A 57,671-nucleotide genomic window follows, 5' to 3' on the forward strand; every position below is an offset into this window, starting at 1 on the left:
ACAATCTCTGTAACTGTCATGCAGCCAGGAAAATAAGGTATTCCATAACGATTACAAAGGACAGCTGTTGCTTGATTAAAACTAGGTGAAACGATAAATTGCGCTCCAGCCAGAATGGCATTGCGGGCTGTTATCTCGTCCAAGACTGTCCCAGCACCAATTATACAATTTTTATCATTTCTTGACTGAAGCTGATGTATCACATCACTGGCATACGGATTGGTATAGGTTACTTCAATAGACTTGATTCCTCCCTCAATACAAGCTAAACTGCAAGATACTGCTTCTTCTTTTGACTCTCCTCGGACAACCGGTACGATTTTACTAGCTATAAGTTTTGTTATAATCTCTGATTTCACCATTTTCACCTCTGAATATCCCGTTTATTTTTCAAAATATCCTTCACTTGCTGAACAGATACATAAAGCTGATCATCAGCGACTGTACATTTCAAACTCGCTGCGGCTGTTGCAAAATTGATGCAGCTCACCATATCATTGCCCTGCATCAGCTGGTAAAGGGCACCTGCTACAAAAGCATCACCGCTTCCTACTCTTTGTAAAATAGGAGTGCTGATTTCAACTGACTCTTGATACTGTCCATCAAAAGCATAGGCTTTGAAACGGTTGCTGCTGCAAAGAGTCTTTTCTCGCACGGTATGGAAAATAGCCTGTAAGCAATAGCGCTGATAGAGTCCGGATAAACGTTTTTTAATTGTAGAGCTATCAGCTTGGTCTCTGTCAAACATAGTCAAATCACTATCGTTCAGCATTAGAGGATCTATACCAAAAATAATGTCTGCATAATTTGCAAAACGTGAAAAAAGGGATTTAGCAGCATTTTTAGAAATAATAGATGAACGGAAATTTAAATCAAAGGACACACAAATTTTCCTTTTCTTAGCTTCCACAGCAAGGAACTCAATTAAATCTTGGCTGGATTGTCCTAATGCCAAGCTGATGCCACTAAAGTGAAAATGTGTGATATCTTCAAAAATCTGATCAAAATCGTAGTTTTTTAGACTCATTTCTGTAAAGCTAGATCCAGCTCGATCATAGCAAACTTTACTGGAACGGCAGCCAAAACCATTTTCTAGGTAATAAAGTCCGATTCGCTTTCCTTCCCAACTTATCAGATTTGTGTCAATTTGACTTTGTCTCAAAAAAAGGTTGAAAGCATGGCCAACAGGATTATCAGGCAAGGCTGTTAACAGTCTGGTTTCTCCCCCAAATCCACTAATCGTCCTAGCTATATTGACTTCGGAACCGCCAAAAAAAACTTGACTACTGCAGGCGTTTGAAAGAGGGCGGCACTGGTCTGGGCAAATACGAATAAGAGGTTCACCAGCTAATAATAATTTAGCCACAGTATTTCCTTTCTATTTTTTTAGAATCCCTTCAAGATAAGATACTATTTTTGAAGGCTCAGCATTCGCAAAGAAATACTCTTTGAAATGCTCTCCAGAAATAGTTTCTTTCAAGAAATCTTGATCGATATCCTTTAAAATCGCCAGCAAATCACGATAAGTGATTTGCTTTAAGTTACTTAACATACGAGCGTTGCGCTGCTCAGGGATAGCGCGTTCTTTAGGATAGCCGCCTCCCATCGGTTCAGCAAATAAACGTTCGAAAATCAAGCTTAAATTTAATTCCGCTCCCCAGCCAAATCCTTTTGCAAAAGGGAGGGACAAAGCATTTCCGCCATTAATTTGAGAAAAAAGATAGGCCTCTGTTGGTTCTCCAGCATATCCGCAAGTTACGCCAGGAAAACTATTTAAGGCAAGCATAGATCCAATACCAGTCCCGCAGCCAGTTACGACAAAATCTGCTGCCTTGCTTGTTAGCAAAATAGAAGCCAATAAACCATTTTGGACGTAAGTCAGCTGATTTTCTCCAGTTTTCCCATACATACCATAGTTAAATACCTCATAACCATGTTTATCAGCTACTGTTTTTAAAACTTCATAGATAAGGCTGTTTTTAGCAGCTTGGCTGTTCTCATTTATCAATGCAATTTTCATTTTTATCTCTTTCTATTGTTATTTATAATATAAGTTAAGGCTGTTTTCCAATATAAGCCAAAATGCCGCCGTCAACATAAAGAATGTGCCCGTTAACAAAATTACTGGCATCACTAGCCAAAAAAACTGCTGGTCCAGCTAAGTCCTCTGGATTCCCCCAGCGAGCTGCCGGTGTTTTAGCGATAATAAATTGATCAAAAGGATGACGGCTTCCGTCTGCTTGAATTTCTCTTAAAGGAGCAGTTTGAGGAGTTGCGATATATCCCGGGCCTATGCCATTGCACTGAATATTGGCACTGCCAAATTCAGCAGCGATATTTTTGGTGAGCATTTTTAATCCTCCCTTAGCGGCTGCGTAAGCGCTAACGGTTTCTCTGCCTAATTCACTCATCATAGAGCAAATATTGATTATTTTTCCGTGTCCTTTTTTCATCATAGATGGTAAAACTGCTTTTGATACAATAAAAGGCGCATTTAGATCGATGTCAATTACCTTGCGGAATTCGTCTGCCGGCATGTCAAGCATTGGAGAGCGTTTAATAATTCCTGCATTATTGACTAGGATATCAATAATGCCAATTTCTTTTTCAATTTGCGCTACCATAGATTGAATGGCAGTTTCATCTGTTACATCACAAACATACCCATTTGCCTTAATGCCATATGCATGATAGGCCTCTAAGCCTTTATCAACTAAATCTTGGCTAATATCATTGAATACAATAGCAGCCCCTGCATTGGCATAGGCCTTAGCAATTTCAAAACCAATACCATAAGATGCTCCGGTCACTAAAGCAATTTTCCCTTTTAGTGAAAAAATATTTTCCATATCATTCCTCATTCTGACTATTTAAATTTTAGGTAAACCCGTTTACTTAAAATTTAACAAATCTGCCCTTCTTTGTCAACACTTTTTAAGAAAACGTTTTTATTTTGACTGTCAGCTCTCTTGTTTTTCTATTTTAAATATTCATTTAAGGGCTTTTTTCCAGTTTTTTTATTAAAAAGAAAAAAAGGTATTGACAAAATTTTTGAAAGCGCTATAATGTTGTCTAGGTAAACCAGTAAACTAAAAAAAGAGAGGACTGCTATGATATCTGTTATCATTATTGGACACGGCTGCTTTGCTAGCGGGATTTTATCATCGCTAGAACTAATTGCAGGCAGACACGATAATATCACCGCTATTGATTTTACATCAAATATGACTTCCAACGACTTGTATAGTCAATTGCACCAGCTGTTAGATTCAAAAAGCGAAACACTTATTCTTTGCGACCTTTTAGGAGGAACGCCATTTAAGGAGGCGGTTGCAGTGATGGAGAATTTCCCCAAATCGGTTATCAATGTTCTTGCAGGTCTTAATCTCGCGATGTTAATTGAAACAATTTTCGCCAGACAAACTGACTTAAGTTTTAATCAATTGACCGACCATCTATTAAAAGTTTCTAAAGAAGGTATTGTAGACTGGCAATCCCTTTCTAGTCATATAGAAGCAAGCAATCAGAATGAGGAAGGAGGAATTTGATGGCAAAGTATTTGAAAGATATTACCATCGAAAAAATAGCGTATCCGGAACGGTATTTACAGCCGCGTCTCACAAAAAATGATATTGAATCTGCTATTGATTTAGCCATCAAACAGATTCGCCTGAATATAGACTACTTTGATATTAACTTTCCCACTCCAGCTACTACAGATAATCGCTATCTCGTTATGGATAATACTGAGTGGACAAATGCTTTTTGGACTGGCTGCCTTTGGCTGGCCTATGAGTACACTGGTACTGATAAATTCAAATTCTTAGCACAAGTAAATAATCGCTCTTTTTTAGAGCGTGTATCCAACAACATTGCACTTGATCACCATGACTTAGGCTTTCTTTATAGCCCATCCTGTATGGCTGAGTGGAAACTGCTGAAAACTCCTAAAGCTCGAAAAGCTGCTTTAAAAGCTGCTGATAAGCTGATTGAACGTTATCAAGAAAAAGGCGGTTTTATTCAAGCTTGGGGAGAACTTGGCAAAAAAGATGATTATCGTCTTATCATTGATTGTCTATTGAATATTCAATTACTTTTCTTTGCATCAGAAGAAACTGGTGATTATAGCTATCGCGACATTGCCGTTAACCATTTTTATGCTTCAGCTAATAATGTTATTCGTGACGATGCTTCTGCCTATCATACTTTTTACTTTAATCCCGAAACAGGAGACCCTGTCAGAGGTGTGACAAGGCAAGGTTACAGTGATGATTCTGCTTGGGCAAGAGGACAAGCTTGGGGAATTTACGGTATCCCGCTGACCTATCGCTACTTAAAAGAACCACAGCTGATACAGCTTTTTAAAGGCATGGTTCACTACTTTTTAAATCGACTGCCTGACGATAAAGTTTCTTATTGGGATTTGATTTTTGGAGACGGGAGCGGGCATGTACGTGATAGCTCAGCTACAGCTATTGCTATTTGTGGGATTCATGAAATGCTAAAGCATTTACCTGAAGCCGATGCCGATAAAGAAACTTATCAATCAGCAATGCACAGTATGCTAAGATCTCTGATTGATAAGTATGCTAATAAAGACCTTCAGCCAGGAGCACCGCTCCTCCTTCACGGCGTTTACTCTTGGCATTCAGGCAAAGGTGTCGACGAGGGAAATATATGGGGAGATTATTATTACCTTGAGGCTTTGATGCGCTTTTATAAGGACTGGGATCCTTATTGGTAACACGAGTAACGTCCGACCTATCTATCCATTAACTTAAAAGGAGATATTATGACATATCCAAATATTATTATGACCAGGGTTGATGAGCGCCTTATTCACGGTCAGGGTCAGCTCTGGATCAAATTTTTAAATTGCAATACTGTGATTGTTGCTAATGACTCTGTCTCAGAAGATAAGATACAGCAATCACTTATGAAAACGGTAATCCCTTCTGGTATCGCCATGCGCTTCTTTTCCATCCAAAAAGTGATCGATCTTATCCATAAGGCAAGTCCTGCCCAAAGTATTTTCATTGTCATCAAAGATTTACAGGATGCAAAGCGGCTAATTGAAGGCGGTGTACCAATTAAAGAAATTAATATCGGAAATATTCATAAAACAGATGAAAAAACGGCGGTTACCCAATTTATATCGCTTGGGGAAAAAGATAAGGAAATTATCCGCACATTGAACCACAAATATCATGTGCTATTCAACACAAAAACAACTCCAGGGACCAGCAACGCTGCTTCTGAAGTCAATATCTTAGATTATATTAATTAAAGGAGACTTGATATATGGATATCAATATTTTACAGGCAGTTTTAATCGGCCTTTGGACTGCCTTTTGTTTTAGTGGAATGTTATTAGGTATTTACACTAATCGCTGCATTATTCTCTCTTTTGGTGTCGGTATTATTTTAGGGGATCTCCCAACAGCGCTTAGTATGGGAGCGATTTCTGAATTAGCTTATATGGGATTTGGTGTCGGCGCTGGAGGAACAGTTCCTCCTAATCCCATTGGGCCGGGGATCTTCGGTACTTTAATGGCTATAACCAGCGCCGGTAAAGTTTCTCCTGAAGCTGCTTTAGCTTTGTCAACCCCCATTGCGGTTGCTATTCAATTTCTTCAAACCTTTACTTACACTGCCTTTTCAGGTGCCCCTGAAACAGCTAAAAGACATTTACAAAAAGGAAAAATTAAAGGTTTTAAGCTTGCAGTTAATGGAACAGTCTGGGCTTTTGCTGTTATCGGATTAGGACTCGGTTTGCTGGGTGCTTTGTCAATGGATACTTTATTGCATCTTGTGGACTATATTCCATCGGTTTTACTAAACGGTTTAACAGTTGCTGGTAAAATGCTGCCTGCTATTGGTTTTGCGATGATTTTATCTATAATGGCAAAGAAAGAACTTATTCCTTTTGTACTGATTGGTTATGTATGCGCAGCCTACCTTCAAATTCCGACAATCGGTATTGCTATTATCGGAATTATTTTTGCCTTAAACGAATTTTACAACAAACCGAAACATGCTGAAGAAACAAACGTACAAGGAGACCAACAAGATGACTGGATCTAATAAATTAACAAAAACTGACTATCTAAAGACCTCCCTCAGAGCTTTCTTTTTACAAAATGGCTTTAATTACAGCAATTATCAAGGAACAGGTTATGCAAATGTTATCTACCCTGCCTTAAAAAAACACTTTGGCAGCGATAAAGAACAGCTCTATAAATCTTTAGAAAATAATTGTGAGTTTTACAATACAAATCCACATTTTCTGCCCTTTATTACCAGCTTGCATCTGGTTATGCTAGAGAATAACCGTTCAGAGGAAGAGACAAGAAATATAAAAATGGCTTTAATGGGGCCTTTGGCAGGTATCGGAGATTCTCTTTCACAATTTTGTTTAGCACCGCTTTTTTCAACCATTGCTGCTTCATTAGCTAGCGATGGATTAGTTTTAGGTCCAATCTTCTTCTTTTTGGCTATGAATATTATCCTTACAGCTATTAAAATAGCTTCAGGTCTTTACGGTTATAAAGTTGGTACAAATTTTATCGATAAACTGAGTGAGCAGATGGCAGTTATCTCAAGAATGGCCAATATTGTCGGTGTAACCGTTATCGCCGGTCTGGCAGCAACCTCTGTAGAAATGTCTGTCCCAATCACATTTGCAGCTGGTGAAGTTGATACAGCGGACACTGCTCAAAAATTTGTAACAATTCAAGGAATGCTTGATAAAATTGCTCCGGCACTTCTGCCTGCACTCTTTACATTATTGATGTACTATTTGATTAAAAATAAAAAGTGGACGACCTATAAGCTTGTTATCCTGACTGTCGTTATTGGTGTCCTTAGCAGCTGGCTGGGAATTTTAGCTTAAAACATATTTAGAGAGCTTGTTAAAAATTTAGAGATTCTATAAATGATTGATAGAGTCTCTTTTTAGTGATTATGAAAGACTTAAAACCATCACCATTACTAAGTAAAAAATTTGCCAACAAGTTCAAACTTTAAAAGAATATTCTGTTTCTGTGCTATAATAATTATGAGAATTACTATTTCAAAGGAGTGTTACGCCATGCAGCGTAAAGTAACCATCAAAGATATTGCTGAATTAGCTCAAACATCAAAAACAACCGTTTCTTTTTATTTGAACAAAAGATTTGATAAGATGTCCGAAGAGACTCAAAAAAGAATCAGAGAAGCGATTGAATTAACGCATTATAAACCGAGCATTGCTGCTCGAAGTCTCAATGCTAAAACGACTAAGTTAATTGGTGTTGTGATTGGTGATATTACCAATAGCTTTTCTAATCAGATTGTTAAAGGAATTGACAGTAAAGCTCAAGAGTTCGGCTATCAAATTATCATTGGAAACAGCAATTACGATCCTTCACGTGAAGATGAATTGATTGAAAAAATGCTTAATATAGGGATTGATGGCTTTATTATGCAGCCCACTTCTAATTTTCGAAAATATTCTCATATTGTTGATGTCAAAAAAAAACATGTCGTCTTCTTTGACAGCCGACTCTATGAACACAGAACCAGCTGGGTGAAAACTAATAATTATGAAGCGGTCTATGATACAATCCAGCAATGTATCAATAAAGGATACGAAAATTTTGTCATGATTACAGGCAATCCTAAGTTGCTTAGCACCCGAATTGAGCGTGCCTCTGGTTTTATTGATGTTTTGGAAGCTAATCATTTAAACTATCAGCAAATGATTATTGACGAAAAACAGACAAGTTCTTCTGATATTTCTCGATTTCTTCAGGAAAATTTAAAAGAGAAAAGTATGGTTTTTGTCCCTAACTGCTGGGCACTTCCAAAAGTATTTACAGCTATGAAGTCTTTAAACATCGAAATCCCTCAAACTGGTTTAGTTGGTTTTGATAATATGGAATGGACACAGTTTTCCTCCCCTACTATTTCAACTATCATTCAGCCAGCCTACAAAGAGGGGGAACAGGCAACCAAAATTTTGATTGATGAAATTGAAGGGATTAACAAAGAAGCAAAACAGCAAACTTTCGACTGCCGAGTTAATTGGCAAGAATCGACTTATTAGAATGCTGTATTATCCGGATTTTGGCAGCATTGACATTAGATATGAGATTTTATAATAAAAAAACACTTTTTACATAATTAAGGTTATGTAAAAAGTGTTTTTTTGCCTGCTCATTTTTACAGATAATACAATAAAGCGTAAGAAGCTAAAACGCTGATGATGCTGAATAAGGAGCCGATTAAGTAGTATTCAGCAAATGCCTGACTTTTTGAAATCTTATCATAGCGTGCGATGGACTTGGCAGTAAAGACTAGGCCGATTGAAGCGTACTGCCCGCTGATAAGGAAAAAGGCCATGGTTATTCTTTCAAGCAATCCGATAAGCGCTCCTGCTCCTGCCACTGTTTGCTGCTCATCATGATCTCCCGTCTGGTATTTGCTGAAAAAGAGCTTAAAGACAATATTAACTGGTTTTGTTATCAGGACAAAAAAGAAAAGCAGGCGCAGCCCTCCATTGATATCAAAAAGCCAGGATGGGGTTTGCAAAGGGATTAAGCTGTAGGCAGCTCCTATGAAAGAATAGTGCAACAGCTGGTCAATGACAAAGGCGCTCTTATGCCAATTTTTATCGGCGATTTTGGCATTAAGGTAAGATTTGCCGCTGTCAATAATACAGTGGCTTATAAAAACAAGAAATAAAAATAAGCAAGCTGAAGGAATAAGGCAAAAAGCTAGAATTAAAGGGGCAGCTACAATGAGAAGATGCCGAATAAGAAAGGTTTTATCACTTGCTTTTTTGTCAGCCATTTCCTGACTTTGCCATTGAAAATCGGCCAAAAAATGTGCGATTAAAACCAAAGTTAAGAGAGGGTTATCGTATAAATAAGCTGAAAAAGATACATTTTCAAGCATGGTTATCCTCCTTGTTTTGAACAGTGTTTAGTATCACTGCTGCAGCTGCATTACGGCTGCGCAGATAGTGCTTTAAGCCGCTGGCTTTAAGCCGTTTGGTGAAACCGCTAGGTTTGATTCCTAATGTTTCTGCTATTTTTTGATGTTCAAACTGTTCCTGATAAATACCCTTAGCCAGCAAGGTTCTCAAAATAGCAGCTTGATTGGCGGTCCATTTGGATTTGATAAAATCTCCGGATGACAGTAAACTGTTGACTGTACTTTGGACCAGCGGGCTGTCACAGTGCAGCGCGATATGGCTGGTTCCATAATCATTTTTATCGTGAATACTATCAATAGCTGCTCTGGCCAGCCAAAAAGCTGGGCCGTCTGATCCAATACTTTGCTCTTTATTGATGGGTGTTGACATTCTGCCGATTCCCAGTCCGAAACGGACTTCAACAGGATCTAATGCTGCCGTAATTTCATCTATCAGCTGAAAAATACTATGGCAGGGCGTCAGCAAAGCCTGAAACTCATCGCCGGTTGTTACTGTAAACGGCGAGACAATAACAGAATGGTATTTTCGGTTAATTTTTTTCATAAGATTCAGTAGCTGTTCTTGAACCTCTTCACGTTTTTCCAGTTTTTTGGAATCAATTAAATCACCGATAACTGCTGTATAAATCATAACTCACTCCTTTTGTCTATTATAACAGACAAAAATAAAAATGTCTATTTAAACAGACATTTTTGAAAAAACATTCTCTTTTAGCCCGGAAATGAAGGCCTGCTGCTTCTGCCAGCCAGTCAATCGAAGATTAATGCCTTGGCTATTGATAATAACATAGGTCAGAATGGCTATCAAAGATAAAACAGAGGAAAGGAATGCAGTTTTGGCCAAAGGTGTATAGGCATAGGTCACTGTTATGCTGTGTTCTCCAGGCGGAATAGCGACCATAGCTGAGCCGCTTATTTCGTTTAAGGATGTTGGAATGACGTCACCATCAAGTTTGGCTATCTGTCCTTTGTAATGATATAGCGGTAAATCAATAAACTGTGCTTCTGCTGTAGGATTATCTATTGTGAAACTGCAGTAGCGGCTTGTAAATTTGGATCGGCTTTCCAGCTGAATTGTTGAATTGCTGATAAAGATGCGATGATGAACTTTGCTGTCCATATCGTAGATTTCTCTTTCGGTATTTTCGGAATGATTAGCATAATCCATCATCATAACCGAATTGGTCAGTTTTTTCAAACTATTGCGCTTAGAAAGCTCTCCAACCGGATTAGCAGGATAGCGGTTGGCTCCTTCAAAAACTTTGAGGCTGGCACTGTTATGGATCAAGATAAGCCCAAGCAGTAAAATAAGGTAAGCGCGATGATTTTTAAAATGGCTTTTTCCCAGCAGTTTGGCGGCTAAAAATAATACGAACAGTGTGATGTAAGCATTTAAACGCCACATAAACTGGATTGTTTCACCGAGGGCTGGGAAGCGCACTAAAGGTGTTTCTAAAATGATTAAGGAGACAGCAAGACCGAGCAGATAGACATCTTCCCTTTGAAGTTTTCTAATGAAAACACCAATCAGGAGTAAACCTAGTAAAACAGATAGACCAAAGGTATGCTGGTAGAGATTGTTAGAAAAAGCAAAAGAAATGATTTCCTTTAATGTTTTAACATCAAAATGTCCCACCAGCTGATTGGGTACATTTAAAGAGTGATAATTCAGCTGTTCCAGCATCGAGAAAAATTGGAAACTCCCTAAAGCTAAAGAAGCCAGTCCTGCTATTCCCAGATAGATCGTCCGAATGATAGGTTTATCCGTAAACCAGATGATTGTTATGTAAATAAGGGCGATTAGAACCGAGGTCATAACAAAGGATAAAATATGGCTGTAAATAAGTAAGGCCATGCCAAAGCTTAAATAATACCATTTTTCATAATTCCCCTTAAGAATGAGGTAAAGACCGCAAAAAACAAGAGGCAAAAATGTCATAGCAATGAGTTCTCCGACCGCAAACCGGATGAGGAGGTTAACTAAGCGGTAGGAAGCAAAGGTATAGAACAAGGCAAAAAGGTGAGACGACTGGCGTGAGGCAAGAATTCTAAAGGAAGAAAAATAGGCGATAAGATAGGTTAAACTGGTTAAAATATAAAAATAAATAATCCAAGCAGTATAAAAATCATGAAAGACAGCATACAGCAGATAATAAGGATAATAAGTCAGATAAGGGTAAAAGAAGTTGATTCCCAGACCTACCTTATAAAAAGACTGAAAACTGACCGGGCTCTGCCAAATCGTTGCAAGCCCGCGGGCTCTGTCAATGTGGAAATGCAGATCATCGCCGTATAGCCCACCGTTGCTTCCATGGATTAGCGGGTATAAATAAACAAAGGCTACTAAAAGGGAAACAATAATGACTTGTGCATAATGAGGCAGAGCAGTAAAACGTTTTTTGATGATATGGCAAAAGTTTTTAACCGCCAGTATAGTCGTCTTTAAGGTGGTAAGGGATGAAAAGGTGTTCATTTCAGAGCAGCTCACTTCTACTTAGATTTAAGAGTATATTTATTTTGACAGAACTTAGCAGCTATTATTTTTTGCGGCGTTTTTTCTTAGCCTTTTTAATTTTATTAGCTTGGCGTTTCATAGCCTGTTTCATGGCGAAAGAACCGACTTTCCCCTTAAGGCCACCTCCCATCATTTGGCTGAAATCCATATTCCCGCCTAAAGCAGACAGGTCAGGCATATCGGAGGAACTTCCCTGTCCCATCATTCCCTGGAGGGCGGACATATCCATACCATTGGCTTGATTTGGCATATTATTAGGATTTATTCCCATATTCTTCATCATTTTATCCATGTCACCGGACATGACTCCCTGCATCATTTGTTTAGCCTGATTAAAATCTTTGATAAATTTATTGACCTCAACAAAACTGTTACCGGATCCGGCAGCAATCCGGCGGCGGCGGCTGGGATTTAAAAGTTCCGGATTTTCTCTTTCTTGTGGGGTCATTGATGATACGATTGCACGTTTCCTAGCAATCTGCTGCTCATCGACTTTGACATTGGCTAAAGCTGGGTTGCTGGCTACGCCTGGCAGCATTTTGAGCAGATCTTCCATGGGTCCCATATTCTGAACTTGGTCCAGCTGATCGATGAAATCATTGAAATCAAAGGTGTTTTCGCGCATTTTTTCAGCCAGTTCTAATGATTTCTGTTCATCGTATTCCTGACTGGCTTTCTCAATGAGGGTAAGGAGGTCTCCCATCCCTAAAATTCTGCTGGCCATACGGTCTGGATGGAAGGTTTCAATATCCGTAATTTTTTCACCGGTACCGGTAAATTTAATCGGCTGGCCGGTAATTTCACGCACAGAGAGTGCAGCCCCTCCTCGAGTATCTCCGTCAATTTTAGTCAGAATAACACCGGTGATATCCAGCTGCTTATTGAATTCATCAGCGACATTGGCTGCTTCCTGACCGATCATGCTGTCTACAACGAGCAAAATCTCATTAGGATGGGCTAATGCTTTGACATCGCGGAGTTCTTCCATCAGCTTTTCATCGATTTGAAGCCGGCCGGCTGTATCAATTAAAACATAATCATTGTGATTTTCTCTAGCTTGAGCCAGACCTTGGCTGACAATCTCTACCGCTGACTGTTTTGTCCCCATATCAAAAACAGGGACATCTATCTGAGCACCGATTGTTTTTAGCTGATCAATGGCTGCAGGTCGGTAAATATCAGCAGCAATCAATAGGGGGCGGGCATTTTCTTCTTTAACGAGCTTGTTGGCTAATTTCCCAGCAAAGGTTGTTTTACCGGCACCCTGAAGCCCTGCCATCATGATAACAGTCGGAATTTTAGGGGCTTTTTGAATAGCCGATGTTTCAGAACCGAGAATTGCAGTCAGTTCTTCGTTAACAATTTTGACAATTTGCTGCGTCGGATCAAGGGTATCAATGATTTCATGACCTACTGCCCGTTCGCGCACACGCTTAATAAATGTTTTAACTACAGGAAGAGCAACATCGGCTTCAAGCAGAGCCAGACGGATTTCTTTGGTAACCTCCTGTACTTCTTTTTCTGATAATTTTTTCTTTCCGCGAATATTTTTAAAAACATTCTGCAGACGTTCTGTCAAACTTTCAAAAGCCATTTTTTTCTTCTCCTTGTCTCACTGACGGTTTTGTTCTTAGATCGTATCTTATGATTGGTTGTCAATACTTGATAGAATGGAAATTTTTTCTTGAAGAAAGGCATCATCAGGATACCTTTCCTGTATTTCGGTAAAAATTTCGTCACGTACAATATAATCAGAGTACATATGCAGCTTCATCTCATAATCCTCCAGAATTTTTTCTGTACGCTTGATATTATCATAAACTGCCTGTCGGCTGACCTTAAATTCTTCTGCAATTTCAGCTAAACTGTAGTCATCAGCATAGTAAAGTTCGATATAGTGCATTTGTTTATCGGTCAGCAGGGCCGCATAAAATTCAAAAAGAGCGTTCATACGATTCGTTTTTTCAATTTCCATAAGGCCTATTATACCAAAAAAGCAGCTGTTTTAACAGTCTATTTCCCAGACTGCTGAGCAAAGCTGCAATTTTTCAAAAATAGCGTTTATTTGTAAAAAGCACATCTTTTTCGATATAATAGTACAAGAAACTCAATGTGAGAGGTTAACTCTTTTATGATTCAATACCATGATATGCTGTTTACAGAAGTTGGAAAAAATCGCCGCCTTCACGTGTATTTACCGGATGACTATTATGAAAGCGGCGAATCTTATCCGGTTATGTATTTTTTTGATGGCCACAATCTCTTTTTTGACCAAGCAGCTACTTACGGGAAATCCTGGGGAATGTACAGCTTTATGCAATCTTTTGAAAAGCCCATGATTATTGTTGGGTTGGAATGCGGGCATGAAGGCAATGAGCGCTTATCCGAATATTCCCCTTATGATATAAAATCACCTTATTTCGGCCAGTTTAAGGGACTCGGCTATCAGACCATGCAGTGGATTGTAGAGGAAGTCAAGCCCTTTATTGACGCTACTTATTCGACCTATCCCTTTCGTGAGGCTACAGCTATTGGCGGTTCCTCAATGGGCGGCCTGATGGCTTTGTATGCTGCTGGTCAGTATAACCATATCTTTTCCAAAGCCGCTTGTGTCTCATCGGCTATTCAGCTCTGCCTGCCTCAGATTACAAAGGATTTGTCTCAATCAGCCATTGACAGCAACACGCGTATTTTTCTCTCCTGGGGGACTGAAGAAAGTTCTCAGGATTCCGACAACAGCTGGCAGACTGCTACGGCAAAGGCTAATAAACAAGCGGCCCGTTATTTTGAAAACAGCCAGGCCGCTGTTACTCTTTACTGTCAGGAGGGAGGCCGGCATTCTGAAGTGGATTGGGAGAAGCAGGTGCCACTTTTTATGGACTTTCTTTGGCTGCACTAATTATTTTCCAGATAAAATTCAAAACGGTCGCCAACATACTCACTGCGCACAAACTCAAACGGTGTACCGTCAGTGAAATAAGAAACCTGAGTTAGAGCTAAGATGGCATGACCTTTTAAAATACTAAGATAATTGGCTACTCGCTCATTGGCTGTTTTAGCATAGATTGTCTGTTGGCTTTTTCCGATTTCATGACCATGATCCTGCAAAGTCTGAAAAAAATGTTCTGTTACTGCTGTACGTTCGAAATGCCGGATCAGCTTTTCCGGAATAGCGGCTACTTCAAAAACAAGCGGCACTTTGTCTGCAAAACGGACACGCTCCATGCGAATGACGTATTCTGATGGTTTCAGCTGAAGCTGCTGAATTTCGGTTTCTGTAGCTAATTGCTTTTGATAGGAAATCAGTTTGCTTGAGGGAATCTTGCCTTGGGAGCGGACAATTTCAGTAAAACTGGTTGTCCCCCTCATTTTTTCCTGAACACGGTGACTGGCAATATAGGTGCCGCTTCCAACCCGACGTTCCAGAAGCCCCTCATCAACAAGGAGTGTAATAGCCTGCCGCAGTGTCATTCGGCTTACCTGAAAATGATCTGCCAGATCCCGTTCGCTGGGCAAGCGTTCCCCGATTTTCCAAACACCGCGGTCAATATCTTTTTTGATTGCATCGTGAATTTTTATATAAGCCGGAATCATCATCTACCTCGCTCGAAATAGTATAACTCATTTTACCATATTTTCTCTCTAAGAGTTCTTTTGGGGATTATGGGAAAAGGAGTTTAAGCCGTATAAAAAGTCTGGAACACAGCGTCCAGACTTTTTTTTAATTTATCGTATTTCCTGAAACAACTTCATTGGAATCCTCCGAAAAATGGACAGGACTGAAATTCCTTTCCGTTTGACTTTCTTTATAACGATTAACAATACTGGAAGTAAAAGTATTATAGGTTACTGAAATATAACCTGTATCTGATGAATGCTGACCGATTGTTGCACTGTAAGCAATAATATTGCCGTTTTCATCTGTATAGGGAAGAAACGAATTGTTAGTGACAGTAATATTGTGGCAGTACTGCTTAATCTGATTGTAGGTGCCATAATTAGGATCGATATTCTGAATAAGTCCGGCGTCCCAAGTTCCCCTGTTGTCTGCGGCATCGAATTGAATCGCTTCAGCGTAGTAATCATGAGAATCAGCTCCCTCTGGGATGCTGGTGACACTAGTCAGTTCAGGAGCATAGCCGACAAAGCGGTTGCTGGCAAAGACAGAGTTTTGCAGTCCGCCCAAATCAAAGACATGGCTTCCTTTTTTATGTACCATAGTAAAGGTATTGTTGTATATATTCCAATTATCGCCATGGTCTGCCATAATCATAAAATGAGCCCCTGCCGAAAGGTTGCTGGCACTGACCTCAATTCTGGTCATTGTGAAGTTTCGGACGCCATCAGAAGCTCCTGTACCGGTGGCAAAACCGAACCAATATGCTGTTCCTTCTACCTTTAACCGTGTGCTGTTCCCCCTGAGGGTTGTATCTGAAGCTAAAGTGATATAGTCTTCTGTAGGGTTGTCGCTGCCGATTAAAAATTCTCCTTTAGGCAAATTAAGTACAGTTCCGGGATTTTCTGCAGCAAAGGCAAAAGCCTCGCGCAGGATATCATTGTTTTGTGCAGCAGTATTAGCGGCATCCAAGGGAACCTGATAGACATCGCTTAAAGCTGACTCAGGGATATTGCTGAATGTTTCCCCGTTATCTAAAGAAATATCGTACTTATAGCCGCCTTCTGCATTGGAATAATTTGGTGCAACATTATCAATTGTGGCAGCCTGGCCTCGATAAGCTGCTAAATCCTGACCGTCCAGATCGCTTTGAGCATCTCTGGCAATTTGAACAAGATTACCCTTGGCATAATAGGGATCGGCTACTTCTACTAGGTTTTTTTCATCAACGTCTTCGATTTTTGAACCGTCTTTGAAATTGACCTGATAAGTATAAGTGACGTTTTTTTCGTCATCTTCTTTAGAATGTATTTTTTTTATGCTGCCTATCCAATTGTGGTAATGAGCTAAATCTTGACCTTTGCTTGTCTTATCAGCGGTTGAAGAAATCTGGATCTCCTGTCCCTGCTGGAAAACAGCCTGATTTCTTTCTTTGAAAAACATAATATACAGCACCGAGAAACTTCCGGTTGCTGCAAATAAAAGCAAAATCGACATCAAGAAAACCCCTAGGGCAATTAACTCACGCTTTCGAAAGAGTCCCTTCTTTTTTCGCCGTCTTCTGTCCATACTCACCCCAATATTTTAGTACTACAGTATTTTATTTTATCATATTGCGCGATTTTTGCCAAAAGGATTAGTCAAAAAAATTGCAGATTCTGTCTGCTGCTGATTCTAAAAAGGCAAAAGCTGTTGAATCCTAATGCCAAACCCAATATTTTATGCTACAATAGAGAAGATCCTGTCAGCTGTGACTGATATGAAAAAGAAAGGGAAACAATGACTGATAATTCGAGTTTACTCAGTGAAGTTGAGAAAATTATTGTACTTGATTACGGCAGCCAGTATAACCAGCTAATTGCCCGGCGTATTCGTGAGTTAGGTGTTTTTTCTGAATTAAAAAGCCATAAAATCACTGCTGACGAGGTGCGGGCGCTTAATCCGATCGGAATAGTCCTTTCCGGCGGACCAAATTCTGTTTATGCTGACGATGCTTTTGATATTGATCCGGCTATCTTGGAATTAGGTATTCCTATTTTAGGAATTTGTTACGGTATGCAGCTTTTAACTGAAAAACTTGGAGGGAAAGTTGTTCCGGCAGATTTGACAGGCAGCAGGGAGTATGGCCAGTCACAATTACGTTTGATGGATGAATCCCTTCTGTTTTCAGATACGCCGCAGGAGCAAACAGTACTGATGAGCCATGGTGATGCAGTTACAAAACTCCCGCAGGGGTTTCATTTAGTCGGTGAATCAAACGACTGCCCTTATGCTGCTATTGAAAATCCCGATAAACAGATCTACGGTATCCAATTCCATCCGGAAGTTCGCCATTCTGAATACGGTCAAACGATTTTGAAAAATTTTGCTCTGAATATCTGTCAGGCAAAAGCAAACTGGTCTATGACCAATTTTATTGATATGGAAATTGCCCGGATTCGTGAACAAGTCGGCAGCCAAAAAGTTTTGCTGGGACTTTCGGGCGGGGTGGATTCATCAGTCGTTGGCGTGCTTCTGCAAAAAGCAATCGGTGACCAGCTGACTTGCATTTTTGTTGATCACGGCCTTCTTCGTAAAGATGAAGGCGACCAAGTCATGTCTATGCTAGGCGGCAGGTTCGGTCTCAATATTATTCGGGTGAATGCTGCTGATCGTTTCTTAAATCTTTTGGCAGGCATTTCCGATCCTGAACAAAAACGAAAGATTATCGGCAATGAGTTTGTCTATGTTTTTGATGATGAAGCCAGTAAGCTTAAAGATGTCCGTTTCTTAGCGCAGGGAACTCTCTACACTGATGTCATCGAATCAGGAACCGATACAGCTCAAACCATAAAATCTCATCACAATGTCGGCGGCCTGCCAGAAGATATGCAGTTCGACTTAATCGAGCCCCTCAATACTCTTTTCAAAGATGAGGTGCGTGCCCTCGGTACGGCCCTTGGCATGCCCGATGATATTGTCTGGAGACAGCCATTCCCAGGACCTGGCTTAGCTATTCGAATTATTGGTGAAGTGACCGAGACAAAACTGGAAACGGTTCGGGAATCAGATGCAATCCTGCGGGAAGAAATTGCTGCAGCAGGCTTGGACCGTGAAGTCTGGCAGTATTTTACAGTCAATACCGGTGTTCAGTCCGTTGGTGTAATGGGAGACAGCCGCACCTATGATTATACTGTCGCTATCCGGGCCATTACATCTGTCGATGGCATGACGGCTGACTTTGCTAAAATCCCTTGGGAGATTTTGCAGAAAATTTCTGTCCGTATTGTCAATGAGGTCAGCCATGTTAACCGTGTTGTTTACGACATTACCAGCAAACCGCCGGCAACTGTCGAGTGGGAATAAAAACATTTTGCATATAAAACGTACCCCTGTCGCATGCGAGAGGGGTATATTTGATTTTACCTTGCCACTAAACTTTACCAGTAGCAATGGCGTAAAGGAAGAAAAGGGCAAAACCGAAAAGATAAATCAGACCGGCAATAGACAGGGCTTTAAGCCAGCCTTTAACTTCATGTTCGGTATTATTTACAAGTGAATAGTTCAAATAAGCAAAGATTGGTGTTGTTAAGAAGGATGCAATCATAGCAAACCGCAGCATGGTAGCTACATTACCAGCAAATAAGTAAACGATTATAATACCAATAACTGCCGTTAAGGTCATCCAAACATAGAGCGACTTTTGTGAAGCTTCCTTTTTATTTAAGAGCAAGCGAAGCGATTCATTATTGGCACGTGAGTAACCGTCAATAACAGTAATGACAGTACCGAAAATACATAGAAAAGCAATAAAGGTAATCAAGAACCGCGACCAGTCACCAAGGACAGAGGCATACATATTGACAAACTGGGCAATATATTCTGCACTGGCACTTTTTACTTCTTCTCCCGATCCAAACTGAATAAGAGCTCCTAATGCTAGAAAAATAAAGGCCAAAACAGCTGTTCCGATATAACCGATATTAAAGTCGAAAATACCGTCCAAATAGGACATTTTAACCGTTTTGCGCTTTTCTGCAGACCACATCGAATTGATGGCTGAAATTTCAATCGGTGCTGGCATCCAGCCCATCAGAGAAACGATAAAGGGCAGGGCAGCCATTTGCCAAGGAGACGGTGCTACAAAGCCCGGTGCGTATTCACGGTGTCTGAACAAAGCTATGACAACTGCCAGAACTGTTGCAATAGTCAAAGCAGTCATTACCCATTTGGCTAGTCGATCCAGAAATTGGTAACCGCCGATTAAGAGCATGCTCCAGATAATCACAATGATAGCAGTTGTCAGCTGTGCAATCGATAGGCCAAAGCCATCGGGAAAGATATTAAAGAGGATAGCTGCTGCTAAAATCCCTACCGCTGCAGTATTGACAAGAGCTGAGAAAATGTTCATGACAAAGAAAACCCAAAGGTAAATCTTGCCTTTTTCTTTATAGCCTTCTATCAAACTTTTGTCGTTCTGTAAAGTATACTGACTGCCGAAACGGAAAAAAGGATACTTAAACAGATTAATTAAGAGAATGATGATAGCCAGCTGCCAGCCATAGATAGCCCCAGCCTGTGTTGAAGACACAATATGTGAACCGCCGACAGCTGCAGAAGCCAGCAGAATTCCCGGCCCTACAGCTTGAAATTTGCTTTTCCAGGTTGAATGTTCTTCAGTGTGTTCGGTCATAAAAAACTCCTTAAATTGAAATATAGAATGCTAAAAGTCCGAATAAACGGAGAAATGCTATCAACCCATTATCAGATTTTTAGCTTAAACAGATAAAAATAAAAGGACTCTGAAAGCGCAAAGAGGTTATAGTGCTATAGAAAGTGTCAAACCAACTGTTTACTCAGCGCTTAAGTCGATGTTCAGTACAAAATGAAAACCCTTGAATTTTCAGATTATTCTGAAACATAGTTTTTATTTTAAGCTTTTAAGGACAGTTTGTCAACCTGACATCGATATTTTTTTATTGAATGTCTTCTAACCTGAGCTGGGAGCGCTATTACTTAGAAATCTTCACTGTTCCATCTTCATAGCCTGAATACATACTGCTTTTGGGACTGACATAAGTTGTCGTCTCTACTGAATTGTCATCAGCCGTTCCAATAGTAAGTATGCCTTCATTAAATAAGCAAAAGTAGGTCATCCCATCCTTTTCGAATTCTTCTTCTTCTGCGTCATAATGATAGCGGTTCTCAGTATCATCTTCATTTATGGTAAGCTGGCTGCCATCTATTCTTATCCAGGACCCTGTATCTAACGAAGCTGTCATAGTGGACAGATCCTCGTCCACCAGATAGTAGGTTCCGTCTTTTGGCGTATGCAAATCAATCTGGGACTTTATAATACCAAAGAAAATAATTGCCGGAATAATAAGAAAAATAAGCCTGCGCTTTTTAAATTTGAATAGCATGACCTTCTCCTGACTTTAACTATTTTAAATGAACTGCCTATCTCATATCAAAACTCCCCTTATCGCTCTGGTGAAAGTTTTTTCACTGTTTGCTTTAAGGGGAGCGGTTATTTTATGATAGTTCCTGCTTAGACGGTTTATCCTATAAACTGTTGGAAGAAGGCAACAATTTGCTGCCAAATATTGGCAAAGAACCCTTTACTTGACTCAATCACACTGCTAGCGTCGAAATTGAGGTTGATATTATCGAAGGTTGAACCGGCATTGTTAACAATGCTGTCTTTAAGTGAGTTTAAAGTTGCTTTGAAACTGCTGCTGTTAATGATTTTAGACTGCGATAAATTAAAGGCGAAATTAACAATCAAGGTAATCTGATCGTTTGTCATTGACGAACTCAAGCCGTAATTATCAAGTGTCTCCTCAACAATCTGGCGAACATCTTCTTTTGTCAAGTTATCACTATCGGCTACAGCTGTCTTGATGTCTGTCAGTGCGACATTGAGTTTGTCGGCATCATAGCCGTCTTTCCCTTGATTTTCAGCATTAATATCAGACAGGGCATTCAATTCTTCCTGAGCTAACTCTTTGCTTTCGTCTGAAACTTCAGCACCGTTTTCTTCAAGCGAGTAATAGATTCCGGCTAAGGCACTTTCTCCTGTTACTGCGATAGGGGAAGCTACTGTAATTTCGGCATGCTCAATTCCTAAGGTAACAGCAGCATTGCGGTACATATCCTCTGTTACTTTGGTGATATTTTCTGGTGTGACAATACGAACGCTTAATATTTCTTTGGCGCCGAGTTTTTGAATTTTCACAGATGAGTAAAGCTGCAAGCTTGAATCATCAGCGACATTCATAATCTTAGCATAGGAAGATGTTGTCAGTGTTTTGACCTGAGTATCCGCCGCACTGTCATAACCCAAGAGGCTGAGTGTCTGATCCCGCTGATCACTGGAGAGAGAATAGCCCAGAACATAGTCCGGCTGGACATAGGTCTCATCAATCACGTCCTGAATGCTGGAGTCAGCTGCCTGAACGGTTGTCAGCGTAAAACAGAGGGAAAGCACCAATCCCAAACTTAAAAGAATTTTTTTAAAGCGCATAATTATCCTTCCTTCAATTATCATACTATGAGTTCTTATTATACCACTTTCGATTATTCCTGACTCAAAAAAACATTTCTTCCTTTTTTACTCATGCAGTTCCAAAGGCAGACCGTCCGGGTCAAAAAAGAAGGTCATCTTTCGACCGGTATAATCATCAGAGCGAATGGGCTCAACAAAAATCCCCTTTGACTCCAGCTCAGCTTTGACTTTTTCGACATCTTCAACATAAAAGGCGAGATGGCGCAGACCGCAAGCTTCACGCGGCCATTCAGGCAGACCGATGCGTGCCGGCGGAGCAGAATAATCGGGGTCAGTCAGCTTATTGCCAAAAATTTCCAATTCAATATCCCCGCATTTTAAATCTAATTTATAATCATGCCGCTTTGGACGATGGTTTTCCCGAATAACAGAAAATCCCAGCTTATCAACATAAAATTCACGGGATTTATCATAATCTGAAACGATGATCGCAATATGATGAATAAGGGTTAGTTCCATAGTTTCTCCTGTATTTTATCAGTATAAAAAAGAAGCAGACAAAACATTAGTTTTGCAGCAGTTGCTTCTTTTTAGAGTGATATCTGATTATAAGACGTATTAAAAGCTTTTTTAATATCAGAAGCTGCTTGATCAAAAGCAACAGAAGCTTCTAAAGTCCCATGAACAATAATCCGGTTAGTTGCTTCTGCATCAGTACAGGTAACAAGAGTTACTTCACTGTTTCCAGGACTGTCGTTGAGCACTTCAATATGATCCGGACTAACGGCATCGACACGGTCAATAATATAGGTGTAAATCATTTCTTTATCAGTTAAATAAATTTTCATTCCGATTTTTGCTTTTGTCAAAGGCGAAAAAAGCATTTGGGAAGAGCCATTGATGCCAAAAACATGATGGCTGGCCAGTGCGTAGTTATTTTCACCGCCCATCACTTGCTCCTCCTTCATTGTCCCGGCGCCGTACATCAGCTCAGTATTGCCCAGGCCCTTAAAAATTGGCAAATTAATGCCGATATCAGGAATAGCAATACCGCCGATAACAGGCAGTTTTTGAGCTGCCATTTGTGCTTCCAGTATCGCCTCTGTGCTGACAGATTCCACCGCTTCAAAGTCATAGCTGGCTTTCTTGGCTGCATTTTCTTTGAGCGTTTTTCTGGAAATATTGCTAACTTGATATTTATTTGAATTCCAGGCAATCAAAGTATTGCGAATTGATTTATTAAAAATCAAAGCCAGCCCAAGAATAAGCAAAAGGCTAAAAACAAGCCAGCGAAAAAAATTTTTTATCTTACTTTTTTTGGGCTTATGTGTTGATCTTTTTTTCATTTTTCCTCAATTGTCTTCTTGTACTAAATCAGTTTTCTTCGCTAGTTTCAGTCTCTTCAGGAGCAATCAGAGCAAAGGTTACAATTTTAGCTTCATTGGCAAGTTTCATAACCTTAACGCCCATTGTCGACCGTCCGGTTTGCGAGATGCTGGCAACATTTGTCCGAATGATAACCCCGGTATCAGTTATCAGCATCAAGTCCTCATCGCCATTAACCGTCGCCAGTCGGGCAAGGGGTCCATTTTTATCTGTAATCTTGGCCGTCTTAATCCCTTTGCCGCCGCGGCCTTTGGTCGGATAATCTTTGGCTGATGTTCGCTTACCAAAGCCTTTTTCAGTTATGATGATCACTTCCTGATTGTCTGTCACCGAAGAAGCACCGACAACCTTGTCACCGGTACGCAAATTGACACCGCGCACACCGCTGGCTGTCCGGCCCATGATGCGCACAGCACTTTCGTTGAAACGAACGGAATAGCCTGTCTGGGTTCCGATGATAATATCATCTTTCCCTTTGGTTAAGATAACATTGATAAGTTCATCCTGTTCTTTAAGCGTCAGCGCTTTGAGTCCATTCTGCCGAATATGGCTGAATTCAGAAACACTAGTCCTTTTGACAAGCCCTTGTCTTGTTGTAAAAAAGAAATAGTTGTCTTGGACATCTTGACGCCGTGCATTGATAATCGTTTGAACAGTTTCATTTTCATCAAGTTTCAAAAGATTGACAATAGGCAGACCTTTAGCAGTCCGGCCGTATTCCGGAACTTCGTAAGCTTTTAAGCGGTAGACGCGGCCGAAATTGGTGAAAAAGAGCAGCGTATCATGGGTGCTGGTTGAAACCAGCTCTGAGACGAAGTCATCTTCATTTACTCCTGTTCCTTGGACACCGCGGCCGCCTCGTTTTTGAACCCGAAATTCATCTTGGCTCAGGCGCTTAATATAACCTTTATTGGATAAGGTAATCAAGACATCTTCTTCTTCAATCAAGTCTTCATCTTCAAGTGACAGTACTTCTCCTACCATCAATTCTGTCCGCCGTTTGTCAGCGTACTTACGTTTAATATCATCAAGTTCTTCTTTAATAATCGCAATGACCCGTTCTGGTTTAGCCAGAATATCGGCTAAATCAGCAATCAAAGCTATTAAATCGTCATATTCAGACTGGATTTTATCACGCTCTAAACCTGTCAGGCGGCGCAGGCGCATATCTAAAATGGCCTGGCTTTGACGCTCTGACAGCTCAAAGCGCTCCATCAGTTCTGTCTGAGCAATCAAATCCGTTTCACTGTTGCGGATAATTTGAATCACTTCATCCAGATGATCCAGAGCGATAAGGAGTCCTTCTAAAATATGAGCTCTGCTTTCTGCCTTCTCTTTGTCAAACTCAGTGCGGCGGACAATGACTTCCTTTTGATGAGTAATGTAATTGTCAATAATCTGCCGGAGAGATAAAATTTTAGGAACGCCATTTTCAATAGCCAGCATATTAAAGCTGAAATTTGTTTGCAGGCTGGTCAGTTTGAAAAGATTATTCAAAATAACACTGGCTGAAGCATCGCGGCGCACCTCAATGATAAAACGCACCCCTTCCCGGCTTGATTCATCACGGACAGCAGTAATTCCTTCTACGCGCTTTTCCTGAGCAAGGCGGACAATATGTTCATGCACCTTTGTCTTATTGACACCGTAAGGGAATTCAGTGACGACAATTCGTTCGCGGCCGCTTCTGCTTGTTTCGATTTCTGTGCGGGAACGCAGAACAATTGAACCTTTCCCAGTATCATAAGCCCGGTGTATGCCCGATTTTCCCATAACCAAAGCGCCGGTAGGAAAATCAGGACCTGGAATCACTTCCATCAGCTCACGTGTCGTTACGTCAGGCTTATCCATAACTAATTTGACAGCATCGATTGATTCTCCGAGATTGTGGGGCGGAATATTGGTTGCCATCCCAACAGCGATACCTGTGGCACCATTGACCAAAAGATTGGGAAAACGGGCCGGCAGAGCCAAGGGCTCACGTTCGCTTCCGTCATAGTTATCCTGAAAGTCTACCGTATTTTTGTTAATATCACGAAGCATCTCCAAGGCAATCTTGCTCATTCTGGCTTCAGTGTAACGCTGAGCCGCTGCTCCGTCTCCGTCCATAGAACCGAAATTGCCGTGACCGTCAACCAGCATATGCCGATAAGACCACCACTGAGCCATCCGTACCATAGCCTCATAAATAGATGAATCTCCGTGAGGATGGTACTTACCCATGACATCCCCTGTAATGCGGGCAGATTTTTTATGAGGTTTATCAGGTGTTACACCTAACTCATTCATACCATATAAAATGCGGCGATGTACCGGTTTTAAACCGTCTCTGACATCGGGGAGTGCCCGAGCAACAATGACGCTCATCGCATAGTCAATGAAACTTGTTTTCATTTCACTTGTCAGATTAACATCGACTAAATTTTTGTCTTGCATTAGTAAATGCCCCTTTTCTAGTATAAAACTCTACTCTATTATACCATAATTTGTGCTAATCTGGACAATTCTCAGAGTAAGTTCATTTATCAGAGCAAGCTGTCAAAACTGTGGCTTCAAATCTGGAAAAGAGCTGCCCATTTTGCTTCTGTTTCAGATTAAAGTGCTTGTCTGCCCAAGGCGAGAACACAAAACTAGCTGTTTTTACGATTATTGCTGCACCTCTTAACCGCTCATTAGCAACCGGTTTCCATAATTTTCCGGAATTAAACCCGTGACATACCGCTTTTAACATGTTAGAATAGAAATGTATAGGCGAAAAGTCTAAAAAAATTAAGGAGATGTTTAGAAATGACTGCAACTAAACAACATAAAAAAGTTATCCTTGTCGGTGACGGTGCTGTAGGTTCATCTTATGCCTTTACTCTGGTCAATCAAGGAATTGCTCAAGAGCTCGGTATCATTGAAATCCCTCAGCTTTATGAAAAGGCAGTGGGAGATGCACTCGACCTAAGCCATGCTCTCGCCTTCACTTCCCCTAAAAAGATTTATGCTGCTCAGTATTCTGACTGTGCTGATGCTGACCTAGTCGTTATCACTGCTGGTGCCCCTCAAAAACCGGGTGAAACACGCCTTGATTTGGTCGACAAAAATCTTGCTATCAATAAATCCATTGTTACTCAGGTTGTAGAATCAGGCTTCAATGGTATCTTCCTCGTTGCTGCTAACCCAGTTGATATTTTGACTTACTCCACATGGAAATTCTCAGGTTTCCCTAAAGAGCGTGTTATCGGTTCAGGAACTTCGCTTGATACTGCTCGCTACCGTCAGGCACTGGCTGTTAAAATTGGTATCGATGCACGTTCAGTTCACGCTTATATCATGGGAGAACACGGGGACTCCGAATTTGCCGTTTGGTCACATGCCAATGTTGCCGGCGTTAAATTGGAGAAATGGCTGCAGGATAATCGCGACATTGATGAACAAGGTCTTGTAGATTTGTTTATTTCTGTCCGTGATGCTGCTTACTCCATTATTGAGAAAAAAGGTGCTACTTTCTACGGTATCGCAGTTGCTCTGGCTCGTATCACAAAGGCTATCCTTGATGATGAAAGTGCAGTCCTGCCGCTCTCTGTTTTCCAGAGCGGTCAGTATGAAGGAGTTGAAGATGTCTTTATCGGCCAGCCGGCAATTGTCGGAGCACATGGTATTGTCCGTCCGGTAAATATCCCGCTTAACGATGCAGAACTGCAAAAAATGCAGGCATCAGCTAAACAGCTCAAAGAAATTATTGACGAAGCTTTTGCTAAAGAAGAATTTGCGTCTGCTGCTAAAAATTAAGCCTAAATAAAAAAAGAGGGGATTTCCCCCTTTTTATAAGATCAGCAAAAAGCCTGACCGGCATTCAAACTGCCTCGGTCAGGCTTTTTTGAGCTCTCTAGTATCCGCAAACATTCAGAAATCATGGAGCATACTAACTAAAGTTGGCTTCTTGACTTTACTGCTTGTGTTTCTCTTTAAGCCCTGCAAAAGAAATGAGATCTACTGAGCTAAATCTTCGGCAGAGAGAGCCGCCATGGTAATATAGTTATAAGGCTGATTAAAATGAGGGAGGAAGAATAGATCCAGAAGAGCTAATTTATCAATTGTCACTTTCTCCTGAATCGCCAAGGAGAACATATGAATGCCCATCGAAATGTCCTCCTTAGAAACCATTTGACAGCCCAAAATTATACGGCTTTTTTTGTCATAAACAATCTTAATAGTCACTTCATAATTGTTGTGCTTGATAAAACCAGGTTTTTGCAAATCTTTAAAGCTTGTCTCTACTGCTTCGTATCCTGCTTGTTTTGCTTTTTCCAATGTCAGACCGGTTGAGACCATGTTAAGGCCGTAAATAGAAATCCCATTTGATCCTTGAACGCCGGGACCTTCAACCTCACGTCCGCAAGCATTGTGAGCTGCCACAATCCCTGTTCGAACGGCATTAGAAGCCAAAGCAATATAGTTTGTATCATTGCGTGCATTATCATAGACCGTCGCACAGTCACCAATCGCATAAACATCTTTCATGCTGGTTTCTTGTTTTTTATTAACTACCCAAGCACCATTGCGGAAGGTTTCCAATTTCCCGTCTCCAAGAGCCGTGTTTGGCCGAAAACCGACAGCCATCAATACCATATCAACATCAAAAGTTTCCTTATCTGTCACCAGACGTTCAACTTTTCCCTGACCTTCAACAGCTTGAACTGCTTGACCAAAAGCGAGCTTAACTCCGTGTTCCTCCAGATTGCGGCTCATTAAATCCGTAAATTCACGGTCGTAATAGCCTCCCATACAGGTGTCCGCTATATCAACAAGGACTACGTCCTTGCCTTTACGTTGGAAAGCTTCAGCCAGTTCAACACCGATATAGCCGGCTCCGACAACAGCTACACGTTTGATTTCAGGATTGTGCAGTTTTTCAATCACTTCTTCTGCATTTTGATATAATTTTACAAATTGCAGATTTTCTAAGGTTGCTTTAAATTCGCGAGATCCTTCCTGGATTTCTACTCCCTTGACAGGAGGAATAATCGGCTGGGAGCCGGTAGCCAAAATCAGCTTGTCATATGACTCAATATGCTCCTTGCCGTCTACCAGTGCTTTAACTTCCTTATTGTCATAATCAATACTAATAACAGGAGAGTTCATATAAACTTTAGCTCCCATTGCTTCTAACTGTTCCTTATCTGAATAGAAAAGCCCTTCCGGCCCATCAATTTGTTCACCAATCCAAAGTGCCATACCGCAGCCTAAGAAAGAGATATTAGAATTCTGATCAAAAGTCACAATTTCATTGTCATTTCCATAGTTGTTCAGCATGGTCTTAATAGCCATTGTGCCAGCGTGGTTTGTGCCCACAACAACAATTTTGCTCATTTTAAGTATCCTCATTTCGAAAATATTTTGGGATAACCCTTTATAACTATAGCATACCTTTAAAACGCTTTCAAATAATATGCTCAAGCTTTTACAGACATGAAAAACGGTTGTTTAGCAGCCGTCAGACAGCCAAAAACTCCCCTTATTATTTCCAGTGAAGCAATGCATAGTTTCACTGTCCATTTTTAAGAGGAGTATGCTTAAAGTTTGTTTTAGCTGTCCTTATTTGGACTTAATATAGTTAACACCGTCTGCTTTCGGTGCGACAGCTTGGCCAAAGAAGGCGGCTAGCACGAGGATGGTTAGGACATAAGGAGCAATCTGCAAATAGACTGACGGAATCGATGATAAAAATGGTATCGAACTGCCCACTATTGCTAATGACTGAGACAGGCCAAAGAATAGACTGGACAGCATGGCTCCGATGGGATTCCAACGTCCAAAAATCATGGCGGCCAAGGCAATAAAGCCCGGTCCAGCAATTGTGGTTATCGAAAAATTATTGGAAATCGACTGAGCATAGATAGCACCGCCAATACCGCCGAAAAATCCTGAAATCATGATACCGGCGTAGCGGAAAAGATAAACATTGATCCCCAGTGTATCTGCTGCCTGCGGGTGCTCTCCGACAGAGCGGAGGCGAAGACCAAAACGCGTTTTAAAAATAACAAACCAAGAAATAAAAGCGACTAAAATAGCGACATAGCCGGCTAAAGAAGTATTATTAAAGAAAATCCGGCCAATAACAGGAATATCTTTTAAAATTGGGAAAGAAAAGCGCCCAAATGACTTGGAGATGGTATCTGTCTGCCCTTTGCCATCGTACATAACGCGGCAGAGAAAAACAGCTAAAGAAGGTGCAATAAGATTCAAAACAGTTCCGGAAACGACATGGTTGGCCCTAAAATTAACCGTTGCTAAAGCATGCAGGAGCGAATAAAGCACCCCTATTAAGCCAGCAGCAAGAGCAGCTACCCAAGGTGTGAAAGGGCCAAAAAGAGAGGCAAAATGCAAATTAAAGACAACTCCTGAAAAAGCACCCATCACCATGATACCTTCGAGTCCGACATTTACCGTACCGGAACGCTCTGAGAATGTTCCGCCGATACTGGTAAAAATCAGCGGTGCTGCATAGATCAGCATGGAGGACACTAATAAGGTTAAAACAGTTACTAGATTCATCTTATTTTCCTCCTTTTATTGCGCTTTTTTTACTCGGTTTTAGGTAACGCCGGATCATATAGTTGGCACCGACAAAGAAGATGATGAAGGCAGAAACAACATCAATAATTTCTGAAGGAATTCCCAGCATACCGGTTTTGCCGATGGCAAGGACAGCATAAAGAAAGGCTGCAAAAGGAATTCCGAGCGCACTGTTGGCTGCCAGCAAAGCTACTGCCATGCCGTCCCAGCCGATACTTAAAGAACTGCTTTGTACATACACATTTTCAAAAGTTCCCAGACCCTCTACTGTTCCTCCTAATCCAGCCAAGGCACCTGAGATAATCATTGAAATAACAATAACCCGTTTAGAAGACATGCCCGCATATTCAGATGCATGCGGATTCAGCCCAACTGCTGTGATTTCATACCCCATTGTTGTTTTCTTCATCATAAACCAAACCAGCACAACAGCAGCAAGTGCAAAGAAAATCCCAATGTTCATCCGTGAATGATTAGTCAGATCAGACAGCCATTGTGTCTGGTATGATGCACTGGCTGAGACTTTATTGCTGGCATCAGAAGTTCTCATGACGGAGTCAGAAATCCCGCCTCTGACCAAGGCATCAGTTGAATAGAGGATAATATAGTTCATCATAATGGTTACAATAACCTCACTGGTCCCTAGATAAGCTCTCAGAATCCCCGGAACAGCACCTGCGATTCCGCCCGCTAGGAGACCGATAATGACAGTACAAGTAACCGAAATGACTTTTGGCAAATCAGGAAAAGACAGGGCAAACCAGACAGCCATAACCCAGCCAATCAAAGCCTGACCTGGTAAACCGACATTGAAAAATCCTGCCTTGGACGCAACAGAAAAACCAAGAGCAATTAAAATTAAGGGTCCCATAGCCCGGAAGATTTCCCCCCAATTTTTCAGGGAACCAAAGGCAGTATAGAGAAGGTCATTATAGCCCCAGATAGGATTGTAACCAAAGATGAGCATAATGACTGCTCCCAGCAGCATTCCTAAAAGAACTGCCAGCAAAGGGACAGCCCAGTTCTGCATATTTTTAGACATTCGCGGCCTCCTTGTCTAATTTCCCGCCGGCCATTAAGATACCTAGCTCTTGTTTATCTGTTTTTGCAGGATCCAAAATCCCTTGGATCACTCCGTCATGAATGACGGCTATCCGATCTGAAATATCTAAAATTTCGTCCAGCTCAAAGCTCACTACCAGCACCGCTTTGCCTTTATCCCGCTCAGCTACCAGGCGTTTGCGGATATACTCAATAGCACCAACATCCAAACCGCGTGTCGGCTGACTGACCAGCAGCAAGTCTGGATTACGGTCTATTTCACGGGCGATAACAGCTTTTTGCTGATTGCCTCCCGACAGTGAGCCGGCAGTAACCAGCTCGCTGGTTGTTCGAACATCAAATTCAGCCATTAATTCTCGAGTGTGTTCGTTGATTTTGCTGTAGTTTAAAACACTATGCCTGCTGAAGGGCGCTTTATAATAAGTCTGAAGTGCCATATTTTCCGCCAGCGTCATCTCCAAAATCATGCCGTCCCGATGCCGGTCTTCCGGAATATGCCCAACCTGCATCTCCGTAATTTTGCGCGGGGCAAGATGAGTTGTTTCCATTCCTTTAATCTTGACAGAACCGGACTTGACTTTACGTAAACCGGCAATAGCCTGAATCAGCTCACTTTGTCCATTGCCGTCAATCCCTGCAATGCCCACAATCTCACCGGATCGGACAGTGAGGGACAGTCCCTTAACTGCCGGGATACCACGATTTTCATTGACAAAGAGATTTTGAATATCTAAAACTGTTCCTTGAGGATGGGCTGCTTCTTTTTCGGTCTTAAAAGAGACAGCCCGCCCAACCATCATTTCTGCTAAATCTTGACTGCTTGTTCCAGCAATTGAAACAGTATCAATCGTTTTTCCGCGGCGGATAACCGTTACCCGGTCAGCGACTGCTCTGATTTCTTCCAGCTTGTGAGTTATCAGGATAATTGATTTTCCTTCTTGGACCAGATGCCTCATAATATCCAGAAGCTCCGCAATTTCTGCAGGAGTTAAGACAGCTGTCGGCTCATCAAAAATAAGGATATCTGCACCACGATAAAGCGTTTTGAGAATTTCAACACGCTGCTGAGCTCCAACGGTAATGTCAGCAACTTTCGCGTAAGGATCAACACTTAAGCCGTACCGTTCAGATAAGTCCTGAATTTCTTTTGCTGCTTTTTTCAAATCCAGCACACCGCCGCCTTTAGTCACCTCATTGCCTAAAATGATATTTTCTGCAACTGTAAAAGCCTCTACCAGCATAAAATGCTGATGGACCATGCCTATTCCCATTTTATCGGCTTTTGCAGGAGAATCCAGATGAACCGACTGACCATTGACAAAAATTTCCCCCATTGTCGGTTCTAACAAGCCGGCCAGCATGTTCATGAGTGTCGATTTTCCAGCGCCGTTTTCACCAAGAAGGGCATGAATTTCTCCACGCTTCACATCTAAGTTAACATGGTCATTTGCTAGAAAATCCCCAAATTGCTTAGTGATATTCCGCATTTCAATGACATTTTCACTTGCCATGTATACTCCTCTTTCCTGTTTTTAATAGCGTCATTTGGCAGCAATTGCTAAAGTACACAGTCGTTTTAGCCCTGAAAAAAGCGGCCGCTTAGGGCCGCCTTTCTTAACAGATAACCCTTGGATTAGTTATCTACGCCATCAGCAACTGTAATTTTTCCGTCAATAATTTGCTGCTTAGCTTCTTCAACAGCTGATTTGATATTATCTGAGAGATTATCTGTGACAATGTCGACACCGCCGTCTGAAAGGCCGTAGGTTGTAATTTTGCCACCCTCAAACTTTTCTCCCTTAAGCTGCTCGTTTGAGATATTTTTAACGACTGTGCCAACTTCTTTAATTGTTGATGTTAAAATAAAGTTAGACTCTTGATTATCAGAAGATGTGTACTTCCCTTCGCTGCTTTGATCGCGGTCAACACCGATGACCCAAACTTTTTCATCGCTGTCTGCTGCTAATTTTTCATTGATTTCTTTAGCCTCTGAGAAGACACCTGTCCCGGCTCCCCCAGCTGCATGATAGATGACATCCGCGCCGTTTGTATACATCGTTGCTGCGATTGTTTTAGCATTGGCAGAATCTGAATACGAACCGACATATTTAACCTGAACTTCAATCGAATCATCAACAGAAGCGACGCCTTCTTTAAATCCGGTTTCAAAACGAGTAATCGTATCGGATTCAACACCACCGATAAAACCAACCTTACCAGTTTTGGACTGCATAGCCGCTGCAATTCCGGCTAAATAGGCCCCTTCGTTATCTGCGAAGAGAACACTGGTCACATTGTCCTGATCAGTAATTGTATCATCAATGATGACATAGTTGACATCTTCATTTTCCTGCGCAGCCTTTTCAACAGCAGAATGAAGTTTATAGCCGATACCAAAAATAAGATTATAACCGTTAGAAACAGCCGAATCTAAATTGGTCGCGTAATCAGCTTCACTGTCAGATTGGAAGTAGGTATAACTGCTGTCTTTTTCTAGTTTATTTTCCTTACCCCATTCCTGAAGGCCTTCCCAAGCCGACTGGTTAAATGATTTATCATCTACACCGCCGGTATCAGTAACGATAGCCACTTTCGTATCGTTATCAGATGATGAATTCGATGAGCTGCGCTGACAAGCGGCAAGCGCTAACGAAGCAACTGCTATCAGACCAAGTCCAACAATTTTTTTGTTCATAGAAATGAACCCTCCTAAAAACGTTTAAGCAACAGTGTTGCTCATGTGATGGTTAAGTCGAAAAACTTAACAGACAAAACAGATCAAATCAGATCTGTAAAAGAATACGGAAGTAACTCCTCGACCGTCATCTCGACCGTCAGACCATCTTGGGCGATCAAAGTGACCTTTGAAGATGGTTGAAAAAACTCTGCCATTACCTGGCGGCAGGCCCCGCAGGGTGAAACAGGCTTGACTGTTTTTCCATAGACAGCAATCTCTGTCAGCTCAGTGCAGCCCGCAGATACGGCTTTAAAGATGGCTGTTCTTTCACCGCAAACAGTTAAGCCGAAGCTTGCATTTTCAATATTACAGCCAGTGAATATCCGGCCATTTTTTGTCCTTACTGCTGCACCTACGGGAAAATGCGAATAGGGCACATAGGCTTTTTCGCTGGCTGCAATAGCCTGCGCAATAAGCGCATCAGTATCCGTCATCTGCTGTTTCTCCTTCTAAAATAGCCACTCCGGCAGAGGTCCCTATCCGTGTTGCACCGGCTTCAATGAAAGCCCTGGCATCCGTATAGGATCTGGCTCCGCCAGCAGCTTTAACACCGGCTTTATCACCGACGGTCTGTCTCATCAGAGCAACATCCGCAACTGTCGCTCCGCCAGTTGAAAAGCCTGTAGATGTTTTGACAAAATCAGCTCCAGCCTCCAAGGCCAGCTGGCAGGCTTTCACTTTTTCCGCATCAGTCAGCAGACAGGTTTCAATGATGACTTTCACCAATTTTCCGCTGCTGGCCGCTACCACTTCTGCTATGTCTTTGCTGACAGCCTCAAAATGCCCTGATTTTAGCAGTCCGATATTAATGACCATATCAATCTCATCGGCCCCCGCTGATACAGCTTCCTTAGCCTCAAACGCCTTAACAGCTGTAGTGTTTGCTCCAAGCGGAAAACCAACTACCGTACAAACATTGACATCGGAATCTTTTAAATAATCTGCAGCCAAACGAACCCAGACAGGATTGACACAGACACTGGCAAAATGATAGTGTTTCGCTTCGCTGAGAAGCTGTTCTATCTGTTCTTGAGTGCTTTCTGCTTTCAGCAAAGTATGATCGATATATTTATTAAGTTCCATCATAATCCTCTCTAAGAAATAATTTTAATAATTTCCTTGGGAATCCTTTGTACTCTCATTATTTTAACATTTTTTTTGAATTCTGTAAGCTGGTTTTCCCCTAATTTTTCTTGCGAATAAATACGCGCAAGGCGCTCGCCCTTCTGCACAGCATCACCGACTTTTTTATCGAAAACAAGTCCTGTTTCATAGTCCAGTCGATCAGTTTTGACAGCACGGCCTGCTCCCAATTTCATAGCAAACAAGGCAAAGTCCAAAGCAGGCAGATCTGAAATGTAACCTGATTCTGATGCAAAAACCTCAGTTACCACTCGGGCAGATGAAGGCCGGTAAAGATCTTCAAGATTGCCTCCCTGTGCTGCAACCATCTCTTCAAATTTTTTCAAGGCGCTGCCGTCAGTAAGATGTTGCAAAATAGCAGCAAGCGGCTTCTCAACTCCGGCAAGACTGAGCATAATCTGGGCCAGACTGCAGATAAAACGGCTGATATCCTCCCGTCCTTGCCCCTGCATAATCTGCAAGGCTTCTAAAACTTCTAAACGATTGCCGACTGCCTGACCTAAGGGCTGGCTCATATCTGTAATCACAGCTACAGTTTTTCGGCCGACTTCTTCACCCAGCTCTACCATCGTTTCTGCTAATTTTTCTGCCTCAGCAACAGTTTTCATAAAAGCCCCTTCTCCGACAGTCACATCAAGAAGAATACTGTCAGCACCGGCAGCAATTTTTTTGCTCATTACAGAACTGGCAATAAGCGGAATAGTATCTACTGTAGCTGTAACATCACGCAGCGCATAGAGCATTTTATCTGCTTTGACCAGCTTATCAGACTGTCCGATAACAGCTAAACCAATATCTTGTACCTGTTTGATAAACTCATTTTGAGATAATTCGACGCGATAGCCTTTTACCGATTCCAGTTTATCCAAAGTACCGCCTGTATGCCCTAAGCCTCGGCCGCTCATTTTAGCAACCGGAACACCAAAGCTGGCCACAAGCGGAGCCAGAATAAGCGTTACCTTATCACCGACCCCTCCTGTTGAATGCTTATCTGTTTTGATTCCTGCAATCGCTGATAAGTCAACATGCTCCCCCGTTTCAACCATAGCAAAGGTCAGATCACGGGTTTCCTGCATGGTCATCCCTCGGAAATAAACAGCCATCGCAAAGGCAGACATCTGATAATCCGGAACAGTGCCTGCAGCATAAGCAGAAATCAGCCAATTTATTTCCTCTTTTGTCAGCCTTTTGCCATCACGCTTTTTTTGAATTAAATCAACTGCCCTCATATCTTCTCACTTTGTAAAATATAATATCCTTTATCTCTTTTTAAAATCTCACAGTTGCCAAAGACAGCTTCCATTTTTGCTTTGGCACTGGGAGCTCCTTGTTTTTTTTGAATCACCAGGGTCAAAAAACCGCCGCTGTTTAGATGGTTGAGCCCTTCTTCAATAATTCGGTGGACAGTCTTTTTCCCAGCCCGAATCGGCGGATTGCTGATAATATAATCAAAAGATGATTCGACATTTTCATAAAGATCAGATTGGAAAATATCAGCTTTAATATTGTTTCTATCAGCGTTTTTCTGTGCTAAAGCAAGGGCACGAAGATTAATATCAACCATTGTCACCTTTACACCCTGAACTTTTGCTAAAGTAAGACCCAAAGGACCGTAGCCGCAGCCAATATCTAAAAGGGTTTTTCCGCTTTTTAGAGTTAAAGCATTTAAAAGGACTTGGCTGCCATAATCAATCCTTTTTTTAGAAAATACACCAGCATCCGATAAAAAATCGAAAGCCTCTCCCAGCAATTCGACTTTCAGTTCATGAATATCATGGCTACTAGTCGGTTTTTCAGCATAATACATGATGACATCTGCGCCTTTATTTTTTTACTATAATTCTTTCTTATTTTAGCATACTTTGAAACTGTTTTCAATTAGTAATTAAAAATGCTATAATAAGGCTTGTAAGTAGATGAGGAGCTAATTATGACTAGGGAGTTTATCAATTTTGAAAAAATTTCTCGCCAATCCTGGCAGGAACTGCATCAAAAAACAAAACCTCTGCTTACTGCAGCAGAACTGGAAGCCATCAAAAGCTTAAACGACCATATCAGCATGCAGGATGTTATAGAGGTCTACCTGCCCTTAATCAGTTTGATTCAAATTTACAAACGGGCTCAGGACAATCTTTCTTTTTCTAAGAGTATTTTTTTAAAAAAAGATCTCAGCCACACTCCCTTTATTATTGGGATATCCGGTTCTGTAGCTGTTGGGAAGTCGACAACCAGCCGCTTGCTGCAGCTTCTTCTTTCCAGAACTTTTAAAACGAGCAAAGTCGAAATGGTAACGACTGATGGTTTTTTGTATCCCAATGCCGTCTTAACTGAACACAATCTTTTAAACCGCAAGGGGTTTCCAGAGTCCTACGATATGGAATCGCTCCTGAATTTTCTAGATACTATCAAGAATAGGTCTGAAGCGCAGATTCCTGTTTACTCTCACGAAATCTATGACATCATACCAAATAAAAAACAAACTATTCAGCGCCCGGATTTTCTTATTCTTGAAGGAATCAATGTTTTTCAGAATCAGCAGAATAATCGGCTTTACATGAGCGATTATTTTGACTTTTCAATCTATATTGATGCTGAGAATACTAATATTGAAAAATGGTACTTAGAACGTTTTGCCAGTCTTTTAGAACTGGCAAAAAGCGATAAAGGCAATTACTACCATCGTTTTACGCTTATGCCTTATGAAAAAGCGATGCAGTTTGCTCATAATATCTGGCAAACAGTTAATTTGGTCAATTTAGAAAAATATATCGAACCCACCCGTAATCGTGCGGAATTGATCTTACATAAAGCAGCAGATCATATGATTGATGAAATTTATCTCAAAAAATAAAGATGCAGCCGATCAGCTGTTCCAAAACCATGGTGTTTTAAAGACAACTATAATCTTTTAAGGGATTTAAACTTGCCAAATAAGAGGAAATTCTATATAATAATGTAGTTAGATTAATTTGGAGGTGAAACCATTGGCAAATATCAAATCAGCTATCAAACGTGCTGAGCTGAACGTCAAGCAAAATAAGAGAAATACTGCTCAAAAATCAGCAATGCGTACAGCCATCAAAGCGTTTGAAGCTAATCCGACTGAAGAACTTTATCGTGCGGCTTCTTCAAGCATTGATAAAGCTAAGTCAAAGGGCTTGATTCATAAAAATAAAGCCAGCCGTGATAAAGCACGTCTTGCCCGCAGACTGGCTAATTAAGGGATAAATAAAGACTAAAAAACGACAGAAATTTAAATTTCTGTCGTTTTTTATAATTTGACTTCAAAAACAGTACCCTGCGGCGGATTGTCTTTTACTGTAATTGTCCCTTTAAGTGCATCAACAATCTGTTTAGCTAAAGAGAGCCCCAGGCCAAAACCGCCGCTTTGCCGTGTTCTTGCCTTATCTACACGGTAAAACCGGTCGAAAATTTTCGTTTTATCGTCATCACTAATTCCCGGACCGTTATCAGCAATCTGAATCAGCAAGTGCTTATCAGGGCTCTGTTTTACGGTAAGAACAATTTTGCCGTCTTGACCAGTATACTTAATTGCATTATCAAATAAAATGGTCAGAAGCTGCCTCAAAAGAGGTTTATCTGATTTTACTGCCTTGGTTAATTCATTGATACCGGTAAAGTCTTTTTGATTTTCCTCAGCGATTAAACTGTAATTATCAAAAAGATCATCGAAAAAAGCAGGGGCTAATTCTTGAATTTCAGGAGTCAGCCCATCATCTCTGCGTGCTAAATTCAGGAGATTAGTCGTTAAAAGCCGCATGCTGCGAACTTCGTCAAGGCTTGAAGCGATGTTCTCACTGTTTTCAAGAATGGTCGATTCAGGTTTCCTAAACAAACTTTCTAAACGGTTCTGCAGGACAGCAAGCGGGGTTCGCAGTTCATGGCTGGCGTTTTCAACAAAAGCTTTTTGCTTCTCATAATTTTCTAAAATCGGCTTGCGGCTCCATTTAGCCAGATACACACTGGCTAAAACAGAAATAATCCAAAAAATGACCATGACAACAACAATAATTTTGATATAGCGTGAGTTGGCATCTCCCAGCTGCGTCGTATTAATGGCTATTGTAAGATAAGCTGCTTCAGGATAGTCTATGCTGGATACAGCTACTGTGATAAGATGGTATTTTTCATTATGTCCAGAATAATTTTCAATTGCTACCTCTTTCACCTGCCCCAGCTTATCGCTGTCGAGTTTTAAAGTCTGCAGGCCGGAAAATGTATTGAGGTTGTTTAAAATAGAACCGTCACTGTCATAAACAATATAGCTTGTATTGGCAGCCATTTCCGTTCCAGGTTTCAGTTTAAAATCGCTCTTGCTGCTGTTTTTCTCCGAAGAAGGATTTTCTGAGGAAGGGGAATCATCCGCAAAAGCCTCCTCCAGTTCGTCTAAGAGGGTCCGTGACATCGTCATCGACACATAGGCATCTGCATTAGCCACTGCGCCCTGCAAATTGCTGTCCACAGAAGAATAAACGCCCACACGCATAACCTGTAAGATGATAACAGTCATTACCAGAAAGATCCCTGTAAATACAGAAAAGAAATGAATAAAGAAAGAAAAATCCCCGGACCTTACTTTCCTTCTTAATTTACTCAGCATTTTTCAGTATATACCCCACACTGCGCAATGTTTGTAGATTTTTAGCAAAAGTTGTTCCCTTTAACTTTTTACGGATTTTTGAAACATACACCTCTACAACTGAAATCGTTGTATCACTGTCAAATCCCCAAATTCGGTCAAAAATCTGTGACTTCGGCAGAATAACATTCTTATTCTGCAAAAAATAGACCAATAAATCAAACTCCTTGCCCAGCAGTTCAACCTCTTCTCCCTTGACTAGAGTGGTGTTAGTTGAGGTATCAACTGACAGTTCAGCATAGGAAAGGACCTTTTCATTGAACTTCCCGGAACGTTTTAATAAAGCCTGGATGCGCATTTTTAGCTCTTCAAGGTAAAAAGGTTTTGTCAGATAGTCATCTGCACCTAGTTCAAAACCATGTCCCTTGTCATCAAGCCCCTCTTTAGCAGTCATAATAAGAACCGGTGTTGCTACTCCTTTTTCCCGCAGCTCTTTTAAAACTTGAAAACCGTTTTTTTCCGGCAGCATCAAATCTAATAAAATAAGATCATAAACCCCGCTCTCAGCTTCATAGATCCCTTCTTCACCATCAAAAACCTGCATAACATCAGCAAAATCGTCTAAAAAATCAAACACTGAATTAGACAGGCCCAAATCATCTTCAACAAGCAATATCTTAATCATCATTCTACTCCTTTTTGCATTCTCATTATAACACCCTAAACACCTTTTCGTCCATATCCAGTTTGAGTGTTTACCTGTAATAGAGCATTCCTTACTTATCGTTTCTATTAAGGGTTAGGTCAAGTCTATCATTTTAAGCTTAACCGTTTCTAAAAAATAAGACAGCCCTCCGCCTGATAACTGCGGCAAAAAGACTGTCAGTTTTTTTAAATGTAAAGAGACCGCTTCAATAGAAAATGACTAATACTTAGGATTCTGAAAGAAAAAGCTCAATGCGTTTCCTGAATAGCTTGTTCGACTGCAAACCTTTCCTTTTCAATCAAGGCTATCCGTGCGGAGATTTCTTTAATTCCCAGGCTGATATTGCGGCTGATGGACAAATCCCCCAGCTGCGGTTCAAAGAAACTGCGGTATTCTTCCAAACGTTCCTGTGTTTTAAAGTGGTTGGCCGGATAGATAACAAACTTATCAAAGCTCATATCACCACCCAGAGCCATCTTAATCCAATCCCAGTTTTCTCTGGCCCATACCCAAAATGGTTCTTGCGTATAGTCTTTATTCAGGAAAGGATTATACCAGCTTATGGCCAAGTCCTGGGGTTTTACAAGATTTTTATTCTTTAATTCAGATAAAATTCTCTCAACAGTTGCCTGCGATTTTGTATAAGAGAGCGCAACTGCCAGCTGATGCTTGAAATGACCATCATTAGTCTGTCTATAGGCTTGCAGATAGCTGTCTGCCAAATCCTGTGTTTCGGCCGTCTTCATCTGATTGATCAAAACGGATAAACGAATGGAAGCCGGAATGGTTTCAAGTTTATCGCTATGAGCGGCAAAGATATCCTTAGCCTTAGCGACAGCATCAGGATTATCAGCGCGAAGAATCTGTGAGACTGTCAGCTGGCGTACCAGCTCATCTTCGTCAGTATCTGTTTCTTTTGGTTCAAAACCGAGACGGACATAATTCTGCCAGGCAATTTTTTCAATCAAGGTCTTAAAATCATTTTCAGTCTGGCTGCCTTCATCAATAAACTGCTCTAATCCAGACAGCACCTGATCAATTGCAGAAGCAACAAGATAGGATCTTTCGTCAGTTAGCTGAGTCAAAAGCGGGATAAGCTCAGCATAAGATACCTCACCGCTTTCTGCCAGAAGCCGTCTTTCCTGAATGAGCTGCAGCTTAGTGTGGGTTTCTAATGTAGTTAATTGCTCTACAAGATCTGTAAGCAGCCCTCCCTTGTAATTCGTCAGGTAATGGGCTGTATTTCCTGTATTAAATCGCAAAGCCCCCTCGTTTTGTGCTGCTAAAGCTTTAAAATGAGGAATTTCAATTCTTTCTTCGGTTAAGGTATCGGGCAGCCCTTGCCAATTGCTGTTGAGCGGTATCGGCCAAATACGACCTTTGTCCTGATGTTGGCCGATAAAAAATTGCTTTTGTGAAAGAACCAGACTGTCATCAATCACCTCAGCAGTAAGTAACGGGTAGCCAGGCTGCTCCAGCCAAGCATCCATAAAACCGGCAACATCTCTGCCTGATGTTTCTGCCAGAGCTTCCCATAAATCGCGTCCGACTGTATTGCTGTACTGATGTCTGTCAAAATAGCTGTTCAGTCCAGCCGCAAACTGCTCATCTCCCAGCCAGCGCCGAAGCATGTGCATCAGACGGCTTCCTTTGGCATAAACAATAGCAGGATCAAAGAGCGTGTTAATCTCGTCCGGATGATGAACTTCAACATGGACAGACTGAACACCATCTGTGGCATCGCGTTTTAAAGCAAGCGGCACACCTGTTGTTTGAAAATCTTCAAAAATATTCCAAGTGGGTTCAAGAGCGTCAATAGCGACGTATTCCATCATGTTGGCAAAACTTTCGTTAAGCCATAAGTCATCCCACCACTTCATTGTAACAAGATTGCCAAACCATTGATGAGCCAGCTCATGAGCAATGACTAAGGCAACATTCTGCCGGCTTTTAACAGTTGAATTCTCATCAACTAAAAGGTAAATTTCACGATAAGTCACCAAGCCCCAGTTTTCCATAGCACCGGCCGAGAAATCAGGCAAGGCAAGGTGATAGGACTGCGGCAGAGGATAAGATATACCGTAGTAATCTTCGTAAAACTCAATAAGCCGAACGGCAAAATCAAGAGCAAAAGTCAAGGATTGAGCCGAATGCACTTTTGTAGCAAAGACTCCAACTTCTGTCCCTCTTTGCGTTTTAGCTGTAGCTCTCTGCAAATCCCCCAGAGCAAAAGCTAATAAATAGGAGGACATTCGAGGGGTTGTCTCAAAAGTCCACAAACCCGTTTCCTGTCGAAGATCAACATTGATTTCCGGCATGTTGGCAATCGCCACTTCTCCTGCTTCCTGATCAAACTTGAGACTCAGATTAAAAGTTGCTTTTGCTTCCGGTTCATCAATGCTCGGAAAAACCTCACGGGCAAAATGGCTTTCAAACTGGGTAGAGATAATCTCTTTTTGAAGACCGTCAATGGTATAATAAGACGGGTACATACCAGTCATATTGTCTGTGATCCGGCCCGAAAACTCAAGTACCAAGGTCATACTGCCGGTTTCCGGAAGCTGAACATGCACCGCTTCGTTTGCCTGATCCATTTCAAATACCAAGGGCGCATTATCAAGCAGAATAGCTGTAATTGCCAAATCCTTTTGGTGAAAAGAGATCGTGTTATCTAAGGCTTCTCCGCTGATAGCAACATTTCCTGAGAAAATTCTTTCTTTGCGGCTAATATCTAGAAAAATATTATAATTTTCAGGGATAAACTTTTCAACAAAGTGTTCTACTGTTTCCATAAATCTACTCTATTTCTATATTAAACTGTCCTTCTATTTTATCATAATTCAACGATTTTGCCGGTTTTCAGATAAACAATCCATTCACAGATATTGCGGGCATAATCACCAATACGTTCCAGATACATCAAAACCTGAAAATATTCTTTGCCGGCAAACACAACATCGGGCGATTTGCGGATTTCTTCCACCGCTAAATTTTGGATATCAATAAAATGATTGTCAATAATTTCATCGGAAGCAGCGATTTCATAAGCCTTTTTGTCATCACCTTGAATATAAGCGTTCAAAGCTTCTTCTACCATGCGTTTAACAGCTTTGCCCATCTCATTGATTTTCTCTTCAACAACCGTGATTCTTTCCTCACCCTTCATCCGGATGGTTGCTTTAGCAATAGAGGAAGCATGGTCTCCCATACGCTCAATATCACTGGAGGCTTTTAAAACAGTGATAACTGTTCTCAAATCATGGGAAACCGGCTGCTGCAAGGCAATAATTTCCAGTGATTTTCTTTCTAGTTTTGTCTCCAGTTCATTAATAATATCATCTTCTTCGATAATCTCTTTAGCCAATTCACGATCATGGCTGACAAAAGCCCGGACAGTTTTATTAATCTGTCCGGAAACCTCTATCCCCATGGAATAAAATTGATTGTGCAGTTTTTCCAGTTCTTCATCAAACTTTGTTCTTAACATTAACTTCTCCTATCCAAATTTTCCTGTAATATAGTCTTCTGTTTCCTGTTTTTGCGGATTCAGGAACATTTCCTTAGTGTCACCGTATTCGATTAAATCGCCCGAAAGGAAAAATCCGGTACGGTTAGAAATGCGTGAAGCCTGCTGCATGGAACGGGTAACAACAATCATTGTATATTTATCCTTAAGGCCGTAAAGCGTATCCTCTATCTTTCCCGCCGAAATCGGATCCAGAGCCGATGTCGGCTCATCCATAAGGATAACCTTTGCACTGGTCGCTAAAACTCTGGCGATACAGACCCGCTGCTGCTGGCCTCCTGATAAGCTCAGAGCTGAATCATGAAGCCTGTCTTTTACCTCGTCCCATATTGAAGCACCTTGCAGAGAGCTCTCAACAGCTTCATCCAATGTCTGCTTATTTTTTACACCTTTTAACCGCAAACCGTAAACAACATTTTCATAGATGGTCATAGGGAAGGGATTTGGCTGCTGAAAGACCATGCCGATTTCTTTGCGCAGCTCTACAGTATCTGTTCTCGGACTGTAAATATTGTGGCCGTTATATTCGATTGACCCTGTCAGGGTGACCTCAGGATTGAGATCGCCCATTCTGTTAATTGCGCGTAAAAGAGTTGATTTTCCTGAACCTGAAGGCCCTATGAGAGAAGTAATTTCATTAGGATAGAAATCCAGCGAAACGTTTTTTAAAGCCTTTTTTTCATTATAATAAACAGACAAATCATTGATTTTTAAAATTGGTTCTGTCATTTCTTACCTTTCTATCCAAAGTGTCCGGAAACATAATCGCTGGTAGAACGTAATTTAGCATTTTGGAAGACATCATTGGTTTTGTCGTATTCAATTAAGTCTCCCAGATAAAAGAAGGCTGTATAATCACTGGCACGGGCTGCTTGCTGCATATTATGCGTCACAATGATGATGGTATAGTCTTTCCTCAGTTCAAACATTGTTTCTTCCAGCTGCACAGTAGCAATAGGATCCAGAGCTGAAGCCGGCTCGTCCATAAGAAGAATATCAGGTTTAACAGAAATAGCACGGGCAATGCAGAGGCGCTGCTGTTGACCGCCAGAAAGCATCAGGGCCGATTTATGTAAATCATCCTTAACCTGATCCCAAAGCGCTGCCTGCTTTAATGACGTTTCAACAATTTCGTCTAAAACATGTTTATCTTTAACGCCAGCACGTTCATGCGCAAACGTGATATTTTTATAGACTGATTTGGCAAAAGGATTGGGACGCTGAAAGACCATACCGATATGCTTGCGCATCTCGTAAACATTGATTTCAGGCCGGTTGACATCAATCCCTTCATAAAGTACCTCACCTGTCACCCGAGCAATATCGATCGTATCATTCATGCGGTTAAGACTGCGCAGATAGGTTGATTTCCCTGAACCTGAAGGTCCGATGAGAGCTGTAATTTTATTTTTTTCAAATTGCATGTCTATACCTTTAATCGACTCATTATTACCGTAGTAAACATGCAGATTTTTTGTTTCTAAAGCAATTTTATCCTGAGAAAAAGTGATAATGTGCTTTTCATTCCAATTATATTCAGTCACTGCTTTTCTCCTTAAAGCAAGATATAAAGCCCGTTAAGAATGCATCTGAAAATAGGGGCCTAGTCCGATGTATCGGCTTCGAAACACAAGGCTGGGAGATCCTTTTTCTGAGCTTTTCAGGGCGTGTCCAATTCAGCAAGATACAAAGCCCATTTAAAAATCCATAGGAAAATGGCGGTAAGTCCGAAATCTATGATTTAGCAGACGCACCCCTGCCAGGACGACTAGAAAGGTGCGGTCGGCTGTTAAGACGACAAAACTTTCAGACGGCTACGGCTGGCGGTAAGTCCGAAATCTATGATTTAGCAGACGCACCCCTGCCAGGACGACTAGAAAGGTGCGGTCGGCTGTTAAGACGACAAAACTTTCAGACGGCTACGGCTGGCGGTAAGTCCGAAATCTATGATTTAGCAGACGCACCCCTGCCAAGACGACTAGGATTGTTTAGCTATATACTTGCATCACGCTGACAGGTATCGTTTTCATTAGGATTTCAGGGAATGTTCAGTTCTTTCCGAAATGAACTCTAATTAAGAAGCTGAGGTTAACTTTTCATGAAGCTTTCTGCCGATGAATCGGGCCGAGAGATTGAAAAGTAAAATAAAGACCAGCAAAACTGCGGCGCTACCTTCTGAGACCTGAGTAGCATCAGGAATCGTCCCCTCACTGTTGACCTTCCAAATATGGACAGCCAAGGTCTCTGACTGGCGGAAAATGGAAATCGGACTGGTGATACTGAGGGGATTCCAATTAGACCAGTCCAAAGCAGGTGCAGACTGACCGGCAGTGTAAATCAGCGCAGCAGCCTCACCGAAAATACGGCCTGAAGCAAGGACAATTCCTGTAACAATTCCCGGAAGTGCTTCTGGCACAACCACATGAAGCACGGTCTCCCACCGCGAAATTCCTAAAGCAAGACCGGCTTCCCGCTGAGTGTGGTGCACAGTCCGCAGGCTGTCTTCAACATTTCGTGTCATCATCGGAAGATTAAAAACAGTTAAAGCGAGAGCTCCGGAAATAATTGAAAAACCATAACCAAATTGAACGACAAAAATCAGATAGCCGAAAAGCCCGACAACAACCGAAGGCAGTGAAGATAGTATCTCAATACAAGTCCTGATAAAATTTATTACCGGTCCTTTTTTAGCGTACTCTGCCAAATAAATCCCGGCTCCCATCGACAGCGGCACTGAGATGATAAGTGTCACCACCAGCAGAAAGAAAGAATTATAGAGCTGAATGCCAATGCCGCCGCCGGCTTCATAAGAAGAGGAACGGCCTGTTAAAAACTGCCAGTTGACATTGGGTAAGCCCCGAACAAGAATATAAAGCAATAAGGAAGTAAGGATAATAACAATAATAGCAGCGATTGTATAGAGAACCCCTGTAGCTAATTTGTCGATTTTTTTAGCGTGCATAGTTTTTCTTACCTTCCCTTGTAATCATTTTAATCAAAGTATTAAAAGCCAGACTCATCAGCAGCAATACTAAAGCCAGTGACCACAGAACATTATTTTCAACGGTCCCCATAACAGTATTCCCAATCCCCATAGTCAGGACTGAAGTCAGGGTTGCTGCCGGAGTGACAAGCGAAGTCGGCATAACAGCAGAGTTACCAACAACCATTTGAATCGCTAAAGCCTCACCAAAAGCACGGGCCATACCGAAAACAACAGCTGTAAAAATGCCGGGTCTGGCTGCATTTAAAATAACCCGCCAGATTGTTTGCCAGCGTGTAGCCCCCATAGCAAGACTGGCTTCTTTATAATGTCTGGGAACAGCTTTAAGGCTGTCAACTGTCATAAAAGTTACGGTCGGCAAAATCATCACAAAAAGGACAAAAACACCTGACAGAATGCCAAAGCCCGTTCCGCCAAAAATCGAACGAACAAAAGGAACAATCACCTGCAAACCGATAAAGCCATAAACGACTGAGGGGATGCCGACAAGCAGTTCAACGGCTGGCTGTAATATTTTTGCTCCGTATTTAGGTGAAATCTCTGTCATAAAGACTGCAGCGCCAATTGCAAAGGGTGTAGCAATCAAGGCTGACAGAATGGTGACAATAAAGGAACCCAAAATCATTGGCAGAGCTCCCAGCAGCGGCTGACCGGAAGCATCTTTAACATTGGGCTGCCACTGCGTTCCAAAAAGAAATTTGAAAGGATTGATTTTATTGACAAAAAATGTAGACAGTCCTTTCTGCGCTACAAAAATCAAAATCATAGCGACAATAAAGACAATTAATATTAAACAAAGAAAGGTGATCGTTTTGCCCAATTTTTCTAAACGGGAATTCTTAGAAGGGGACACCAGCTTTTTAGCAAGCTCTTGTTTTTGCATAGTTAACTCCTCATAAAAGATATTAACGCCTTTAACAGGAAAAAGATGAATTGAATCTATCGCAAGTTCTTCTATCATTCACTTGCCTTGGCTTAAAACTGTCACTTAGGCCGGACGGTTCCATCGGCACTTTTGACAACCTTCATGTCATTCATGGAAATATAGCCCATACTGACAACAATGCCATCTTGAACATCATCCGACATCATGTAGTCTAAAAATTCCTTAGTGAGCCCGGTTGGTTCCCCCTTAGTGTACATATGTTCGTAAGACCAAAGCGGCCAATCGTTAGTTGTAACATTTTCAACTGTAGCTGAAAAACCATTGAGTTTCATACTTTTGACCGAATCATCAACATAAGCAAAAGCCAAGTATGAAATCGCTCCAGGTGTCTGGGAAATAATGCTTTTTACCATACCGTTTGAGTCCTGTTCCTGACTTTGCTGGGCTGATTTCCCATCCATCACAATATTGTCAAAAGTCGAACGTGATCCGGAACTGGCTGCTCGATTAATAACTGAGATCTCCAAATCCTTTCCGCCCACCTGCTTCCAGTTCGTGTATTCTCCGGTAAAGATTTTTTGCAGCTGTTCTATTGTCAGATCTGAAACATCCACTTCCTTATTGACAATTACAGCCAGGCCTGCAACGCCTACCTGGTGATCGACCAGCTTGCTGGCATCAATACCGTCTTTCTCTTCGGCAAAAACATCACTATTGCCAATTTGCACAGCCCCGGACTGAACCTGAGACAGGCCTGTACCGGATCCGCCACCTTGGACATTAACCGTTTTGCCGATATTAATATGCGAAAACTCATCCGATGCAGCTTCAACTAAAGGCTGCAGAGCCGTCGAACCAACACTGGTTATTGACTGGCCTCGGTCAATCCAGCTGGAACAGGCTGTTAGGATAAACAGGCTGACCCCCGCTAAAGCAAGCAGAGTTAATGTGTGATTCTTTTTTAATTTCATTGGTTCATTCCTATTCATCATTATCAAAAAATCATTTCATGAAGCTAGCATCTTCATACTCAAATAGTAACATAACTGACTGGCCTTTGCAAAGAGCTTTCTTACTTTAAATGAAATTGTATTCAATAACAGTTAAGCATTAAAACGGAGCCCTTTGGGGAAATAATTTTTAACCGTATTATTAACAACTTTTGCAAACCCAAGTCCATTTCCTTTGACACATAACTGGTACCAGCCATTGGGATAGTTTCCTTCTAAGAAAATAATATTTCCCGCAGCATAAGACTTGAACTGTTCTATATCAATTTCAACAGACTGTTCTACGTCATGCTGAGCTAAAGCTAAACCTAAAGCAAAGGAGGGCTCAAAACGCTTTTTCTTAAAAGTCCCTAAATGCAGGCCGTTTCGAGCAATTTTCAAGCCGGACAAATCCGGCAGGCCTAAAGGAAGAAGGTAGAGATGGCTGCCAAATGTCTGGAGAAGTCCCTCTAAAGGGCGCTTTAAGTGTTTAGCTGCAAATTCCTGCCAGAGCGCAAGTTCTTCTCTGTTTAAATTAGACCGGCCTGACCGAACAGGGAATACCTGCTTCTCTCTTTGGTCCTTGAATTTTGCGATAAACTGTCCCTCACCCTTAAAATGATGTGGGTACATACGTGCTGTTTCCGGCAGACCGACACCGCCTGTCATACCATTTATTTTAGGGACATTGACGATACTCAGCGTGTCATACTGCTGTAAAAGCCAGTTGGCTATTTCTTCATTTTCTTCTAAAGACCAGGTGCAGGTTGAATAAACTAAACTTCCGCCGTAGGCCAGCATAGGCATCGCTTCGCTCAAAATTTGTTTTTGGAGTTTTGCATACTCGGCCGGTAAGGTCCTGTGCCAGCGGCGGATAGCTTGAGGTTCTTTTCGGAACATTCCTTCACCGGAACAAGGAGCATCCAAAACGATAAGATCAAAATAATGTTTAAAGGTTTTAGCCAGCTTTCGTACAGATTCATTAGTGACAATGACATTCTGGGCCCCGAAACGCTCAATATTTTCGACAAGACTTTTGCTGCGCTTTGCAGAAATCTCATTGCTGACAAGCAGGCCGGTGTTCCCCAAGTAAGCCAGCAAGTGCGTAGACTTGCCGCCGGGTGCAGCTGCTAAATCTAGAACTTTCATACCTTTTTGCGGAGCCGCTACCTGTCCGACCATCTGAGCAGCAGGCTCTTGTGAATAGACTAAGCCAGTGACATGCTCAGCTGACTTCCCAGAAATTTTGCCATAATGCCCCCACGGTGTATGAGGGATAGCGTGACTAAAATGCTGCTGAGCGGCCTTAAGAGGATTAGTCCGAAAAGCAGAAACGGGTTCTTCTTCCAAACTGGTAAAAAAAGCTTCTGCCTCTTCCCCCAAGATCTGCCGATAGTTTTTAATAAATGATTCAGGTAATCTCATATAAATATATTTTTATATTTCCTCTTGCATTCCTACTTTATAAACTGCTTAATAGCCTTTAATTTTTGCTTAGGAACAAACATAATCATTTGTCTGTTTTTAAAATCAGGCGTCTGTCCGTCAAGGGTCAGCAGCTGATAACCCAGCTTTTCTCCCATAATAAAGGCAGCCGCATAATCCCAAGGCTGAATGAAAGAAAAATAAGCTAATAAACGGCCAGACATCACCTGCGACATACTGATTCCAGCTCCGCCGTAAATGCGGACCCCCAATGTTTGGCGGGCTAGGTCACGGATTCCGTGCACATTCTCAGCAAACATACTGGAATTAGCACTGATTAAGGAGCGATTAAAGGGTTTGTCCTGATAAGGAAGCATTTTTTTATCATTGGCATAAACATCAAACTGTCCGCCTCCAGCATAGAGAACATCCTTTATGACATCATAAATAAGACCAAAGCGACCGACTCCGTCTTCATAGTATGCAATCATAACAGCAAAATTTTCCCCCTGCACAATAAAATTGACGGTGCCATCAATAGGGTCTAAAATCCAAACATGACCGTCTGTAATAGGATGTCGGACACCGTTCTCTTCTGCCATCACATTGTCTTTGGGGTAGGCCGATTTTATTTTGGCAATCAGCAAATCTTGTGCAGCTTTATCCAGATTAGTGACCAGATCATCAAACTGTGTTTTTTCTTCTATTTTGAGCTTTTCAGCCATGGCCGAGCGGATAAACTGTCCAGCTTCCCGAATGATTGTTTTTGCAAATGTAAATTTAGTTTCCAAGAGAAATAAATCCCTTTCCTCTTTCTTTTGCTGCTTTTACAGCCTTGTATATTGAATAGCCGCTGCTTCGTTTAAAGTCACGGTCAATTGTTTTTTCCTGAGCTTTGCTTGTAACAACCTGTTTAAAAGCAGTGTAAGTCTCCAGTAAGGCCGCAGCGGAAACCTTGCTTTCGTAAGCTTTTTCAACTTGATTCAAAAAATAAAGCACTGATATGATTTCTTCAGTGCTCCAGTTTGTATCGAGCGGATAACTATAATTCTTACTCATCTTCTCCCTCAATCTCAGCTCTTATAGTTGCCTGACGCAACTCCTGTTTACGGTAATCCCGCGATAAAAAGGCACGAATCTCATCTTCATTAAAACCAATCTGCATCCGCTTCTTATCCATGATAATTGGGCGGCGCAAAAGACCGGGATTTTCTGCGATCAGCTGAATCAGGGCAGAAACAGACAGTTCATCCACATCAACATCCAGCTTCTGGAAAACTTTTGACCGTCTGGAAATGATGTCTTCTGTCCCATTTTCAGTAAATGATAAAATCTTCAGTAATTCCTCACGACTGAGCGGGCTTGTAATGATATTGTGCTCTTCAAACACAACTTTATGCTTTTTGAGCCAGGTTCGTGCCTTGCGGCAGCTAGTGCAGCTAGGTGATAAAAATAAGGTAACCATTCTTTGCCTCTTAACTATTCCTTACTGATTATTATACAAGATTTTATAGTTCTTGGCTATTCTTTTTCCAAGACAGTGCCTTTTCCTTATCGGAATGCAGCTGAGCTACCAAGGCTTCAGCCCCATCAAACTTAACCATCTCACGGATTTTTTCCAGCCAGATAATCTCAAGCACTTCACCGTAAATATCCTCTTCAAAATCAAAAATATGGGCCTCCAGCCGCAGTTCGGTTCCGCCAAAAGTCATATTTTTGCCAATACTGGTCATGGATCGGTATGTTTTGCCATTAATCAGAACATCGGAAACATAGACACCGTCAGAGGGCAGAAAAGTCCGATCCAAGGGAGCCAGATTTGCTGTCGGAAAGCCGATTGTCCGCCCGCGTGCATCGCCGTGTACAACCAGTCCACGCGTTGAGAAAGTATAACCCAGCAAATCGTTGGCTTCTGATACTGCTCCAGAAGTCAGAAGATTTCGGATACGGGTTGAGCTGACTTTTTCCTGATTTTTCTGAACCTCTTCTACTGTCACAACTTTACCATTAAAGTGCTGCTTCAAAAAGTTTCCGTCAGCACGGTCATGGCCAAATTTGTAGTCAAAACCAATCACAACTGCTTTTGCATGAAAGGCAGCAATATACTGTTCAATAAAGTCTTCTGCCGACAGCTGTGAGAAATGGCTTGTAAAATTCAGCAGATAAAGCTTGTCAACACCATATTCAGCAAACTTCGCATAACGTTTTTGCGGATAAGTCAAATGAAGTAAAAGCTCAGGATTAAAACGCACAAATGCTAAACGAGGCGATTCAGGAAAGGTCAAAACTACGACCTTTAGCGAATCGCGCGCTGCGATTTCTTTTGCCTTTTCAAATAAGGCCTTGTGGCCTAAATGCAGGCCGTCAAAATAACCCAAAACAAGGACAGTATCAGCACGCTCATTAATTTCTGTATAATTCTTAATCTCTTGGATTTCCATCTTATTTCCGTTCTAAATTAAACAAAGACCTTATGCGGTTTATATTTTCCTTCATCGTATGCTCTTAAAACAGCCAGCAGCCTATCCTGATAAAAGCCGGCTAAGAGCTTTTCCTGTCTTTCCAGTTGAACTTTGCGCCCATGCGCCAAATCATCAGCCTGTTCCTGATTTAAGTCAACAAAGGGTAAATGTCGCACTCCATACTCTAAGGGGAGTAAAAAGGAAAAATCATTATTTTCGACCTGCTTTTGAATTGCTGAGAGGGTGCGGGCCTCTTCAAGTTCTAAACCTGAAGAGGCTGTCCGTTCAAGAAAAGACATGTGGCTGGCGTATCCTAATGCTGCACCTAAGTCCACTGCTAAAGTCCGGACATAAGTCCCCTTGCTGCATGACAATCTAAATGAAAAAGAACAGGTGCCATCCTCAAAAGTCAGAGGACTTGTGCGGATAAATTCGTAAACAGATACCTGACGCACTGGCCGCTCTACAGTTTCTCCCCTGCGGGCATAATCATACAGTCTGCGGCCTTTAACTTTGACTGCTGAATACATAGGCGGTTTCTGTTCAATACGGCCGATAAAAGTCTGCATAGCCTGATCTACAGTCTTTTCATTTAAGTCGTCTGTCACCGGTGTCCTGTCTACTAGCTGACCGCCGGCATCTTCTGTCGTTGTCGAAAAACCAAGGGTAATCCGACCCTGGTAAACTTTACCGCTATCCATCATATATTCGATAATTCTGGTTGCTTTGCCGACAGCGATTGGTAAAACACCGACAACATCAGGATCAAGCGTTCCGCCATGCCCAATCTTTTTTTCCTGCAATATTTTACGCAGTTTCAAAACAGCATCATTGGAGGTCATGCCTGCTTCTTTTTTCAAATTGATAATTCCAGTAATCATAATTTACATTATAGCTTATTTTTCATTTTTTGCCTACGCTAAAAGGCATTCAGAAAAATCCAAATGCCTTTTAAAGCTTATTTTTTCTAATGTTTAAGGATTATAGATTCCTTCACCATTGCTGTCAAAATAAACAGCTTGGCCATTTGGCATTATAACCCATTGGCTGCGGACCTGTTCGCCGGAGTCAGCATCATAGTAGTTGACCCTCCCAGACGCCAGTCTGACTATATCGCCTTTGACCTGACTGCCATCTGTATTAAAGTACAGACGCTGGCCGTTAATCACTTGCAGACCGGTAAGAGCTTTTCCTTCTGCACCAAAATAATACCAGCTGCCATCAGCGAAAATGAAGGTATTAACAGCCATATCGCCGGAATCAGCATCATAATAATAGTTGTTGCCGTTACTATCAGTAACAAGATTTCCCTTAACCTGACTGCCGTCCTCATTAAAATAGAGAACCTGATTATTGATAATCTGTGGGCCGGTGACAGCATGGCCGTTATTGTCCAGATAATACCAAACATTATTGCCGGTCGTTGCGAAATGACCGCTCACCCTCTCACCTGAATTGGCATCATAATAATAGTTGTTGCCAGTCTCATCTTGGGCAAAATAGCCTTTTACCTGACTGCCGTCCGAGTTAAAGAAAAGGTTCTGTCCGTTAATAACCTGAGAGCCGGTAACAGCATAGCCGTTATTGTCAAAGTAATACCAGACATTGTTACCGGTCGTTGCAAACCGGCCGACTACCAGTTCACCAGAATCAGGATGATAGTAAGAAATCCGTCCGCTGTTATCGCTCACCAGCTGCCCCTTAACTTGGATACCATTTTCATCAAAGTAGAGCCGCTGACCGGCTATTGTCTGTGCTCCTTTGACAGCCCGTCCCTGAGCATTGAAATAATACCAGTTGTTAGCTCCCTGTTTAATAAAGGTATTGACAGTCATGGCGCCTGAATTAGCATCGAAATACCGAATATTGCCGTCTGAATCTGTCACAAGTTCCCCTTTGATTTGATAGCCATTTTCATCAAAATACTGGGTTACCCCATCAATTGTTATGAGACCTCGGGCCATCACACCATTGCTGTCAAAGTAGCGCCATTGATTGTCGAAAGCATAGTAATTATTGGTATACATATCACCCAGTGGACCATAGTAATACTGCTTACCATCATTGTCTTCGTAGACAGCATCACGAAGCTGAGCCCCGTTTGGCAGGAAATAATACTGCTTATTGCCGATCGTCTGCCTGCCGGTAACCATATAGCCGTTTTCATCAAAATAGTAGTAATAACCATTTTCATTGACAAAGGCATTCTTGGCTTGATAGCCGCTTGTAGAGTAGTATGTCATGCCGGTACCATCGTGATAAAATCCAGTCACACCTTCTTGTCCGGTCAGCACTTTAGGCAGGAAGACGCCGTTTTCGTCCAAAGTAAAGTATTTGTTGCTGGCAGCATCCTGCAGCACATAATAAGCGCCACGACCGAGAATATTTGTTCCATTGAAGTATTCAGCCTTCCATTCCGTAATCTTAACGGATGGGTCAATCCGCTGGCCGTTGGAAATTTGAACACGCTCAAAGATTTGCGGATAAGCTGCTGCTAATTCATCTAAGAAGGCACCGCCGTACTGTGCCTGATAATCATCACCGTTTGTTTTGCTGTTAACGACGTAAAGCAGTTCTTTAATGACCGAATCAGTCCGATAGGTTCCAAAATTATTGACCCGTGTTGCTGTCACCACTTCCTGCCCCGGAAGGTTATAGATTTGATCTGGAACCCAGTCGGCAATCACCTGAATACCTTCTCGGTGCAGGGCCTTGATAGCGTTAATCAAATCCTGCTGGGAACCGTATTTATTATTTTTACTCATAGCCAGATCATATCTATCTTCAAAGGCATAACCGTTTAAGATAATAGAATCTAAGAAGGAACCATCTTCAGAAGAGACATACTGCGGTGCCATTTCAAAAGAAGTTACCCCCCATGACTTAAAGAGGTCAACATTTTCTGCAATCAGTTTATTTGTGTACTCGGCATCAGTGGTAACAAAATCCTGAAAATTAGAGAACCCTTCATAAATCAGCTGTGAATCAAGTGCAGCGGACGATTGATACACTTGACCGTTTGATGTTGCTTCATCACTGGCAGCTACACGGACATCTTGATTATCCGGAGCTCCTACCGGCACCCAAACAGCTAAGTAGCCCGAAACCTGAACTTGGCTGTAGCCGGCTATATCGCTGGCATCAAAACTTAAGATGCCATTGTTATCGGTATAGCGAATGAGATCGGAAGGAACTTGGCTGTCATCTAAATAATGAGCCAAACCTGATTCAGTTGTCAATAACAAAGGACGGTAGGCCTGGTTAGCGTGTGCAGCTCCCATATTAACACGGACAAAATCCTGACTGCCGAGCTGTAAATAAGGATTATTGCTGACAATGACCGCTATCCCTTGTGTTCTTGTTTCTTCAGTCCCTAAGTCTGTTGCCTCTTGAGCACCGCTCCCATAACGAACTGAAGTCAGAACGCCGTTATAATCCCATTCCCAGTTTTCCCTGTCTTGACCTTCTACATAAGTTATCGCCATATCCTGACCGCCGGCAACATATTTGATGCGGGCTTTCATTAAGGTTTCAAGAGCATCATAGTAAGGAGATTTATTAGCCATATACTGCCCGTTATCCGTATACATATCGCCGTAATATACTCGAGTAATGGTGTCCTTATTAGTCAGCATCAAAGAATAGGAGGCTGGAATATTGGTTTGCGTGTATTTCTTGTCTGCTGAATTCATATCAGCATTGTAGATTTCAAAGGCCTGTTCCAGCTCAGCTGTTGTAATTCCTGTTAAACCATCAGTGTTGGGATTAATGTAATCATTAATGATTTGACCGATGACGGTCTGTACTTCGCTGTCATGAGCGCGGACAAAGACATAGTTAGCCATCCGTTCAGTGTACTTGCCTTCTGCCGAACGGTCATTTAAAGTTGTCGTGATGGTCGGTTCAAGACCGCTCCTCACCTGTTCCCCGCTTTTTGAATCGGTAATCGGACGGGCGAGGGCATACAAAAGGGCATTGCGCAAGTAATTATCGATAGGGAGCTGAGCTCCGCCAGTATCAAGATTATATTGAGGATCATTATCATTCCAAGCTTCTAAAATGGAAAGATGATTAATCGCATTGGCTTCGCTGGCATCTACATTATAGTAAGCTTTGAAATAGTCAGAAGCAATCTGCAAAAGGTCAGCATTGACATTATCCACGGCATCGATCCGCACACCATCAAAGTTAGCTTCCGGATCATTAGCAACAATAGAGCCGTAGTTCATCAAATAATGCAGCCAATTCAGCTGTTCAGCCTGAACAATAGGATTAGAATTATCAATATCATTAGCTAACAGGAATTCATAGCCGCCTGTAGGATCGTCATCATCTTCAAAATATTTAGGAACCCCTGTCTGATTAGTCGGAGTCCGATTAAGCAGACGGTAATCTGAATTGGCATAGGCGGTTAAATCACTGTTGCTGTATAATAAGGCACCGCCCTGCAAATGATCTTTATTACCTTCAGAGGTATCAGATTCCGTATTTTTATTCCACATATCCTGCTCAATGACAAAAGCATTCATAATAGAACGCAGCCATTCAGATGACTGCTGGGCAGCAATTCTGATTTCAATATTTCTTTGAACCTCCTGTGCTGCTGCTGTTAAACTGGCCTGATCGCTTTCATTCGTATAAGAAACGCCTGTTCCCAAGCCTTGTGTGTTCATATAATTTAAATAAGCCACTTGAATATCTTTACTTGGCCACCAAGTCATTAAAAGCGGACGGTAGTCGCTTTCAGTTGATGCCACCCAAGATTCTCCGTTCTGCAGGATATACTGCGGACGGTACCAGGAATCAGCGGTAATATAGTTATTGATTGTCTCAATACTGGCTGCGTCTTCATTATAAATCTTATTATTGGCATTAAATGTATTAATCAGATCAGACAGCTCTTCTTGAAACCAATAAGCAGAGGATTCAGTCAAGGCTCCTGTTTCCGCATCAAAATAAAGAATTGTTCCGTTTAAACTGATGGCAAAATTTTTCTTGGCTGTCCCGTCTTCCTGAATATAATACTGCTTTCCATCAATCGTTCTGATATTGGTCAGATCAATTTCAGACGCTTCTTGCTCAGTATTTGCAGTCTTTACTGCAGCTTGAACAGCTTGTTCTGTTGTCAAAACAGGCTGATAAGCGGATTCAGGGGTTTGCTGACTTTCTTGAATCTGTGCTTGAACTCCTGCTTCAGCCTCGGATCCTTGTGCAGACTCCTCTTGAGATGATGTCTGCCCAGACAGCTCCTCTGAATTTTCATCTGAGGAAGAAGGAAGAGTTTGTATCGGGCTCTCTTCGTCAGACAAAGAAGGCTCAGACTGTTCTTGACCTTGTTCTGTCTCCAAAGAAGCAGCCGTAACATCTGCTGCAGTTGCTTCATCAGCCTTGATGACACTGCTTTTTCCTCCCAGAGTAAAAACTGCAGCAGCAGTGACAGCAATAACTACCCACTGCTTTTTGACTTTGTGCATTTTGTAATGTGTCTTTTTCTCCATAATGAACCTCCAAATCTTGTTCGAAAAAACGTTTTCCAAACAAGCAACATTCTAACATGACCTGTCAGATTTTATTTTGACAGATGTCT

Annotated in this window: 53 protein-coding genes (1 of these 53 running past the window's edge); 11 read left to right on the top strand and 42 right to left on the bottom strand. The window is 41.6% G+C overall.

The window, feature by feature from the left end; genetic code table 11:
• The 4 genes in view from A0O21_RS04560 to A0O21_RS04575 are tightly spaced (at most 34 nt apart) and all read right to left on the bottom strand, a layout consistent with a single transcriptional unit that may run on beyond the window.
• Positions 1–362 carry the 5' portion of a bifunctional 4-hydroxy-2-oxoglutarate aldolase/2-dehydro-3-deoxy-phosphogluconate aldolase gene (locus A0O21_RS04560; RefSeq protein ID WP_067061990.1) on the bottom strand. It extends 316 nt beyond the left edge of the window, so only the first 362 of its 678 coding nucleotides appear in the window; it begins with the start codon at positions 360–362; its stop codon lies off the left edge, out of view.
• Between the two features lie 2 nt (positions 363–364).
• Positions 365–1,366 (bottom strand): sugar kinase, encoded by a 1,002-nt coding sequence (locus A0O21_RS04565; protein WP_067061992.1) that lies wholly within the window; start codon positions 1,364–1,366, stop codon positions 365–367.
• Between the two features lie 12 nt (positions 1,367–1,378).
• Positions 1,379–2,020 carry an RpiB/LacA/LacB family sugar-phosphate isomerase gene (locus tag A0O21_RS04570; protein WP_067061995.1) on the bottom strand — a complete coding sequence of 214 codons (642 nt, stop codon included), beginning with the start codon at positions 2,018–2,020 and terminating at the stop codon, positions 1,379–1,381.
• A 34-nt stretch (positions 2,021–2,054) separates the two neighbouring features.
• On the bottom strand, positions 2,055–2,849 hold the full coding sequence (locus A0O21_RS04575; RefSeq protein ID WP_067061998.1) for a gluconate 5-dehydrogenase: 795 nt from the start codon (positions 2,847–2,849) through the stop codon (positions 2,055–2,057).
• A 261-nt stretch (positions 2,850–3,110) separates the two neighbouring features.
• Between A0O21_RS04575 and A0O21_RS04580 the strand changes: the two genes are divergently transcribed.
• From A0O21_RS04580 to A0O21_RS04605, 6 genes are all read left to right on the top strand, one after another.
• On the top strand, positions 3,111–3,548 hold the full coding sequence (locus tag A0O21_RS04580) for a PTS sugar transporter subunit IIA (protein WP_067062000.1): 438 nt from the start codon (positions 3,111–3,113) through the stop codon (positions 3,546–3,548).
• Entirely contained in the window at positions 3,548–4,744 is a 1,197-nt protein-coding gene (locus A0O21_RS04585; RefSeq protein ID WP_067062003.1) for a glycoside hydrolase family 88 protein, read from the top strand. Before A0O21_RS04580 ends, A0O21_RS04585 begins: the two co-directional genes overlap by 1 nt.
• 48 nt (positions 4,745–4,792) lie before the next feature.
• A complete protein-coding gene (locus tag A0O21_RS04590; RefSeq protein WP_067062006.1) occupies positions 4,793–5,287 on the top strand; it encodes a PTS sugar transporter subunit IIB in 495 nt (164 codons plus the stop codon).
• A 14-nt stretch (positions 5,288–5,301) separates the two neighbouring features.
• Positions 5,302–6,084, top strand: coding sequence for a PTS mannose/fructose/sorbose/N-acetylgalactosamine transporter subunit IIC (locus tag A0O21_RS04595; protein WP_067062008.1), 783 nt, complete (start codon positions 5,302–5,304; stop codon positions 6,082–6,084).
• Positions 6,071–6,892, top strand: coding sequence for a PTS system mannose/fructose/sorbose family transporter subunit IID (locus tag A0O21_RS04600; protein WP_067062011.1), 822 nt, complete (start codon positions 6,071–6,073; stop codon positions 6,890–6,892). The genes A0O21_RS04595 and A0O21_RS04600 overlap by 14 nt, the downstream gene beginning before the upstream one ends.
• A gap of 198 nt (positions 6,893–7,090) precedes the next feature.
• Positions 7,091–8,086, top strand: coding sequence for a LacI family DNA-binding transcriptional regulator (locus tag A0O21_RS04605; protein ID WP_067062014.1), 996 nt, complete (start codon positions 7,091–7,093; stop codon positions 8,084–8,086).
• Positions 8,087–8,202: 116 nt separating this feature from the next.
• Here A0O21_RS04605 and A0O21_RS04610 read toward each other — a convergent pair whose 3' ends face one another.
• From A0O21_RS04610 to A0O21_RS04630, 5 genes are all read right to left on the bottom strand, one after another.
• Positions 8,203–8,937, bottom strand: a complete 735-nt coding sequence (locus A0O21_RS04610) for a DUF3307 domain-containing protein (RefSeq protein WP_067062017.1) — start codon at positions 8,935–8,937, stop codon at positions 8,203–8,205.
• A complete protein-coding gene (locus A0O21_RS04615) occupies positions 8,930–9,607 on the bottom strand; it encodes a SatD family protein (protein WP_067062019.1) in 678 nt (225 codons plus the stop codon). The genes A0O21_RS04610 and A0O21_RS04615 overlap by 8 nt, the downstream gene beginning before the upstream one ends.
• Before the next feature lie 48 nt (positions 9,608–9,655).
• A complete protein-coding gene (locus A0O21_RS04620) occupies positions 9,656–11,449 on the bottom strand; it encodes a hypothetical protein (protein ID WP_067062023.1) in 1,794 nt (597 codons plus the stop codon).
• A 64-nt stretch (positions 11,450–11,513) separates the two neighbouring features.
• Entirely contained in the window at positions 11,514–13,085 is a 1,572-nt protein-coding gene (gene ffh / locus A0O21_RS04625; RefSeq protein ID WP_067062026.1) for a signal recognition particle protein, read from the bottom strand.
• Between the two features lie 48 nt (positions 13,086–13,133).
• Positions 13,134–13,466 carry a putative DNA-binding protein gene (locus tag A0O21_RS04630; RefSeq protein WP_067062029.1) on the bottom strand — a complete coding sequence of 111 codons (333 nt, stop codon included), beginning with the start codon at positions 13,464–13,466 and terminating at the stop codon, positions 13,134–13,136.
• 156 nt (positions 13,467–13,622) lie between these two features.
• Between A0O21_RS04630 and A0O21_RS04635 the strand changes: the two genes are divergently transcribed.
• Positions 13,623–14,390 carry an alpha/beta hydrolase gene (locus A0O21_RS04635; protein WP_067062031.1) on the top strand — a complete coding sequence of 256 codons (768 nt, stop codon included), beginning with the start codon at positions 13,623–13,625 and terminating at the stop codon, positions 14,388–14,390.
• Here the strand turns inward: A0O21_RS04635 and A0O21_RS04640 are convergent.
• On the bottom strand, positions 14,387–15,085 hold the full coding sequence (locus A0O21_RS04640) for a GntR family transcriptional regulator (RefSeq protein WP_067062034.1): 699 nt from the start codon (positions 15,083–15,085) through the stop codon (positions 14,387–14,389). The genes A0O21_RS04635 and A0O21_RS04640 overlap by 4 nt on opposite strands.
• A 127-nt stretch (positions 15,086–15,212) precedes the next feature.
• Positions 15,213–16,676 (bottom strand): hypothetical protein, encoded by a 1,464-nt coding sequence (locus A0O21_RS04645; protein ID WP_067062037.1) that lies wholly within the window; start codon positions 16,674–16,676, stop codon positions 15,213–15,215.
• A 210-nt stretch (positions 16,677–16,886) separates the two neighbouring features.
• Here A0O21_RS04645 and guaA point away from each other — a divergent pair, with 210 nt between their 5' ends.
• Entirely contained in the window at positions 16,887–18,452 is a 1,566-nt protein-coding gene (gene guaA, locus A0O21_RS04650; protein WP_067062038.1) for a glutamine-hydrolyzing GMP synthase, read from the top strand.
• Positions 18,453–18,519: 67 nt separating this feature from the next.
• Here guaA and A0O21_RS04655 read toward each other — a convergent pair whose 3' ends face one another.
• From A0O21_RS04655 to gyrA, 6 genes are all read right to left on the bottom strand, one after another.
• Positions 18,520–19,779 (bottom strand): NRAMP family divalent metal transporter, encoded by a 1,260-nt coding sequence (locus A0O21_RS04655; protein ID WP_067062041.1) that lies wholly within the window; start codon positions 19,777–19,779, stop codon positions 18,520–18,522.
• A 319-nt stretch (positions 19,780–20,098) separates the two neighbouring features.
• Positions 20,099–20,509: a hypothetical protein gene (locus A0O21_RS10945; protein WP_067062043.1), complete on the bottom strand. Its 411-nt coding sequence runs from the start codon at positions 20,507–20,509 to the stop codon at positions 20,099–20,101.
• Between the two features lie 137 nt (positions 20,510–20,646).
• Complete coding sequence (locus A0O21_RS04665; protein WP_067062046.1) at positions 20,647–21,612, bottom strand: DUF1002 domain-containing protein; 966 nt, start codon at positions 21,610–21,612, stop codon at positions 20,647–20,649.
• 87 nt (positions 21,613–21,699) lie between these two features.
• Entirely contained in the window at positions 21,700–22,113 is a 414-nt protein-coding gene (gloA2, locus tag A0O21_RS04670; RefSeq protein WP_067062049.1) for an SMU1112c/YaeR family gloxylase I-like metalloprotein, read from the bottom strand.
• A gap of 71 nt (positions 22,114–22,184) precedes the next feature.
• Positions 22,185–22,940 (bottom strand): class A sortase, encoded by a 756-nt coding sequence (locus A0O21_RS04675; RefSeq protein WP_067062051.1) that lies wholly within the window; start codon positions 22,938–22,940, stop codon positions 22,185–22,187.
• A 28-nt stretch (positions 22,941–22,968) separates the two neighbouring features.
• On the bottom strand, positions 22,969–25,416 hold the full coding sequence (gene gyrA / locus A0O21_RS04680; RefSeq protein ID WP_067062055.1) for a DNA gyrase subunit A: 2,448 nt from the start codon (positions 25,414–25,416) through the stop codon (positions 22,969–22,971).
• A gap of 351 nt (positions 25,417–25,767) precedes the next feature.
• Between gyrA and A0O21_RS04685 the strand changes: the two genes are divergently transcribed.
• The gene (locus A0O21_RS04685; protein WP_067062057.1) at positions 25,768–26,757 is read left to right on the top strand and encodes an L-lactate dehydrogenase; all 990 of its coding nucleotides are present in this window, start codon (positions 25,768–25,770) and stop codon (positions 26,755–26,757) included.
• A 201-nt stretch (positions 26,758–26,958) separates the two neighbouring features.
• On the opposite strand, the gene nox is transcribed toward A0O21_RS04685, so the two are convergent.
• The 9 genes from nox to A0O21_RS04730 form a co-directional block, all read right to left on the bottom strand.
• Positions 26,959–28,338 (bottom strand): H2O-forming NADH oxidase, encoded by a 1,380-nt coding sequence (nox, locus tag A0O21_RS04690; protein WP_067062059.1) that lies wholly within the window; start codon positions 28,336–28,338, stop codon positions 26,959–26,961.
• Between the two features lie 225 nt (positions 28,339–28,563).
• The gene (locus A0O21_RS04695) at positions 28,564–29,523 is read right to left on the bottom strand and encodes an ABC transporter permease (protein ID WP_067062062.1); all 960 of its coding nucleotides are present in this window, start codon (positions 29,521–29,523) and stop codon (positions 28,564–28,566) included.
• Between the two features lies 1 nt (position 29,524).
• On the bottom strand, positions 29,525–30,586 hold the full coding sequence (locus A0O21_RS04700) for an ABC transporter permease (protein ID WP_067062064.1): 1,062 nt from the start codon (positions 30,584–30,586) through the stop codon (positions 29,525–29,527).
• Positions 30,579–32,117, bottom strand: a complete 1,539-nt coding sequence (locus tag A0O21_RS04705; protein ID WP_067062067.1) for an ABC transporter ATP-binding protein — start codon at positions 32,115–32,117, stop codon at positions 30,579–30,581. The genes A0O21_RS04700 and A0O21_RS04705 overlap by 8 nt, the downstream gene beginning before the upstream one ends.
• 122 nt (positions 32,118–32,239) lie before the next feature.
• Positions 32,240–33,301 carry a BMP family lipoprotein gene (locus A0O21_RS04710; protein ID WP_082854411.1) on the bottom strand — a complete coding sequence of 354 codons (1,062 nt, stop codon included), beginning with the start codon at positions 33,299–33,301 and terminating at the stop codon, positions 32,240–32,242.
• A gap of 83 nt (positions 33,302–33,384) precedes the next feature.
• Positions 33,385–33,777, bottom strand: a complete 393-nt coding sequence (locus tag A0O21_RS04715; RefSeq protein WP_067062072.1) for a cytidine deaminase — start codon at positions 33,775–33,777, stop codon at positions 33,385–33,387.
• Positions 33,764–34,426, bottom strand: coding sequence for a deoxyribose-phosphate aldolase (gene deoC, locus A0O21_RS04720; RefSeq protein WP_067065137.1), 663 nt, complete (start codon positions 34,424–34,426; stop codon positions 33,764–33,766). Before deoC ends, A0O21_RS04715 begins: the two co-directional genes overlap by 14 nt.
• Before the next feature lie 11 nt (positions 34,427–34,437).
• On the bottom strand, positions 34,438–35,715 hold the full coding sequence (locus A0O21_RS04725) for a pyrimidine-nucleoside phosphorylase (RefSeq protein WP_067062075.1): 1,278 nt from the start codon (positions 35,713–35,715) through the stop codon (positions 34,438–34,440).
• Positions 35,712–36,293: a class I SAM-dependent methyltransferase gene (locus tag A0O21_RS04730; protein WP_067062078.1), complete on the bottom strand. Its 582-nt coding sequence runs from the start codon at positions 36,291–36,293 to the stop codon at positions 35,712–35,714. The genes A0O21_RS04725 and A0O21_RS04730 overlap by 4 nt, the downstream gene beginning before the upstream one ends.
• Positions 36,294–36,416: 123 nt before the next feature.
• On the opposite strand from A0O21_RS04730, the gene coaA reads away from it, so the two are divergent.
• Together coaA and rpsT are read left to right on the top strand one after the other, a co-directional pair.
• Entirely contained in the window at positions 36,417–37,337 is a 921-nt protein-coding gene (coaA, locus tag A0O21_RS04735) for a type I pantothenate kinase (RefSeq protein ID WP_067062080.1), read from the top strand.
• A gap of 118 nt (positions 37,338–37,455) precedes the next feature.
• Positions 37,456–37,707: a 30S ribosomal protein S20 gene (gene rpsT, locus A0O21_RS04740; RefSeq protein WP_082854412.1), complete on the top strand. Its 252-nt coding sequence runs from the start codon at positions 37,456–37,458 to the stop codon at positions 37,705–37,707.
• A 50-nt stretch (positions 37,708–37,757) separates the two neighbouring features.
• Here the strand turns inward: rpsT and A0O21_RS04745 are convergent, their stop codons facing one another.
• From A0O21_RS04745 to A0O21_RS04820, 16 genes are all read right to left on the bottom strand, one after another.
• Entirely contained in the window at positions 37,758–39,107 is a 1,350-nt protein-coding gene (locus A0O21_RS04745) for a sensor histidine kinase (RefSeq protein WP_067062086.1), read from the bottom strand.
• A complete protein-coding gene (locus A0O21_RS04750) occupies positions 39,097–39,771 on the bottom strand; it encodes a response regulator transcription factor (RefSeq protein WP_067062089.1) in 675 nt (224 codons plus the stop codon). Before A0O21_RS04750 ends, A0O21_RS04745 begins: the two co-directional genes overlap by 11 nt.
• 269 nt (positions 39,772–40,040) lie before the next feature.
• Complete coding sequence (locus tag A0O21_RS04755; RefSeq protein WP_067062093.1) at positions 40,041–42,584, bottom strand: M1 family metallopeptidase; 2,544 nt, start codon at positions 42,582–42,584, stop codon at positions 40,041–40,043.
• A gap of 41 nt (positions 42,585–42,625) precedes the next feature.
• Entirely contained in the window at positions 42,626–43,279 is a 654-nt protein-coding gene (phoU, locus tag A0O21_RS04760; protein ID WP_067062096.1) for a phosphate signaling complex protein PhoU, read from the bottom strand.
• A 9-nt stretch (positions 43,280–43,288) separates the two neighbouring features.
• The gene (gene pstB / locus A0O21_RS04765) at positions 43,289–44,047 is read right to left on the bottom strand and encodes a phosphate ABC transporter ATP-binding protein PstB (RefSeq protein ID WP_067062099.1); all 759 of its coding nucleotides are present in this window, start codon (positions 44,045–44,047) and stop codon (positions 43,289–43,291) included.
• A gap of 11 nt (positions 44,048–44,058) precedes the next feature.
• Positions 44,059–44,862, bottom strand: coding sequence for a phosphate ABC transporter ATP-binding protein PstB (gene pstB, locus A0O21_RS04770; protein WP_067062101.1), 804 nt, complete (start codon positions 44,860–44,862; stop codon positions 44,059–44,061).
• A gap of 530 nt (positions 44,863–45,392) precedes the next feature.
• On the bottom strand, positions 45,393–46,280 hold the full coding sequence (gene pstA / locus A0O21_RS04775; protein WP_067062104.1) for a phosphate ABC transporter permease PstA: 888 nt from the start codon (positions 46,278–46,280) through the stop codon (positions 45,393–45,395).
• Positions 46,270–47,205 (bottom strand): phosphate ABC transporter permease subunit PstC, encoded by a 936-nt coding sequence (gene pstC, locus A0O21_RS04780; protein WP_067065138.1) that lies wholly within the window; start codon positions 47,203–47,205, stop codon positions 46,270–46,272. Before pstC ends, pstA begins: the two co-directional genes overlap by 11 nt.
• A 101-nt stretch (positions 47,206–47,306) precedes the next feature.
• Complete coding sequence (locus A0O21_RS04785) at positions 47,307–48,179, bottom strand: phosphate ABC transporter substrate-binding protein PstS family protein (protein ID WP_067062108.1); 873 nt, start codon at positions 48,177–48,179, stop codon at positions 47,307–47,309.
• Between the two features lie 132 nt (positions 48,180–48,311).
• Positions 48,312–49,622, bottom strand: coding sequence for an RsmF rRNA methyltransferase first C-terminal domain-containing protein (locus A0O21_RS04790; protein WP_067062111.1), 1,311 nt, complete (start codon positions 49,620–49,622; stop codon positions 48,312–48,314).
• 32 nt (positions 49,623–49,654) lie between these two features.
• A complete protein-coding gene (locus tag A0O21_RS04795) occupies positions 49,655–50,413 on the bottom strand; it encodes an inositol monophosphatase family protein (protein WP_067062114.1) in 759 nt (252 codons plus the stop codon).
• Positions 50,403–50,681 carry a UPF0223 family protein gene (locus A0O21_RS04800; protein ID WP_067062116.1) on the bottom strand — a complete coding sequence of 93 codons (279 nt, stop codon included), beginning with the start codon at positions 50,679–50,681 and terminating at the stop codon, positions 50,403–50,405. The genes A0O21_RS04795 and A0O21_RS04800 overlap by 11 nt, the downstream gene beginning before the upstream one ends.
• Positions 50,674–51,087, bottom strand: a complete 414-nt coding sequence (locus A0O21_RS04805; protein ID WP_067062119.1) for a Spx/MgsR family RNA polymerase-binding regulatory protein — start codon at positions 51,085–51,087, stop codon at positions 50,674–50,676. Before A0O21_RS04805 ends, A0O21_RS04800 begins: the two co-directional genes overlap by 8 nt.
• A gap of 43 nt (positions 51,088–51,130) precedes the next feature.
• Positions 51,131–52,063, bottom strand: a complete 933-nt coding sequence (locus A0O21_RS04810; protein ID WP_067062122.1) for a bifunctional riboflavin kinase/FAD synthetase — start codon at positions 52,061–52,063, stop codon at positions 51,131–51,133.
• Positions 52,064–52,080: 17 nt separating this feature from the next.
• Entirely contained in the window at positions 52,081–52,965 is an 885-nt protein-coding gene (truB, locus tag A0O21_RS04815; protein ID WP_067062124.1) for a tRNA pseudouridine(55) synthase TruB, read from the bottom strand.
• Positions 52,966–53,058: 93 nt separating this feature from the next.
• The gene (locus tag A0O21_RS04820) at positions 53,059–57,582 is read right to left on the bottom strand and encodes a glycoside hydrolase family 70 protein (protein ID WP_082854413.1); all 4,524 of its coding nucleotides are present in this window, start codon (positions 57,580–57,582) and stop codon (positions 53,059–53,061) included.
• Between the last annotated feature and the right edge of the window lie 89 nt (positions 57,583–57,671).

This window comes from Streptococcus pantholopis (assembly GCF_001642085.1).
GTDB classification, from domain to species: domain Bacteria; phylum Bacillota; class Bacilli; order Lactobacillales; family Streptococcaceae; genus Streptococcus; species Streptococcus pantholopis.

Coding starts and splice junctions, on each gene's coding strand:
- A0O21_RS04570 (WP_067061995.1), bottom strand. CDS start 2,020: ATGAAAATTGCATTGATAAATGAGAACAGCCAAGCTGCTAAAAACAGC.
- A0O21_RS04575 (WP_067061998.1), bottom strand. CDS start 2,849: ATGGAAAATATTTTTTCACTAAAAGGGAAAATTGCTTTAGTGACCGGA.
- A0O21_RS04580 (WP_067062000.1), top strand. CDS start 3,111: ATGATATCTGTTATCATTATTGGACACGGCTGCTTTGCTAGCGGGATT.
- A0O21_RS04585 (WP_067062003.1), top strand. CDS start 3,548: ATGGCAAAGTATTTGAAAGATATTACCATCGAAAAAATAGCGTATCCG.
- A0O21_RS04590 (WP_067062006.1), top strand. CDS start 4,793: ATGACATATCCAAATATTATTATGACCAGGGTTGATGAGCGCCTTATT.
- A0O21_RS04595 (WP_067062008.1), top strand. CDS start 5,302: ATGGATATCAATATTTTACAGGCAGTTTTAATCGGCCTTTGGACTGCC.
- A0O21_RS04600 (WP_067062011.1), top strand. CDS start 6,071: ATGACTGGATCTAATAAATTAACAAAAACTGACTATCTAAAGACCTCC.
- A0O21_RS04605 (WP_067062014.1), top strand. CDS start 7,091: ATGCAGCGTAAAGTAACCATCAAAGATATTGCTGAATTAGCTCAAACA.
- A0O21_RS04610 (WP_067062017.1), bottom strand. CDS start 8,937: ATGCTTGAAAATGTATCTTTTTCAGCTTATTTATACGATAACCCTCTC.
- A0O21_RS04615 (WP_067062019.1), bottom strand. CDS start 9,607: ATGATTTATACAGCAGTTATCGGTGATTTAATTGATTCCAAAAAACTG.
- A0O21_RS04620 (WP_067062023.1), bottom strand. CDS start 11,449: ATGAACACCTTTTCATCCCTTACCACCTTAAAGACGACTATACTGGCG.
- ffh (WP_067062026.1), bottom strand. CDS start 13,085: ATGGCTTTTGAAAGTTTGACAGAACGTCTGCAGAATGTTTTTAAAAAT.
- A0O21_RS04630 (WP_067062029.1), bottom strand. CDS start 13,466: ATGGAAATTGAAAAAACGAATCGTATGAACGCTCTTTTTGAATTTTAT.
- A0O21_RS04635 (WP_067062031.1), top strand. CDS start 13,623: ATGATTCAATACCATGATATGCTGTTTACAGAAGTTGGAAAAAATCGC.
- A0O21_RS04640 (WP_067062034.1), bottom strand. CDS start 15,085: ATGATTCCGGCTTATATAAAAATTCACGATGCAATCAAAAAAGATATT.
- A0O21_RS04645 (WP_067062037.1), bottom strand. CDS start 16,676: ATGGACAGAAGACGGCGAAAAAAGAAGGGACTCTTTCGAAAGCGTGAG.
- guaA (WP_067062038.1), top strand. CDS start 16,887: ATGACTGATAATTCGAGTTTACTCAGTGAAGTTGAGAAAATTATTGTA.
- A0O21_RS04655 (WP_067062041.1), bottom strand. CDS start 19,779: ATGACCGAACACACTGAAGAACATTCAACCTGGAAAAGCAAATTTCAA.
- A0O21_RS10945 (WP_067062043.1), bottom strand. CDS start 20,509: ATGCTATTCAAATTTAAAAAGCGCAGGCTTATTTTTCTTATTATTCCG.
- A0O21_RS04665 (WP_067062046.1), bottom strand. CDS start 21,612: ATGCGCTTTAAAAAAATTCTTTTAAGTTTGGGATTGGTGCTTTCCCTC.
- gloA2 (WP_067062049.1), bottom strand. CDS start 22,113: ATGGAACTAACCCTTATTCATCATATTGCGATCATCGTTTCAGATTAT.
- A0O21_RS04675 (WP_067062051.1), bottom strand. CDS start 22,940: ATGAAAAAAAGATCAACACATAAGCCCAAAAAAAGTAAGATAAAAAAT.
- gyrA (WP_067062055.1), bottom strand. CDS start 25,416: ATGCAAGACAAAAATTTAGTCGATGTTAATCTGACAAGTGAAATGAAA.
- A0O21_RS04685 (WP_067062057.1), top strand. CDS start 25,768: ATGACTGCAACTAAACAACATAAAAAAGTTATCCTTGTCGGTGACGGT.
- nox (WP_067062059.1), bottom strand. CDS start 28,338: ATGAGCAAAATTGTTGTTGTGGGCACAAACCACGCTGGCACAATGGCT.
- A0O21_RS04695 (WP_067062062.1), bottom strand. CDS start 29,523: ATGAATCTAGTAACTGTTTTAACCTTATTAGTGTCCTCCATGCTGATC.
- A0O21_RS04700 (WP_067062064.1), bottom strand. CDS start 30,586: ATGTCTAAAAATATGCAGAACTGGGCTGTCCCTTTGCTGGCAGTTCTT.
- A0O21_RS04705 (WP_067062067.1), bottom strand. CDS start 32,117: ATGGCAAGTGAAAATGTCATTGAAATGCGGAATATCACTAAGCAATTT.
- A0O21_RS04710 (WP_082854411.1), bottom strand. CDS start 33,301: ATGAACAAAAAAATTGTTGGACTTGGTCTGATAGCAGTTGCTTCGTTA.
- A0O21_RS04715 (WP_067062072.1), bottom strand. CDS start 33,777: ATGACGGATACTGATGCGCTTATTGCGCAGGCTATTGCAGCCAGCGAA.
- deoC (WP_067065137.1), bottom strand. CDS start 34,426: ATGGAACTTAATAAATATATCGATCATACTTTGCTGAAAGCAGAAAGC.
- A0O21_RS04725 (WP_067062075.1), bottom strand. CDS start 35,715: ATGAGGGCAGTTGATTTAATTCAAAAAAAGCGTGATGGCAAAAGGCTG.
- A0O21_RS04730 (WP_067062078.1), bottom strand. CDS start 36,293: ATGTATTATGCTGAAAAACCGACTAGTAGCCATGATATTCATGAACTG.
- coaA (WP_067062080.1), top strand. CDS start 36,417: ATGACTAGGGAGTTTATCAATTTTGAAAAAATTTCTCGCCAATCCTGG.
- A0O21_RS04745 (WP_067062086.1), bottom strand. CDS start 39,107: ATGCTGAGTAAATTAAGAAGGAAAGTAAGGTCCGGGGATTTTTCTTTC.
- A0O21_RS04750 (WP_067062089.1), bottom strand. CDS start 39,771: ATGATTAAGATATTGCTTGTTGAAGATGATTTGGGCCTGTCTAATTCA.
- A0O21_RS04755 (WP_067062093.1), bottom strand. CDS start 42,584: ATGGAAACAGTAGAACACTTTGTTGAAAAGTTTATCCCTGAAAATTAT.
- phoU (WP_067062096.1), bottom strand. CDS start 43,279: ATGTTAAGAACAAAGTTTGATGAAGAACTGGAAAAACTGCACAATCAA.
- pstB (WP_067062099.1), bottom strand. CDS start 44,047: ATGACAGAACCAATTTTAAAAATCAATGATTTGTCTGTTTATTATAAT.
- pstA (WP_067062104.1), bottom strand. CDS start 46,280: ATGCACGCTAAAAAAATCGACAAATTAGCTACAGGGGTTCTCTATACA.
- pstC (WP_067065138.1), bottom strand. CDS start 47,205: ATGCAAAAACAAGAGCTTGCTAAAAAGCTGGTGTCCCCTTCTAAGAAT.
- A0O21_RS04785 (WP_067062108.1), bottom strand. CDS start 48,179: ATGAAATTAAAAAAGAATCACACATTAACTCTGCTTGCTTTAGCGGGG.
- A0O21_RS04790 (WP_067062111.1), bottom strand. CDS start 49,622: ATGAGATTACCTGAATCATTTATTAAAAACTATCGGCAGATCTTGGGG.
- A0O21_RS04800 (WP_067062116.1), bottom strand. CDS start 50,681: ATGAGTAAGAATTATAGTTATCCGCTCGATACAAACTGGAGCACTGAA.
- A0O21_RS04805 (WP_067062119.1), bottom strand. CDS start 51,087: ATGGTTACCTTATTTTTATCACCTAGCTGCACTAGCTGCCGCAAGGCA.
- A0O21_RS04810 (WP_067062122.1), bottom strand. CDS start 52,063: ATGGAAATCCAAGAGATTAAGAATTATACAGAAATTAATGAGCGTGCT.
- truB (WP_067062124.1), bottom strand. CDS start 52,965: ATGATTACTGGAATTATCAATTTGAAAAAAGAAGCAGGCATGACCTCC.
- A0O21_RS04820 (WP_082854413.1), bottom strand. CDS start 57,582: ATGGAGAAAAAGACACATTACAAAATGCACAAAGTCAAAAAGCAGTGG.